The organism is Streptococcus sp. HMSC065H07, assembly GCF_001837325.1.
GTDB classification, from domain to species: domain Bacteria; phylum Bacillota; class Bacilli; order Lactobacillales; family Streptococcaceae; genus Streptococcus; species Streptococcus salivarius_H.
Genome location: NZ_KV832031.1, coordinates 6,193 through 63,863, shown reverse-complemented (window position 1 = coordinate 63,863; position 57,671 = coordinate 6,193). Strand labels below are relative to the sequence as shown.

The window sequence follows — 57,671 nt, the reverse complement described above, 5'->3', positions numbered from 1 at the left end:
ACAACATATGAAGGCATCTCCAACTTTTTCAGTGGTCCTATGGGGTTACTTCCATGTTATGCTGAAAGTCTTGGCTTGTCTCTAGTTGATATGCCACCCTATCCAAAACCTGGAACGATTGAAGGAGAACTTCCAAATCGTCTTATGTCGAATAAGGATAAGCATAAACAGTCAGTTGCTGGAGCCAAGAAACGGAAGGAGAAAACAGGTAGAGTGTATGAAGATGAAGAAGTAGGACAACCAAGTAAGTTGCCATTGATTTTGGCTATTGGCTCTTGTACCTTATCGGTATTCTTATTGTTGATGCTAATGGTCTATAATAGCAATTTCACGCGCGTGAAGAAAGAACTGGTAGCGACAACCGATAAGGTTGAACGTCTTACAATGATACAAGATCATGAACATGAGATTGATGTCATGGCTCGTTATTTCTTGTCATACTATTATTCAGGAGACAAGGATAAGCTTAAGGCTTACTTGGATAATAACGACGCTAAATTTACTAACCCAGAGGTAGCGACTGTTTCTAGCACAATGTTGGAGAAAGTTGAACTCGTTAAGAATGAGAAAGATACCTATGAGGTTACATACGTTGTTGGTACAACGGATGAGGCTCAAAAAACGACAGTTCGTCGTGTTACTTTCAATGTTAAGAAAAAACCATCAGCTACTCAAGGTTGGGTAGTGACATCTGAACCGACAACAACAGTATTTGCAACTCCAACATCCCCTTCTACTGAAACTTCAGCTGAAAACACTGAAAACAAGGAGGGATAACCTATGGGTGCAGAAGCAACAATTGAGATTGAACAAGGGAAGGTCTGGCCATCCCTATCAGATATGATCTCTCAATCGAAAGATTGGCCTAATGAAGTTGGTTCTAAAGGTTGGGGAGGTGACAAAGATAAAGAGCTATTATTGGCATCCTTTTATGCACAGTGGGACCAATACCTCCACCCAACAACTGGGGTATTTATAGCTTTTGGCTTTATTCCCGAGATGCTTTCAAAAGGTATCTATAGTTTTAGTTATGCGATTGAGAAAGCATACCTCAACATGTTTAAGTTGTTCGGGATGTTTGATTATATTAGTCAATCCGATAGCTTTGTTGGTCAAGTTTATAAGTGGCTTCAAATCGTTGGGATTTCATTGTTTGTTCTGGTAACTCTCATTCGTCTTATAATGGCTATGGCAGGAGCACCTTTCAGGTACCGAGAATTCTTCAATCACATTATTCTGGTGACTTTTTCTGTAACTGCACTTCCTGTGTTTGCTTCAAAATTTGGTAGTGCTATAGCAAAGGATACCGTAGGACTAGCCTATTATGACATAACGGGTAGCGGTCAGAGTGTTTCACTTTCTGTAACCCCATTTCGGGGAAATACGGTTGACCTTGAGATGCTATATGCATTGGATTTCAATACCGAACAATTGGGTTATAATAAAGATACTCACTTTATAGCGGGGGATAAAAACTGGAATACTATTTCAGATGGTAATATTTGGTTCACCAATTTTACTGAAACATATGGTCCAACCAATAAGGCAATGCTTCAGTACTATTCTGGACGTGAAGGACGAGTATCGTCAATAACCAAGTTCGTAGGAGTGCGAGAAGACGGTTCGGTTGACTGGGGACAACAAGTAAAAAATGGTATAGCCTTATCTAACCCAATAACTGCTCTTCTTCAAACTAGTAAACTGTTCTTTACTGGTTGGAAAGAGGAATCTGAGTGGAAAGATAATCAGGCAAAATCCCCTTACAATGGATTTTCTGATGTAATGAGATCTACGCTCAACACCATTCGTTATGCAGATGGCAAGATTGCTTATGCACGAGTCACTACGTCAAAATCAGGTTATTTCCTTGGTTTTGATAATACTGCTTTCTTACCAACTTATGCTCGCTATAAAGTTGACTGGATAGCACTGATAACTCAGCAAATCATTCTTTTACTCCTTCTCATCGGATTGCTAGTAACTACGGTACGAGTAATTTTCAAAACGCTTATAACAGTGATTATCTCACCCCTAGTTTCTTACGCAGCAGTCGGAAATAGTATGAGAATCTTGGAGGTTTGGCAGGAAGTTATGACAGGAATTGCTGCCATCTGGTTCCAACTACTATTCGTCAAAGTAGCTCAATGGTTCTTAATTACTTATAGTGAAGTGAAACTCAATCTAGGTTCAGGAGCGTCTGCTGCTGCTAAGAAAACTCTAGGTGGAAGTTTCTATGACGGCTTAGATCCATTCCAACATGCCATTGCGACAATTGCGGTTTACCTTGGTGTTTATCTTGCAGTTTCTCAAGGTTCAAAAGTTTTGGAACGCTGGATAGGTATTGATACTAACCTTTCAAGTGGAACTAAGGCTGGAGTTGCTACAATGGCTGTTGGTGCGATGGCTGCTAAAAAAATGGGTGGTGGTACTAGAAACTTCGCTGTAGGTAGATATAATCCAACTACTGGTAGACGAAATCAAAGTGGGTTTAACCGTCTCAGAAATAGTGTTAGTAGTGGAACCAGAGTTGGTGTAAAAGGGCTTAAGAGTGCCGGTAGCGTGGTAGGGTCGACCACAAATGGTATCAGACGAGGTGCTATGTCGGCTGCAGGTGCTACTGCAGGTGCTGTAGCTGGAACTTGGAATGCATTTTCTGATACGACAGATCAGGACCTTACTGCTTTTCAAGTAGCAAGAAGAGCGGTAGGGGTAACCGGAAGGAAACTATCAACTAGCACTAAAAATACGTTTAATAGTGCTATAAGTGGCACAAAAGAAGTAATGACTTCCGGTAAGGAGGTTGTTGGGACAGAATTCAGGAATGTAGGTCAAGCAATTAAGAAGGACTTCTCAAGTAGTTTCGGAGAACGTTATACTAGTACTAGAGATAATGTCAATGATAGTATCTTGAATTATAATAGAGCAGAGAATAATGGTGCCGGAAGGGTAACGCCTAAAGGGAGTACGTCAAGTATTATTTCCCCTACTCAGAGATTATCAAAGAAGAATAGCTTAGATAGTGACAGTCGATTCCAGAAGTTTGATGCTGGAGAAGATGGAGAATTGTGATAACTAGTTTACAAAGTTTCGCTACAGTCTTGTAAGTTAAGATTCTTAGTCTATGTTGAGTATTGTAATTGCTATCTTTGTTCGGAGTATCAGACGACTACACTGTAAAGAAATGATAGAACGCCTATTCAGAACAGCCAAAAAATAAAAAGACAAACATCAAAAGAATGCTTGTCTTTACTTTAATCCTGTATGAGAAAGGATGGCTTTGACTTATAAACACCAACAGGGACATATTACGTATGTTCGTATAGAATTAGTTTAAGAGGTAAGACAGTACTGAAAGGTAGTACAGTAACTCACAATTTAATCAGTATTCTGATAAATAATTCTTTTAACTTTCCTATTGATTCTTAGCCAATGTTTAATTCCTTTCGTTTGTTGGTGACATAAGTTTTTAAATCAATTACATCTTGAACAGTAGGCTCATAATTTTCAATCATTGAAGATCCGATAGCATACCAAACGGTATCAAAATCTGAATAATTATCAAAAGAAATTCCTAAAATTGTTAATTCTTCTTCATTTACATCAAAAGTCATGGCATACCTCCTTGTATATCAATATCATTGTACCATAAACCCTTTATATTTACATGAAAGATGGAGATAGTTATGATTGATTGAACTGTTGATAGGATATTTTCTTCATAAAAAACACCCTCAAAAATTAATTTTTTCTGTCTAACTTTTGGGGTACAGTTCAATCTGCTTGAGTTTTTACACATAATTATTGATAGCATCAAAACAAGGCTTGCATAACCTTGGGAATATTTGACAGCACCTTCATTAATTCCAGTCAGTAGTTATATTCTATAACATTTTACTTGTTTAATTGGAACTGAGAGAAATTTGGTATCGTAAAAACGCTCACTAATTAAATAGTAGAGTCCTCTTATATACAAGATATGTGCCTTCTTGGATAGTTATCTGAAAGTATGATGATAAAGTGGTTGGTCATAAATTATTGATGATTCATGTGACAATCAGAAAAAGCCATTAGATTCATGACATTATAACTTTACCAATATTATGATAGAAATTTGATAACTGTATTGAGAAATATTTAATTGAAAATTCTAAAAATAAGGTATTAAAAAAGTAATTATGGTACAATATAAAAGAAAATCGTTTTTATCTTTTATATCGAATTTTTGCTGTTACTCACTAATTTGTGTGTTACTTATAGTATTATAGGAGTAATGATGAATAAGATTTTAGCCATTGATGATGACGAAGAAATTCTAAAACTTATAAAGACAGCTTTAGAGATTGAGAATTATCAAGTCACAACTTTACAAGAAATACAAGTACCAATAGTTTTTGATAAATTTAAGGGGTATGATTTAATTCTATTAGATATTCTGATGCCTAATATAAATGGAATAGAATTTTGTTATAAAATTCGTGAAGAGGTATGCTCTCCAATTATTTTTGTTAGTGCCTTATCTCATGACGATGAAATTATCCAAGCTTTAACCGTAGGAGGAGATGATTTTATTGTTAAACCGTTTAGTTTGAAACAATTTATAGCTAAGGTTAATTCTCATTTGAAGAGAGAAGAAAGAGCAAGGTTAAAGATTGAAAGAGATAAAAGGAGCTTTCCTCCTCTAGAAATTTATCTAGAGGAACGTATGCTATACATCGATAAGATCCCTTTAACTTTAACTTCTAGGGAATATGATATTTTGGAATTATTATCTCGTTATCCCCATAAAGTATTTACAAAAGAAGAGATATATGAACAGGTCTATGACGAGGATGCGTCAGCATTATTTCACTCCATTTCAGAGTATATTTATCAAATTAGAATGAAATTTGCAAGCTTTGGAATTAATCCAATAAAAACAGTACGTGGGATTGGTTATAAGTGGGATGTCTAAAAAATATTCAATAAAAAAAAGAGTATGGTTAGTAGTTTTTGAAGTTTGTGCTGGTTTTTTTATTACAATTCTAATAATCTATATAATTTCATTTTCTTTCTTAAGGCTAAATATAGTGACGTCCCATAATATTGGAGAGGAATATCATTTTGAAGATAAAAAAACAATAAAACAACTGACAAACTATGCGGAATCTTTGGGACTAGATTATGTTATTTTAGATAATAAGGTAAATAAAATCATTAAGGGGAAATACATACCTAAAGAATTTTCTTTATTCAGAAAAGTTGTAGAAGAAAAAGATAACTTAATTTTGGACACAGTGCATTATGACTTCTATAACAATGTTGATTATAGTATTGTTATTAGATATAATGAGATGCCAGAATTTTCTAATCCTAAGTTTAGGGATGTTCCATATAATATGTTGACTTTTTATTTTCTAGGGTTAGGAATAATAACTAGTATTGTGGTTGCTTCAACAAGGTTTGTGAAAGAAATTTCTTCGAATTTTAAAGAAATAAAGAAAATAGCAAATAAAATGGGGATAGATAGATTATCTAAACAAGAAAACTTTTCTAAAATAACGGAATTTGATGATATCCTGGCAACCCTATATACAAAGGGAGATGGTTTGAAAAATTTGATTGATCGAGAAAAATTAGAGAAACAAGATTTATCATTTCAAATATCTGCTCTCTCTCATGATATAAAGACACCTTTAACTGTTTTAAAAGGGAACCTTGAGTTATTAGAATTAACGTCCTTAACAACTAGTCAACAAAGTTATGTTCTTTCAATGGATAATAGTATTTCTGTTTTTGAGAGCTATTTCGACTCATTGATTTCCTATACTCGGATGCTTTCAGAAGATAGAGGAGCAAAGTTGATAGTTGTTGAAGAACTGCTAAGTGAGTTACATTTTGAGGTTGATGATCTTTTGAATATAAACGATGTTGAATTTTCTATTGGGAATCACCTTGTAAGCAGTTCTTTTTATGGAGAAGAAGAAAATTTGATACGGGCAATATCTAATCTTCTAGTTAATGCAATTAGATTTACACCCTTTTCAAATAAGAAAATAGAGGTCATATTATCTGAATCGGAAACTCTCATTTATTTTGAAGTATGGAACAATGGTCCCCAGTTTAATGATAGTACTTTGAAAAATGGCACTAAATTGTTTTACACAGAAGATAATAGTAGAGGAAATAAGCATTACGGAATTGGATTAGCTTTTGTTAATGGTGTTGCTATTAAGCATGGAGGGCACCTTCAGTTGGTAAACCCAGCAAGAGGGGGAGCAAGTGCAATTTTATCCATTAAGAAGAAATAGATATAATTTAAAGCATTTGGACAGAAAATTGTAAGAAATTTTCTGTCCAAATGCTTTTTTTCTGAACAGATTCTGAACTTAAGATGAAATAATGACATCGTAAATATATCGGACATATAAATAAGAGAGGAAATATAAGATGAAAAATACAATCAAAGATTTCGACCTAGATTTAAAGACAACTAAAAATAACTCTGATGAACCACTTGTGGGTAGTCGCTATCTTTGCACACCGGGTTCTTGTTGGAAATTAGTTTGTTTTACAACAACTGTTAAATAATTTAATTAATATAATTACTGTAGTTTTAGATAATCCGATATGTTTATAAATTTAGAGGAGTAGACTGTTTTTAGTTTGCTCCTTTATTGGTAGATAAGGAAGTTATATATGATTAAAAATCAACTGAAGAACTTAATGAAAACAATCAATCTTGTAAAAGAGGCAGGATTTTCATTGTTGTTGCTCTCGATTGGTATTAGTATAATTCAAGGAATCTTACCAATTGTTAGTATGCTATTGGTGCAAAATATGTTAAATATTATTACTAGTAGTATTGAACGTTTTCAAACATTGATGATTACTTTTATACTTTTTGTTGCTTTAACATTATTGACTACCATAGTTGGAGAAGTTGATGGTTATATTGATACTAAATTACAGATACTTTTGCATTATAAGATGAATCACTTGGTCATGCAGAAAACTGTAAAGCTAACATTAGCTGAATTTGAAACTCCAGAAATATATGATGATATTACACGTATACAAAATCAAATATCCTATAAACCATTTCAAATATATAAATCTATTATTTCTGTACTTTCTTCATTAGTATCATTTATTTCTTCCTTTATCATTTTGTTGAATTGGAAAACATCAATTTTTCCACTATTGATTATTCTTCCGGTAATTTCAATTTATATATACTTAAAAATAGGTAAAAACGAATTTGAAATGTTATATAAGCGGAGTAGTGATGAAAGGGCAAATTGGTACATAAGCCATATTTTAACACATGATTTTGCTGTTAAGGAATTAAGGTTAGGCATATTAGAAAACTATTTTTTAAAAAAATTTGACAAAAATAATCAACTATTTATTACTCAGGAAAATAGCATAAATAAATCTAAAATGGGAAATGGTATTTTATTGGGAATATTGGAGATTATGATAGAGTCAATAATAATGTTTCTTGCAGTTAGAGAGGCGTTTTTAGGAATAATTTTAATTGGAAATGTAACAACCTTTATTAGATCTTTGTCAACAATGCAAACGAGTACCAAAAATATAGTGAACAATATTTATTCCTTCTATAATGGATCACTGTACATGGAGTTACTATATGATTTCACTCATAGTGAGACTGAATACAATAATCTAAAAGAAAAAGTAGTTAACGATATTAAGTCTATCGAGTTTGAAAATGTTTCTTTTTCATATGATGGTAAGGAAAATGTGATAAATAACATAAGTTTTTCAATTAAATCAGGAGAAAAAATAGCAATTGTTGGTGAAAATGGTTCAGGGAAGAGTACTATTTTTAAATTAGTCTGCGGACTTTATGATAATTATGAAGGAAACATTTATATAAACGGTAATAATATTCGTTCAATACAGAAAAAATCATATTATAAGAGGATATCAGCTTTATTCCAGGATTTCTTGAAATACGAGTTAACACTTCGAGAAAATATTGGTTTAGGTGATTTATCAAAACTGTATAATGATGAGGCTTTAATAAACACATTAAAGCGTACGGGAATTGATTCAATATTTTATGAGAAAGAAGGAAAAACTAATCAGTTAGACTTAGAACAGCAACTAGGAAATTGGTTCGAGGACGGGAGACAGTTATCTGGTGGGCAGTGGCAAAAAATTGCATTGTCAAGAGTTTATCTTAAAGAAGCTGATTGTTATTTTTTAGATGAGCCTAGTTCAGCTTTAGATCCAAAATCTGAAGCAAAAATTTTTAAAACTTTTTTTGAATTGTCACAAAATAAGATTGGCATTTTCATTACACATAAGCCAAGTATTACTCAATTTGTAGATAAAATTCTATACTTGGAGAATGGTAATATAGTCGAGACAGGAAGTTTCAATGATTTAAATTTTAAAGGTAAGAAATTCAAAAACTTGTTAGATAAGGAGATTGGAATTGTATATGACACCTCAAATTGAACAAATTTTAGATTATGTTGCTGATAGATTTACGAACTATGAGCAAATAGTAGCAGAAAGTACAAATGAGACGCTAATTAGCATAGAATCTAAATACAAAAATACTTTTTTTGAAAAATCTTTAAGTCACGGAATTCCATCATTAATTCTAATGTATAGCTCGCTATATAAAGTAACTAGACAAGATAAGTATATGGATCTGTCTAACAGCTATATCAGTAAATTAGTTGAAATAATCTCCAAAGACGGAATAGAATCTCCCTCTCTCTATGCGGGGACTGCTGGTATTTCATTGGCAATTAGGGAAGCTAGTATATCAGGGAAATATTATACCAAGCTATTGGACTCTTTACATCGCCTATTGAAAGAACAAATTCAAGAAAAGTTGATTATAAGTTTATCAAATATAGATAAAGGGATTATTGATCCATTTGACTATGATATGGTTAACGGTTTTAGTGGAATAGCTAATTATTTAATGCTTGAGAGAGAATATTTTTTTGAAGAGTTGAAACAAATAGGAATGTATCTTTTGAAGTATATTGAGACAATTTTTAGTAAAGTGAAAAATTGTTCTATAGATTCAAAAATTGAATTTGATTTAGGTATTGCTCATGGAATAGTTGGTCCAATGTTAATATTGGCGAAGTTAAGATCAGAAAGAATCTTAGAAGATAATGATGAGATATTGAACAAGGCTATCAAGCTAGTATTTTTATATAGAAGAGAAGATAAACTATGGCCTGGTAAAATATATTCTGATAATATTTTGAATCGTGATTTTAAAAATCTCCCTACTAGGATGGCCTGGTGCTACGGTACTCCTGGTACATCACTTGCCTTATTTAAAATATGTCAATTGATGGATTTAAACTATGCTGATAGTATTATCGAGAGTTTGATTGCTCAGATAACTAGTCCCGAAAAAAATATTTATTCACTGACAATGTGTCATGGACTATCAGGTGTTTCCTTTATATACGATTTGATTGGTAGAAGCAATTCAAATGTGAGATTAGTGAATTTTGCAGAGTGTTTACGCCAGGAAATAATAATACAATTCTCAGGTCAGAAAATATTTGGATATACTGATAGAGAAAAATTAGGAGAAGTAGAAATTGAATTTGAATCAGTTGGTATATTACAGGGGGTATCGGGAATTGTCTTATTTTTATTAAATCCTTATAGCGATGAGAAACTCTTGTGGGAAAGAATGTTTATTTAATTAAGAGAGGAGAACAAGATGTATAATGTATTTCCAAGAGGCATGATCCGTGTTCCTTTGCAAAAACAGGAATTTTATGAAAAAGGATATGATGAGCTGATAAAAGATAAAGTTTTTATGGAGCAACTTTTAGTTGCTAGTCCTAGTCTCTATCATAGTGTAAAAAATATTGATAAATGTAACGAAAAGAAAAAACAAAAAATAAAAATATCAATAAAAAGTTACGCAAAAAGGGCGGCATTACGTACTACTCCGTTTGGAATTTTTACCGCAATAAATGTAGTCGATCTGAAAAATGAAACAAACTCCAATGTAAAAAAAATTAGTTTTACTAAAAAAGCGACACCAGATTATCTTTGGATATATTCTTTGGTGAAATCTTATGAAATAAAGAATATAGAAGAACTTGCCTTCAAAATTAATACAGCAGCATTTATCCAAGGGGATAGATATGTATTACCATTTACAGTGAGTGAGTTTGAGGAAGATAGAAATATAAGTCTTTCAAAACCAGTTCAGATATTGATTGAAAAATGCCAGAAAAACTATGTGAACTATGAAGAATTGATAAAAATACTTAAAACCAGTTATCCGGAGATAGCTTTAGAAGTGCTAACATCATTTATTTACAATTTGGTTGAAAATGATTTTTTAATTTCAGATCTAAGACCACCTATTTGTAATATTAATCCACTAGATTATTTATTATCGAAATTGGAAAAGGGAAGACTAAAAAACGATTTACAACATTTAAAAAATATGATTGAGAATTATAATGATTTAAAAATAGGTGAGGGCTGTAATTTACTTCTTCAAATATTTGATGTCATGAAAAATATCCATAAATATGATATTGGTGGAAATTACCTAAAGGTAGATTCCATAGCAAATTTTAATGGTAGATTTGATGTCTTATCGGAAAAGTCTTTAGAGATTATAAAGCAGCTTGCAGAGATGTTTGTGAAGTTAAATAATAACGTTAAAAGAAGAGGTGGCAGGAAAAATTCACTTAAAGAATATCAGTTGAAATTTATTGGAAAATATGGGGAAAACTGTGCAATTCCTCTTGTAGAAGTAATAAATAAGGATGTTGGTATAGGTTTCCCTGATTATTACAAAGACGAATCAGGAGAAGCAATAGAGTTTAGTGATCCAATAATGCAAATGTTTGAAAAGAAATACGAGGAGGCTCTTTTAGATGGTAAAAGTATTGAATTTCGGTCAAAGGATTTACATGATTTTAAATTAAATCAAAATAATAGTTTAGAATCATTTGAATTAAATTTTAATATCAAAAAACTAAATGATGATATCAAGTTATATTTAGGTGCCAATATTGGTTCTGGTCAAGCTGGAAGAAGTTTCGGTAGATTCTATACATTAAGCGAACAATTGAAAACAACTATTCAAAAATTAGATCAGAAAAATTGTATGAATGTAGAGCTATCATTCGTTCCGAATCAGATAAGAATAGCGAATGTAATGCAAAATTATAGCACTGAAACCTTCAATACATCATTTTTTACAACATCATGGGATTCGACAAATGAAATTAGATTAGAAGACATCTATATAAGATATAGTGAAGGTAAGTTTCATTTTACAACAAGTGATGGGAAAAATGAATTGAAATTTACTATGAATAATATGTTGAATCCTGACAGCCAAAGTAAGGTACTGAGATTGTTGGTTGATATATCAGAGTTTGAGTATGGATTGTCACATTGGTCTTTATTTCCATGGGATATTTTAGCTCAGGAAAAAGTCTATATTCCTGAAATTTCGTTTGAAGGAATTACGATAGCTACCGCACAATGGAACTTATCAATGATAAGAGAACAGTTACTAACTAAAAATAAATTTATTGATAAAAAAGTTATTTTTGATAATTTTAGAAAAACATACAAGGTTCCAAATGACATCATTTTAAAATATGCAGATAATGAATTAAGGCTAGATTTATCTATGGATGATGACTTAGAGATTTTATTTAAAAATATCAAAAAATACGTATACGTTTCGCTAAGAGAAATTGAAAAAGGAGAATCAATTTTTAAAGAATATTTAGGTAACTATAACGCAGAAATAGTTGTTCCAATTATTAAAGAGATAGATAGAAATGCAAGCCATGAAACTAATTTAATCTTTAAAAATGAAATTAAAAGAACATATTTACCATTTTGTGACTGGCTATTTTTAAAGTTGTATGGTCCTAAAGAACGACAAAATGAACTATTAGGTTACTGGAGCAATTATTTTGCGAATATACTATCAAGAAATTATAATCAACCCAAAATGTTTTATATGAGATATTATGACACAAATGATCATATAAGAATGCGAGTAAATTCTCGTTCTTTTGAGAATAATTTTTCTTTATATTTGTCAGTAGTTCGTGACTTATTACCTATGTTGATAGAAAAAGGTATTGTCTCAGATATAGAGGTGAGTAGTTATAAGCCAGAGGTAAACAGATATGGGGGACCTAATTTAATACACTATGCTGAAGAAATTTTTTGCAAAGAATCTATTTTATTTATGAATCATATAATAAGTTTGTCAGAAAATGAAAGATTAGTTTGTGCTACATATTTAGTTTTATACTATCTAAATTATTTCTTCAAAGATGAAGTGACAAAGTGTTCTTTTCTCCTTGAGAATTATACTGGAAAATATAAGAAAGAATTTAAAAATTTACCAATTGATTTACCCATAGAGTATATGAAGAGTTTGAAGGGAGTAGCATCGGCGCTAGATAGATATGATTATTTCCAGGAAATGGATAAATATCTTACTTCTTATATGGAAGAATACAATCGATTCGATAGTACAAATGATCTATATAATACAAAATTTAATTTAGTAGGAAGTTTTTTACACTTATCAATGAACCGATTAAATGGGATTAATAGAGAATTTGAAGAGAAGGTATATTGTTTTGCTTATTACACACTAAATGCCCAACAGTATATAGAATAGGAGTAATCAATATGTTAAAAATACAAAACTTAAGAAAATCTTATGGTAAGAGAACGGTACTAGATAATGTCAATATGAATATTCCTAAGGGAAAAGTGTATGCTTTAATAGGTCCAAATGGTGCTGGAAAATCAACTATTATGAAAATTTTGACTGGTTTAATTAATAAAACCAGTGGTTCTATCACTTTTGAAGGTAGAGAATGGTCACGTCGAGATTTGCAGAAAATTGGAAGTATTATTGAAGAACCACCACTTTACAAGAATTTGAGCGCATACGATAATATGAAAGTAGTTACAACAATGCTTGGTATTTCAAATAGTACAATACTTCCGCTATTAAATAAAGTAGGTTTAGGAAACATTGATAGGAGACCAGTAAAGCAATTTTCTCTAGGGATGAAGCAAAGGTTAGGAATAGCTATCGCTTTAATAAATTCACCTAAATTACTTATATTGGACGAGCCTACCAACGGGTTGGATCCTATTGGAATTCAAGAATTAAGGGAAATTATAGAGTCATTTAAATCAGATGGGATGACAGTCATGATTTCAAGTCATATTCTTTCAGAGGTCGAACATCTAGCTGATTTTATTGGTTTTATTTATGAAGGAAAGATTGTACTGGAGAAGGAATATGATGGTTCTGAGAATCTTGAGGAGTTATTTAATAATCAAATTATATATGAAAAAGGGAGGAGATTATGAAACAAGTTTTTTTATCAAATTTAATTAAAATAAAGAATACGAGTATTTTTAGGTTAATTTTTATTTTCCCTTTCATTTGTGTCATTCTTTCTTTATTGTTTTCATCATTGGGTGGTAAGGAAGTATTAAGTCTAACTGCAGAAACCACCGTGAATCAGTGGGGGGTTATTTGGATTAATGTAATTATAGCTGTAAATTCCGCTTTGTTAAATAAGTTGGAATTAGATTCAAATAAGTATTCTGTTTATTTATCAAGGAATGTTAATTTAAAAAAGGTAGAATACGCAAGAATCATATTGGTAGCTTTTTTAAATTTAATAATTAGTATGATTTTAAGCCTAATACTTATCTTAATTGGTTTAATTTTACCCACACCAAGTCTTATTAGTATATGTAGGATGCTATTAACTATTTTATTGATTTGGTTGACAACATTATGGCAAATTCCATTTATTTTATGGCTATCAAGAAAAACTAATTTGTATTTTGCTATGATTATTAATACAATATCACCACTAATTATTGGTACAAGTTTTTCTCTCTTAGATACATGGTATTTGTTTCCTTATGATTGGTCATTGAAGCTACTTGAACCAATGACAAAAATGAGAATAAATGGTATACCTATTGGATCTGAATATATTCCTGATTATTCAATGATTTTCGTTTCATTTTTCTTAGGGATTACTTTTTTCATTTTATTGGTCGAACTATCTGCTATCTCTTTCAAAAGACAGGTTAAATAGTCATGAAATCATATATATACTCTAGTTTTTTAAAAATAAAAAACACTTCTTATTTGCTAGTACACATTTTAGCCGCATTATTATTTCCACTACTTTTGTTCCTATATTGGAATCAACGTGGAGGGTTACAAAGCAGGACGGTATTATTTTCTTACTTTCAAATAGTAGGAGTACTTCTTCCTTTTGCTTCTAGTATTGTGAATATTCAACTAAAAAATTTGGAGGAATCATCTGGGAAATTTAAATATTTGTTAGGGTATTCACAATCGAATTATAAGCCATTTTTTGCTGAATTGGTATTTTTGTGGTTATGTTATTGTATAGTTTTAATAGTTTCAATTACTATATTTATCTTTTTGTTGAAAACTATTGGTATAGTTGTATCTCTAAGATTACTTATTTTGATTAGTTTATTTTATATTATTTTGGGCTACATAGCATATATGCTTAATCAGATTATTAGTTATTTATTTAGCACAGGTGTGGCACTAGGTATTTCAATGATGGGAGTCATTATTGCTGCGTTTTGTGAAACGAGTCTCGGTGATAAGGTATGGTTTCTAATCCCATGGGCATGGTTTTTGAGAGTATCAGATACACTATTCAACCAACAAAAAATAGATAACACTCCACTTATGATTATATTTGTTATTTCTATCATAATAGTATTTTTTCATTTTTTACTATTTCAAAAGTGGAATCAAGACCGCTTGATAAGTGGTTAAATATGTTCAGTTTTCTATCTATAATTAATACAATCTAATTATGTTTGATTAGGAAATGGCTATAACATCTTATATCCTTGGATTTTATAGTATGATTTTAACATATATTTTCATAGATTTACTTTTAATGATGAAAATTTGAATCAATTTCAATAAACTTTTTAAAAAAAGTAATGACAGTTACGATTTAAAAAATATATGTGTTACATAGGACATTTAATATAAAGTTTTATTTGACTAGCTACTTTCTTCCTCGCCGTTTGGAGTCTGGCCAATATAAAAAAGAGAGGCAGCCTTGGACTACCTCTCTTAGATTATAGACAAACTACTTTTTCAAAGGTGGTTTGTTTTTTTATTTTCTTAACATAATAGCATCGGCTGAATAGGTTTCCTCTCATTATTTCTTTGCCATGAAGAATAAGAACAATGGATTGAAAAGACTGATGATGAATAGAATAATACCACCTACAATTAATAAGCCAAACAATGGATAAAAGAAACTAGAGATAGCTCCTAAAAAGAGGCCTATAGAACGAATGATGCCATGAAGTGTCATAAATAGACAAAATAAGGCAAATATAGCGGTTAAACTCATCGAGAATTTCAACCAAATCAGTTGTGCAGTTTTGCCTTTGAATTCGAACAAAAAAGTGGCAAGGCAACAGCCAATGGCAATAAGAACCGAAAGTAGTAGCCATTTAAACGAGGTCCAAGTGCTTATATAGAGTGAAAAGTAGAAATCTTGTAAAAAATCTAGCATCCTAAAACCCTCCTAAAAAAGATTATTGCGATTGTGTTTATTTGATTGTAACAGGATTTAAGTAGCTAGACAAGGACAGAGAGCCCTAAATAGAAGTAAATAGTCAAAATCATGGAGAAGTATGAGTAGCTAATAGGTGTCACTGGGTTACGAACACCACATAGTGTTTTGTAGAATAGGGAAGAATAATGTTTATGGAGGAAATGATATGCCAGGTTTAATTGAAGAACCAGTATTGACAAAAAAAGAGATCAGGAAACGAAAAAAAGAAGAAGCACGGAAAAGAAAACAAGCGAAGAAGAAGGAAAAGCAAACACAATTTGAAAGTATAGACCTTGGCGAACGTGCTGGAGAAGAGTTTGTGTATGTTCCACTCAATAAGAAGAAACGTAAAGATTTTTTAGACACGGTTGCGATAACTGATGTGAAGTCTATCCTATATGGCTATCCTAATCAACCGATACGATTAGCTAATGGCTATTCAGGATATGTGCAGATTTTTGAGGTGTTTGGACAAGATATTCAAGCGATGTCTAACGAAGAACAGGCAGCAATTAAAGTAGGATTTACTCTTTTTCTGTCTGGGACTGCCTTTGACATGATGATTCAGACAACAAAATTGCCAACAGATGTCTCAAGTCAATCTAACGAATTGCTACGTCTGCTAGATGAAGTCAAACAAGAACAGAACGCTCCAGAATTGATCATCAATGATGGTGATGACATTGATACCATTTCACGTAAAGAGAGACTTGTTTATCAACTTAGACAAAGAGAAGATATTTTGAAAACAAAATATCTCGTCCAACAAGTCATTGCGATCAATCAACAAAATATCGAGTTCTTTATTTGGGTGTTTGGAGATACTTTAGCTGAAATTGATTCCAATACACGTACCACACTAACGATTGCCTCTAACCACGGATTTAGCCCAAAAGTTGTATCTGTCGAAAAGAAGGAAGAGTTATTGACTCAATATTACAACTTTAATGATTCACTTAATGTTTCACTTAATCAGTACTAGAAGGAGTTTACATGGATTTAAATTCACGAAAAATCAAGAAATATATTCGAGAGGGTTATGACCTCAATCTTATTAGTAGGATTCAAAGTGATATTCCTGATTTCAAATATGATGACCGCTATTGGAGACAAGCTAACGGTTATTATAAGATTGCTCATGTTCCATATGACCGATACCCAGAGCACGGTTTACCTGACTTCTGGATGAGTGATTTAATGCTCGTTGATAATGTTATCAGTTTTATGTCCTTAGAACATGCTGCAAATAGTGAAATGTCCGAACTAGCTTCAAAAGCTATTTCGAATATGTTAGCCACTCAAAATACAAAGGCTGCACAAGATGCCGATGATAAGATGCGTATCAGTTCTTTGTTAGACTATCGCGAAAAACTAGGTAACAACGTTCCTTCTAAAAAAATTCACACGCGCTTTTTATTAGCTGCAAATACTTTGAATGAGTTGGTCGAACGAGAAGCTGACCTTAAACAACAGTTGAATCAGTATTCGATCTCTTCTTCAGATGGCATGCAAGACGTCGAATATCACACAGCCTTTATCCCAGCTTCTCGATTGGAAGATACTCCATTGCGACGAAAAGGACAAGCAGCATCCGTCTGGGATTTAGGTGCTGGCTATCCTTTTAATCATACGAACTTAATGGATACCTATGGTGTTTACTTGGGAGAAACACGTACCGGTGGTGTGGTTAACTTTGACCTTTTGCATGAAGATAGGGAACGTAAAATTCCATCAATGCTGATTGCCGGAGCAGGAAACGGGAAAATGAAACTGCTAGGTAATTTGATTGATACCTATTTTGCTAAAGGCCATACCATTTTTAACATTGACCTTACTGGTAACTTAAAAGAACTTACGGAACTTCAAGGTGGTCGATATGTTAAGATGTCTGGTACTAATAATCGAAATCATATTAACCTCATGCAAATTATTGCGACGGCTTCCTCTGCAGATGGAGAAACAACGGACCAGGTCCAATCTTTCTATGCCCACCGTAATAAACTACGTGCTTTGGCTCAAATTCTTGATCCAGGGTTAAAGAATTCTGACCTCAATAATTTGTCGTCTGCTTTAAACGACTTTTATGAAGACCGTAGTCTGTGGAACCGTAATGCAGAAGTCATGGACCAAGAAGACTTAACGATTACGAATGTTATTCCAGAAGATTATCCGACTCTATCTCATTGGGTAGAACGCTTAAACAAGCTTAAAGAGGACAAAATCGCAGAGGGGAATGAAATTGATGCTGCAAGTTATGACCGTCTCTATAATGCTTTCTCTGGTCTCTTGGGGGATTATCGCTTCTTAAATGCGACCTCACAGTTTGAGGATTTCTCAAATGAACAAGTTGTGACCTTTGACCTCTCTGGGGTTCAAGATACTGAACTTCTTAATATTCAGCTTTACCAAGTGTTATCTATCATTTCATCATACGCTGTAGCAAATGGAAGAAGGGTCTCTGAGTATTTCCGTAGAGGGATTATCGGGGGAGATAAGAGCCAACGACCTCATAGCATTATTACCATTAACGGAGCACATAAGCTCTTCAATTATCGTTACTCAGAGTCTCTTAACTTTTTAAAGGATTTGATTGAGAATGTAAGTAGTAACTATTCCGCATTTATTATGGAAATGAGTTCATTAGATAACATTCTCTTGAATGCAAACTCTACGGACGCAGTGGACTACGTTTTAGCGACACGCGCAATTTTCTCTATGATGACGTATCGTGTCTTTTCTCAATTAGGTGATTTGACTATCCCTCGTCTAGCAGATGCTTTACAAGGGGAAATGACCGAGAGTGAACTTTCGTCACTTAAATATTTAAGAGATGGTGATTTCTTCCTAAATATTGCTTCTGTCAAGAACTTAGTCTTCAACCATCAACTAGCGGATAATAGGTCTTATGGTAAGTATCCGTATGATGAACATGTTCGCTATGCATTCTTACCTTAGAAATGGTGAAAGGGGGAAATACAATGAACCTACAGCAACCATATTCTGATGAGGCATTCCAGCTACAAACTAAAATTCTGACAGAGGATAATCCGCATGATTTGGAAAGAATTGTAAATGATTACTTAGAGATCTTGGCTTACAAAAAGACCTGTCGTGTTGTTGATATTACTTATCAGATGCGAAAAACACATCTTTTAAGTAGTTTATGTGGCTTATTTGGAAGTCAGCAAGTGGATGAGTACTCAGCTATGATTATCTACCAAGAACCTGCTCGATTTGAGTCGAGAATATTTGAAACAGAAGAAGAACCAGAGGAGGAAAATTAAATAATGACCACACTAATGCAAATGTCACTATGGGTTAACAATATTGCTTATGACATTAAGACACTACGTTTTTTTATGATAGTCTCCTTTATTATTAGTTTAGTTCTTGGTTTGGTTGGTTTCTATAGCTATCTCATGCTCTATCAGACACTTTTATTCGCCTACGGTGTTCATTTTATGGCTATTGCCTATACACCATATGTGTTTTGTGCCTTGATTGTAGCCCTTTATCAGCTACTTACTGGTAAGAGACGTGAACGTATCAAGAAAGCAAAGCGTATCCTTATGTTTAGTCTTCTTCCTATTTGTTTGATGAACACCTGGGGCTTTATCACGCTAGTGACTTGGGGGCTTGCATGGGTTATGGCTAAACTAGAATATAACCATAGAAAACGAGCTGTTAAGATCGTATCATTCTTCTCAAAGGAATATTCACCTCTTTTTGAAAAGAGATTGGCCAATCGAAGTAACTATTATGCTTATCAATCTGCTTATCGTCTCCTAGACTTGATTCAGGTATCAGCTTATGAAGAACTCTTTAAGGAAGAAGTGACGGAAAAAGATTATAAAGCTGGTCTCGTTGTTAAGGAGTTACACCGTACTTTTAAAATTAAAGGTGTACCTTTTTCTAAGGTAACTGTAACAGATAAACTCTATATTGCTCCACAAAAAATGCCAATTATTGGCTTAAGGAGGTTTTAATATATGGTATCTTATCGTTTTAAACGAGATGGTCAGTATATTCAACGTGAACTAGAACTAGATCCTCTTGATGAGCATCAAGACCAAGTCTATCCGGAAAGCCTTGAAGAGCAAGTAGATTATTCAGCGTTTTACGATACCTACTATGACGGTTTTGATGAAGACAGTATCTCACGTGAACAAGAGAAAAAACAAGGTCTCATTGCGCGTGGGAGAGAAAGGTTATCCAGTGTCAAGGAGGATGTGACAGACTATTATAATTTGCAAGTGGAACGTCACAAAGACTATTACTCAGATGAAGATTCATTTTGGATGCGAAAGCAACAACAAAAACGAAATCGAAAATTCATTAAACAAAGTATCTTTCTTGCCCTAGGACTTTTACTTGTATTTGGTTGGTATTGGCTAACCGCACTACTTCATTAAGGGGGTGACTAAGATATTTGAAACGAATAGGTGATAAGGCTGCTCGTGTTCTTCTAACGATTTTTGGAGTGAAGACAACCATTATTATAGGAACTATTTTAACTTTTGCGGTTATCTTAATTGCAATTATCACTGGTTTAATGGGGACAATTAGTACTTCCGGTGGGAAAGGTAGCAAGACTAACGCCCAATGTGTAACCTACCAAAAAGATGGCGATGAAGAAGACGATGATGAAGAAGACGATGATGGCTCTAAGCCTCAATCGACTTCTACTAAAACTGACTCAGCATCTGCTGGCGACTCTGATCCCTTTACGAAGGGGACAAAAGCCTATGAAAATGCCCACAAAGTCTTTATGGCTTTTGTGAATGCTGGATTGTCTGGGGAATCTGCTGCAGGTGCTGTTGGTTGGGCAAACTCTGAAGGGAGCTATGACATCATTGGACGTGCCCAAGGGCATTATGGTGGTGGTATCAATGACTCCATTTCAAAGGGAGCTGTTCCAACGACAGGTGGGACATCTAACACACTTGGTGGTGGTGGAATCTTCCAGTTTGACCCCTACACGAAATATGCACCTCTTAATAGTCCAGATTGGGAAGATGCTGATAAGATGGTTGCCTTTGTTATCGATGCCATCTCAAAAGGTGACTGGAACCCAGCCTATGACGAATCTGGCCATAACTGGTCATTCCAGGAGTTTGCGAAACAAACCAATATCGATGAAACTGCTATGTCATGGAATGCCTACGAGCGAGGTAATATGGCTTATGTCAAACCAGATCAGAAGAAGGCGGATGCAAGGAAGTTTGCGGAAGTCTTCGAAGCAAGTAAATATAAGTACGATGATGCCAAGTTCCAAAAGGCGTTTGGTGGTGGCGGTGCTTCTTCCAATAACTCCTCGTCAAGTAGTCAAAGTTCAGATGATGATGACGGTGACGATGATGAAGAGGATAGCGACAACGAAGACGATGATAACGACAGCAGTTCAAGCAGTTCATCAAGTGACTCTAGCAACAAGGCTAGCAAAAAAGACAGCGATAAGGATAAAAAGACTATTGATACTGACAAAGCTATCAAGTGGTATAAGGATAAGCTAGGCAAGGTTAAGTATTCTCGTGATACTCGTACTGGACCAGATAGCTATGACCATTCATCTGCTCTCTATTATGCCCTTGTTGACGGCGGTGCTAAAGAATCTAGCTCTCCGGTAGATACCGATTCAGAACATGACTGGTTGAAAGACAATGGTTATGAGTTAGTGTATGAGGGAGCGTGGTCGTCCAAAGATGATGTTCAAAACCGTGAAAAAGGAGATGTCATTATCTGGGGTACGAAAGGTAGTAGCTCTGGCGAAAAAGGACAGACCATGCTAGTTGAGGATAAGGAGAATATTATCCAATGTTCTCCATCAACCGACGGGATTGCTGAGAATAATTATGGCCAATATCGAGACCGTATCACTATGGACTACGGAAAAGTCTATGTCTATCGTCCGAAAGACAAGAAGGATAAGGATGATGACAAGGAGGAAGTAGATGCAGATACGTGTGGCGACAGCGATAGTAGTAATCTCAGCACTGATACTGGTCAGCCACTCGATGTTCCTTATACCATTACCCAACTTTTCGGTGCAGCAGCTAATGCAGGTGGACCAAATGCGGGTTCAGGACACACAGGAATGGACCTTGCAGCACCAGAAGGCTCTCCAATTTACGCTGTTACAGACGGAGAAGTAGTAGAGGTCAATGAAGAAGCGATGAATATTGACGGTAACCACGTGATGCACACTCTTCCAGATGGCACTATTATCTATTATGGACATATGCGTGATGTTCCTCTTGTTAAGAAGGGGGATAAGGTCAAAAAAGGCCAACTTATCGGGTATGTTGGACAAACGGGTGCAGCTACTGGACCACATATTCACTTTGAACGTCGGAAAACAAAAGTCTTTCAGTATGGTGATTTCTTAAGTCCAGCATCAATTATTTTGGGGGATACCCAACCACAAGTTGGTATGGTGATTGATCCTAAGACTCAAAAAGGTGGAGCACCATCTAAAGAATAAATCAAAAAGGAGAAAAAGAGTATAAATGAGTAAACAATCAAAAATTAATCCGAAAAGCATGTCATTATTGGCTGTACAAGGCCTAGACTGGTGTTTGCGAAAAGCTTTCTTATGGTTCGCTATAATTATGGGAACGATTTTCCTTAATGTTTTTATTAACACAATGCCTATAAATCAAGTAAAGGTCTTCCTTTATATCTTTCAAGGAGTTTACCTCGGTCTCTTTACGTTAAGGGCTGTTTTTAAATATAAGAGTGGTAGTGACTGGTGGGTATTTACCTCACTTGTGAGTATAATGGAAATGTTTGGTTTATGTATTCTTTTGATGAAACCAATCCGGGTTACGGATGCAAGCATGACATTGATTTTTGAGCTATTGTTAGTTAGTCTTGCCCTTTATTATGTGGGAACGAAACTAAGTTCTAGCTTATTTAAACGTTATCTATTCAAGAATGTTATGGATGTGGATTATCTTGGTTTGAAGAAATCTACTGAAACTAGATTAGAACATGAACATTCACTTATTAATGATATTGAATTGACAGGCTATGACACTAATGCTCAAATGACAATAATCAATAAGAATGCTATTAAGCCGGAGTATAGGTCGATTGTTGAGGTTACTAATATGGAATGTGAGAAAGTAATTGCTCCTCGTTATTATAGAGAGGGAACTGCTCCAGGGAATATCAAACATACGTTTGAAACGAAAGATACGCTATACCATCTTCATTTCAACTTCCATCTATTTGGAATCAATGGTAGGTTTTCTCCAAGCTATCTACCACTAATTGACCTAACTGTTAGTGAAAATAAGGCAAAATAATACATAAACATAATTATGTATATACTAAAAAGGAGTCTGAATAGAGCTCCTTTTTATTTGATTTGATTAATTTTTTAAATTCTGGTTACGAGAAAAAAGTTTAACTAAAACTTGGTCTTTTTGTAATTTTCTATGAGAAAAGTTATAATAGAATTTGAAAAAACAAATATTTATTTTCAATAAGGAGGAACTTATACATGACAAATCATAGTTACGAAGATTTTTTATATACTGACGATCAACAGCTCCATAGTTTATATGAAGTTCAAAAAGAATATGAACAGAATAAAGGGGATATTTCAAAATACCGTGATAAAATGTTGTGTCCAGAATGTCAGATAGCAAATTTACGTTTTACACATAAAACATCAGAAAGAAGAGCATTTTTATCAACCCTTCCAACATCAAACCATGAAGAAGGTTGTTCATATAATTATGACCTAGCTTCAAATAGGGCAGTTAAGCAATTTGTAGCAACATTAACAGATGAACAAGTACGTGATAGACTTGAAGCAATGTTAAATACCTTGTTGCCTAGGGATAGAAGAGACGATGAAAATGCAGTAAATGCTGAACAACAGAATCCATTCGTAATAGATATAGGAGCAAGAAACCATCAGCCTAACCGCAGAGCAATACCAAGAAAGTCAATGAATCGTTGGTTTGATAAAGCGGATGAAAACAACATGTTTCTATTTTATGGTAAGGTAAGGTTAGCAGTTGAAAATTGTGAAACCAAAAATGGTGTACGATACAAATTAATTGTGAAGACCAAGAGGGGAGAGGAGTGGATCAAAAAGACCAGTATTTTTAGAGGTATTGAACAAGATGATATTGATGAGAATACAACCTATGACCTTGCTGTCCTTGGGCATCTTGAATTTTACAATAATTTCCCACAAATTGTCACAGAATCTTTTACTTCGATTTTGTATAGAAAGGCAAGAAGATAAGAAGGAACAAAAAGACCAACCTATTTTAGAAGGATGGTCTTTTTTACCTACGAGAGAGGGGATTATTCAAAATAAGTTCTTACTTATCTATGACTGAAAATACTATATATAGTGGTCTGAGATGAAAATATACCACAATATATTGATTTTTTTCTAAAAGGGTGTACAATATGTAATATAAAAGAAAAGAGAAATAAAAAAAGGATTGCTGCAACAATCCTTTGGATTTCGAATAATTGTCCCCAATAATTCAAAAATATCTCCTTATTATTTCAAATTATACACGTTCCTATCAATTAATGCAATAAATTAGGGAAAATTTTTTAAAATAGTATGATAATATGATGTAATTTTTATATATTTGGATTTTAATTGGGTGCGCGATTTCTTTTCTTTACGAAAGGAGGAGCCACATGGATTCTATTATCCTGGTGCTAGTCTTGGTATACCTAATCAAGACTAGTAAGCCGTAATTCAAAAAAAACAAAAAAGACTGCTTAGTCTTTTTTGTTTTATAACGAGATGTCTCTTACTTTATGATTTGCTGTTTGTCATCTGCTCATATAACTCAAATAGTCTTGCGACTGTCTCACTCTCGGTTAGCCAAGTTTTTTTGCCATCTACTATTTTGGTTAATCCATAGGCTTCCATAACTGCTTTATCGTTAGCTTGGTGGGCTCGACGAAGTTCTTTAGGCATGGTTAACTCATCATAGAGATCAGCAAAACTCGCATCAGGATAAAGATTTCTTGCTTCTAAAATCCCCTTAGCAGTATTTCTGATTTTTTCTTTTTGTTTATCTGTAAAATCAGGTATCGGAAAGTTATTATATACAACAGTATTCGAATAACTATAATCCGATTTCATTCGCCCAGCTACTGTTCTCATCCAGGCCATGTGAACATTAGATGTTAAAATACCAAAGTCATATAAACTAGCGTTAGGTACCATAAATAACTTGTCTCCTGGAATAACTTCTTTTGATAAGTAATCTATTGGTACGTATCTTCTGTTTTCTGATGATACTTTGGGAAACGCAAGGTAATCAGATGCACTTTCTCGTATTTCATCAAATTCAGTCGCACGTTCTGCCTTCTTATTGGTAATTTTACTTGGACTATTTAATCGAAATTCTTGAACTTTTTTGACTCTTTCCATGATTTCAGGAATTTTTCTAAATTCCGATGGATTAACTTTATGCAACCAGATACAGTATCTTGGCTTTCTTTTAATAAAATCAGCACCCATTAGAAATGGTCGTAAAAATTTTTCAATGTCTCTATTTTTTTCTACAAGTCTATCTTTCTCTTCAACTGTTAGTATTAGATTCCCTCCATCAGTTGGTTTTCCACCAGCATACATTGGGATTTTTGCAAATAATGCGTCTCTCCTACTCTCAACAAAAATATTATCTCCTTCAACTAAATATGGATTTATTCCTGAAACTATATTTACGAGTTCATTATCAAATAGAGCATATTCTTTAACATTTGCATTTGTAGAGAAACCAATAATCACACAGTGTACCTTGGCTTTTTCGCTTGCCTCATTGCTCCAAACAAATGACCTCCAAGCAAAGTCTATTTTTACTCCAAAACGCTCTATTAATGGCTTCCAAATTCCAGAAACTTGTTCACCTTGGGTTATTGAATTAGTAGACACAAAAGCTGTTCGTATATCTGTACCATGCATCAACTCAGAGGCCTTAAAGTACCAACCTGCAACATAATCAATTTTTCCAGATAATCTATAAGGTTTCCTATTTTCATCAACAAATATAGCTTTAATTTCTGACTTTTGCGAACTACTTTGCAAAGAATGACCGACAAATGGTGGATTTCCAATGATATAGTTTAGCTTATCTTTGGGAACCACACTTTCCCAATCTATCTCCAACGCATTACCTTCAACGATGTTGGTATATGACTTAAGTGGAAGAAAGTCAATATTTGCAAACACGATATCTTTAGTCTCTTCAAGCATTTGACTTTCTGCAATCCAGAGAGCTGTTTTAGCTACAGAAACCGCAAAGTCATTAATCTCAATACCATAGAATTGCTTCAGCTTAACTTTGACTAAATCTTGACCGAGATCCAAAGCAACAGTATCTCCCATATATAGCTTAATAGCCTCATTTTCTAAGCGTCGAAGAGAGATATATGTCTCAGTTAAGAAATTCCCAGAACCACAAGCGGGGTCGAAGAAAAGAAGATTCGCTAGTTTTGATTGGAACTGTTTTGCTTTTTGTTCAACTGTTCTAGGCTGCTTAAATTGTCGTATTTCGTTCAACTCTTCTTTTAGCTCATCCAAGAATAAAGGATCAATAACTTTATGGATATTTTCAATCGAAGTATAGTGCATTCCACCGCTTCGACGTGTTTCTGGGTTAAGAGTTGACTCAAATACCGCACCAAAGATTGTCGGACTAATTTCTGACCAGTCGAAACTAGAAGAAGCGTGTTCAAGAATAAGTTCTCGGAGTTCATCGGTGAAATTAGGGATTTCTAGATTATTCTCAGCAAACATTCCACCGTTTACATAAGGGAAGGCGTTTAGTTCACTATCAAGATAGGGATCGCGCGTGTCGATTGGCGTGTCAAGGACAGAGAAAAGGTCCATTAACCCACGTCGAAAGTCACGATTTCCAAAACGAGCTAGGTAGTCATGGAACATCATTTTATGTCCAAAGATACCAGCATCCTCTGCATACAAACAAAATACAAGGCGTACGACAAGTTGGTTAATCGCATGTAGACTATCTGGATTGTCTGGATTGACATATTGTTTTAGCAATCCATCATAGATTTCACCTACGATTTCCCCAGCCTCCATTGAGACTTTCATTTCACGTTCTAGGTGCTCGTTGGTCTTATCTACAAGAAATTCTAGTCGATAGGCTTCTTTATCAAGGTCTGCTAATTGAACAACTTTAGGTTCGCCATTAGGCTGTTCCATGTCATAGATATAGAACTCTTTGAAATTACAAGTAATAATCCATCTAGGACGTCTAGAGTAGGGGGTGTTTGCTGAATAACGTTTTGCTTGTTGGAAAGGCGTTAGATAAGTACCATCAGACTGTCTAATAGCTTTATTGAGGTCTTTGTTTGCCCCTTTTTGTTCAATCAAAACCTTTGTTTTATCGATAAAACCGTCAATAAAACTGGTGTGATCCAACATCACTTTATCTTCAAACGTAATATATTCTGTTGGGTTTTCTATCCCATAAACAGATTGCAGTAGGTCTAGCCAAAAAGACTGGCTATCTTGTCTTTCACTACCACGGTTTTCCCAACGCTTAATAAAAGCCTTGGCTTGCTTTTTCTGTTCTCTAGTGTTCATTACTACTAATTCTTTCTAAATAGACTCGGTGTCATTATACCATATATTCCTACTGTATTTTAGTGGGTATTAACTCTATTAACCAACTGTCAAGTGACTAGATATAACTTGGGGGATGTGACACCCCCTAAGTCTCTTTTTTAATACATGGAAAGGTGCTATACTAAACCCATGAAAAAAGATTATAAATACATTATTATTTTGGTGGTCATTTTCCTCGTACTAGGAGTCATGTTTTTGGTCTCTGCGTTAATGAAGAAGAATGAACCGAAGAAAAAAGCAACACCCCCTAGCACCGAACAGGTGATTGAAGATTCCTCCTCGGAAGATATTCCAAAGGAAGATAAGTATGAGCGATGGCGTAAAGAGGCACTTGCGACCTTAGAAACACAAACACCTGCAGATGATGCTGATACGCAAACTGTAAAGAATGCACTGAAAGAAATGTGTTCTTATGTTGAGACTGTTCAGAACGTAACCGATGTTAAGCCAGATTATCAAAATCACTTAACGATTACTGGAACCAAGATGCAGTATGAGCTTGTAGCGAAATTTATGCTAGGTTATAAGTACTCTGATGCTAAAACGCAAGTGTTTAAAGCCAAAGCAGACAATGTTCGTCAGTTTGTCCTTGAGGTTGCTAACCCAGACGGAGCAAAACTTTATTTCTGTGGGAATTACGTTATGGGAACAACTCAAATAGAAGTAACATCAGTTCATGGAGTAGCTGAAGCTGATCATGCTGAGCATGGACATGACTAGAAGTAGTCAATACGTCTTACATATCTTGTTTAGCTTCATCATGAGATGGAGCTTTTCATTATATATTTAACTCTAGTAGGAATTTTTGTCCTTGAGTAAGTGCATATCTGATTAATACTTGATATAATAGTGCCATAGCACAAGGATTAAAGAATTAGTGATAGTAAGAGAATTTGATTAAAGAATGATTGGAGATGAGGATATATGGAAAGAGAAACAATGCGTCTTTTAAGAAAATTGGTTAGATTATTTGACGGTCAGACTAAAGAACATCTTTTAAAATATACTGATGAGGTTTCTGGACTAAATATTGAAGAACAAAATAAACTAGCTCAAGAGTTGCCGGCTAGACACTTAAGTGCTGAAATTTTAAGTGATATTCAACGAATTCAAAACGGTGAAGAACCACGTTTCTTTTCTAAGGATGGACAATATAAGGGACTATGTGTTGAAGAATACAACCAGCGTGACTTTATGACTCGTCAGCAACGATACGTTCTAAGTTGGGCGTTCGGAATGTTACTCTTTTTAGCAGTCTTTACAATTGTATCCTGGAACTTTGTTCCCAACGTTATCCAAAAAATGGAAACTAGTACACCACTATTGAACTATATTGAGAACTATGGCACTCGTCCTGAGCAGATCTTTGCAATGGTTGTAAGTGGAGCCTATTTGATTCTACTTTCAGTAGTTGTTTCACTATTCTGTTTGAAGAGATATCGTAAAGATACTGAAGAACCTATCAGTGTCGTATTAACAGATGATTTGAGACTATAAAAGCTGAAGCTTAAGCTTTGGCTTTTTTTGGTGTCTTTTCACTAAATTACCCCATGTCACTGGGTTATAAATGGGAATTTCTTTATGTTAGAATTCGCTTATGATTACATATTTAGCAGAAAAAAGAGACCAAGGAATAGCCTACTATATGGCCCTTGCTGCAGATAATACACTTTCTGCAACTCAACTAGATGAAAAATATAAAAAACAAGGTTATATTCAATTTAAAAATGCTGCTTACCACAATGGAGAATTGATCACGATTATCTGGGCTCAAGGACATATGCTAGAGTTGAAAGAACCAGAAGACTATAAAGCTGATTGGAAAGAGTGGCGTTTGGACACCTTACCTATTATTCCTGAAAAATTTGAATATAAGGTTATGACACAGAAGGAATGGCAGTTCAAGAAGGTTAAGGATTTCTTTGAGAAATCTAGGATGATTGTTTGGGCCACTGATATAGACCGTGAAGGTAGTCATATTGCCTATAGTATTAGCCTTATGACTGGTATTTTAGACCAGGAAGGTCCAAAGAAAATGATTAAGTCTCTTTGGGTTGATGAATTAACACCAACAAAGATTCAAGAGGGAGTGAAAAAACTACGTGAGATAGACTATCGGGTCTTGCAAGCTATTGAAGCCCAAACGCGAGCTATTGCTGACTGGCTTCTTGGTATGAACGCCTCCCGTGCATTAAGTCTCCTATTAGAAGAGAAGATAGGATTAAAATTGGATAGGTCTGGTAAGGACGGTAAGATTGCAGTTGGAAGAATCAAAACCGTAGCTCTATTCTTGATCTATTTAAGAGAATTAGCCATCCGAGATTTTGTTCCAACAACTTATTGGGAATTAGAAGCCACCTTTGAACATCCTAATGGCATCTACAAGGGTAATTATGTTCCTCTTGATATTCCGTACTCTAAAGGTGACAAGAAGGGTGAACCTTGGGAAGGCGACTGTCCTACTAGAGAAGATTGGGAAAAGCTTATTCAGAATCCTAAAATTGTTGGAGATAGTAACAAAGGTGTTATCGTTGAACATGAAGTTGAACTAAAAGAAAAACGACCACCAAGGCTTTATTGCCTTGACTCGATACAAGAAGAATTAGGGAAACTCTTAGGATTGACAGCAAAAGAAGTTCTAGAAGGCCCTTGCCAAGAATTATATGAGGTGAGAAAACTAATCACGTACCCAAGATCTTTGTCTTTTTATATTTCTAGGGAACGTTATGAGACTTTAAAGCAACAAGCACCAGCATTAGCTCGATTAGTTGGTTTCAGTGAAGAGGATTTGGTATTCCCAGAGCGTCCAGATGGCTTTTTTGTAAATGACAAGAAAGCTGCAAACCACTCAGCAGTAGTTCCAACTACCTTAATACCCACTGAAGAAGAAGTAGAAGCCCTTCCTGATGCACTGAAGATTGTCTACAAAGCAGTTATCAGAAGAACACTAACTATGTTTTTCCCGAAATACCAGTATGAACAGACGACAATCATTACTCAGGTAGGCGCTGGAAGGTTTAGAACGGCAGGACAAGTCCCTAAAAACCCTGGTTGGCAAGTTTTATTCCAAGATAGTGCGAGCGTGCTTGATGGAGTTATAGAAGAAAGTGAGGCGAGGGAGCTTATTAAAGTCCAAACCAACGATACTGTCACTTCGCACCTAGTGCCAGTGGAAAGACATGTTAAAAAACCGCCTCGCCACACGAATAGTACCTGGCTTCGAGCAATGAGAACTGCTGGCCGGGACCTAGATGATGAAGAGCTTATCGCTATCATGAAACAAATCAAAGGGTTAGGGACTGCAGCAACTAGGGGAGCAATTCTGGATGAAATCGTCGTTAATAAATGGGTGATAGTCAAGCAAGGGAAAATCTATTTATCTGAACTTGGGTGGTTGATTTGTGAGACGCTTAAAGATGAACGTGTCTTATCTCAACCAGAAACAACTGCAATATGGGAGCAATCGCTCAGTAAAATTGCTGAAGGGACCAATACACAAGAGAAATTCCTGAGAAATATCTATAGGTATCTAGGTATTGAGAATCCTCACAACAACCTCATTGAAAATCTGATTAATGCTGTCGATAGAACTGATTACACTCCTTTCCAAGACTTTATCGAGCAAGCAGTAGCAAAAGCTGATGGTAAGCTTGGTAACTGTCCTTTATGTGGAAAGGCCGTCAAAGTACTAGGAAAATCAAAAGTGGCTCAGTGTGAGGATAATATCTTAGCAAAAGAAGAAAGAGAAGCAGGTGCAACACCTGTTTGTAGCTTTAACTTCTGGATTACTGTAGGTTTTATTAAAGACAAGAAAAAAACACTCACCAAGAAACAAATCAGTGACCTTTTATCTGATAAAGGACGAACAAACCTTATCAAGAACATCGAAGGTAAATATGGCCCATTCGATGCTTACGCTTATCTTTCCTTCAATGAAGAAAAAGGAATTTATCAAGTAAACCTTGAAGTTGATAAAGCAACGTCTAAAAAATAGTTCATTTTAAATGACTTTTAAAAATTTAGGGCTCTCTGCGCTTGCTCTTGTAATTTCCTCTGTGCTACACTAATTTTAGTTTAAGAAAAGACGAGTCAAATATCTATGAAAGGAGAAAAATATGAATACACCTCGTATTAACCGATTTTTAGGTGAGTGGCTGGACAGACAGACGAGTCCTAACTTTTTTCAAGAAGGCTTGATTCTTCTGAATGCGTGTGACTTTATTGATAGTAACTCGGATGCCATCCCTGGTCTCATCGCTCATAAAAAAAGCCCTCTACGTCAGCAATTAGATGAAGCTCTCGCTAGTCGTGGGTACTGTTATCTTAAGCCTATTGAAGTCAATGCTCAAGACTCCATTGAAGTAGAGAAGTACTATCGATTTGAAGCTACACCTAAAGGTTCAAATGAAGCTATTACTTATTATGGTCTAGGTGCGTACTTTATTTGCCGTGCTATATTTAACAATGAATTCGACATTGATTTTGGCTTTCAATATGATGACGAAGAACTCTTTTATGAGGACATTGGATTTGATGCTCTATTCCATAATAAGTCCGTTTTCCTATTAGGAGACACACCCTCTGATGATATGGAGGTATCTTGGCAAGAAATTGGGATCTCAATGCGTAGACGAGCTTTTAATTAATAGGCTTTTCAAGAACTTCCTTATGATATATAGATTGGAGAATATAACATGAGAACTTCTAGTAGATATATAGTTTTCTTTCTTTACTTTGCTTGGTTTACCTTTGCTCAGTTACTTATCTTATCTTTGTTATTTTTAAATTATTCATCATTTAACCTATCCTTTGATTTTATGTTTTCAGGAGTTTTCTACATTATCACAAAGGTTCCTCCACTTTTAGTTCTGTGTATTTTGGGAGGGCTTGGATTGACATTTACGGTCATGAAGGATGCGGTGTAATGAAAGGTTATTTGAAATACATTGACCATTATTTTAGCCATGATGAAATGGCTGAAAAGATAGGGCTTTGTATCATATAGATAGGAGGACAGAATATGAAAACTTTCAGTAAGTTTATAGCAATTATTTTTTGCTTTGTTTCATTTACCTTCATGCAGACACTTATTTTATCTTGGTTATTTTTTGATCTTTCCTCACTTAACTTATTCAACTTATCCATTGAACATTTTATTTCAAATTATTGCTTAATGATAACGAAGGCCCCTCTAATATTAGTAATTCCTAGTATAGGTGGTCTTGGCTTTACAATTTTGGCAATGCAAAACGTGTTATAATGGGAGAAGGAGAGTAAGCGAATATGAAAAATATTAATAATAAAGCTAGCATAAAGAGATATAATAGCAAATTGTTAGTCGAACCCTCAGAAACGTTGTTAGATATTTTCCAGATAATGTCTAAACGAAATAGGATAACTAATATTTTTGGAAAGGTTGGTTCTGGAAAAACCTACCTCGCAAGTTATTATATCGAATATTTAAGTGAAAACACCAATAATCTTATCGTCTATTTTAATGGCAATAATAAAAAAGAAGTGAATTGTGACCTATCGTTTAGCGACTTTGATAGCTTCATAGATTTTTTGTTAAACGTAGAAGTCAAAGATACATCTATATATTTGGTTATTGATGAGGCATCCTCTTTAACTGACGAACAACTGCTACATTTAAATGCGACTCTCAATAAGTTACTCGCTAATGATTTGGAGGTTGTCGTATCTATCCTGTCCTATACTGTATTACTAGATAAGTTTGAAGGGGAGCTTGAACGTTTCGTACTAGAAACAAAAAGGTCTTAAATATTTAGACAACAATAAATTTCATGAATAGATTACAAAAGAGCAGTATGCTCTTTTTTTGTGTATTCAAAGGGTGTCACTGGGTTTGAGTCAGGGATGACTTTTGCTATCATCTAATTGTAATTTTTTAAGAAAGGAAATTGCTTATTCATGGATAAAAACAAACGTTCAATGATCCTAAAATGTGGAGCTTTTTTAACAGCTCTTTTAGCAGCAGGTTTGGTTAATAATGGAGTATCAGCAGACCAAACTGATGCGCCAACTGGACCAACAGATAATGCTACTGTTGCGACTGGACACTCCGATACACTTCTTTCATCAACACCAGCGACACCTGGTACCAATACCACAGATGTCCCAACTGATAAAGCTGAAGTACCTAAAGTTGACAGTCCAAAAAATGAAGGGGTAGCAATTGAAACTCCTAATGTATCTGATGGTACCACTGGCACTGGTGTAGCTACACCTACAACACCAAGCGTTACTACGCCAAATCATGACGAAGGGAAGACTTCAGAAAATTCTGAGGCTACACCTACGACTTCTGAAAATGCAAGTACAACTGCTGAAACGTCTACAGCTACCTCTGAAGGAAGTGAAGGAAACTCTACTTCTGATACAACTTCAACTGCATCAGAAACTCCTACCCCTTCAGAGCACACAGTAACTGAAACTCCTACTAAGCCTAACGCTACGGATACTGCTAATGCTAACCACAATAGTGAAAATAACACTAGCAGTAGCAGTGAAAGTTCAACAAATACTGTTAATGATAAAGGGTCAACGGTTGCCACACCAACTCCAGCACCAACTGAAGGGAATAACGCTTCAAGTTCTGAAGCACCTAGTGGCTCATCAACTTCAGCTGAATCTTCTTCAACAAGTTCAGAAACACCAAAAGTGTCTGATGGAACTTCTGGAACAGGTGTAAGTTTGCCAAGTAGCGAAGGAACAACATCTTCTGAGAAATCATCAACTTCTCCAGAACTGTCTGAAACTGCTACAAACACTCCTCATATTCTTGACGGAACCAATGGAACTGGTGTCTCTACGCCATCTGAACATAAATCAGACAGTCGTACGGAAATCACTTCAACTTCAGCAACTACTTCAAACAAAGTGGTTGAGTCACCTAAAACTGAAGAAGCTCCTAAAGTTAGCGACACGAATGTTCAAGAAACACCTAAACCAGGGGACGTTTCTCCTTCAACAAAACAAGTTGTACTTAATGTGACTCCTAGTCAACCAGTCGTTACAAATACTGGTTATAAAGTTGTCTCAACAAACAATAGTGATCTTGTCGTACAAAACTTCGATGGTTCTGTAGCCTCAGTTCCAGCTTCACAGGCAGGAGGAGCAGTGAATGAGGATGGAACTGTCTCTGTTAAGACCGAGGCAGGAGAAATGGTAACACTTCCTGAAACAGGGGAAACTGGAACAAAACTCGTTACCTTTGGATTCTTGATTTTGGCAGCACTTGGTCTTCAACGTACAGCTGTAAAACAAGATAAATGGTACTCAAACTAAGAAAGGTGATTATTTAAAATGTTTAAAGACTCAAATAATACGAAAGGACATGGCTCTATTCGTAAAAACAATGTCTTTGGAGCAGTAGGTGTACTTGCACTCGGTGCTGCAGCAATCGTTGGGGGAGCTTCTCAAGCATCCGCAGATGAAGTAACTGAAGCACCTGTAAATTCAGAGCCAGTTGCTACCTCTCAAGCAAACGCAGACAGTCTGATGTCACAAGCTACAGCTGTTGAAACATCAGATGTCTCTACTTCGACAACCACAGCGACTACAACAAACACTTCTGATTCACAACCTACTGAAACAGTAGCAGAAGTAGCTACTACACAACCAGTAAGCACTAATGATAATAATGCTTACGCAGAAAAAGCTAATACATCAACGGAAGCTGAAAAAGTTGCTATCGACAACACAGCTGTCACAGATGCAGTTGCTACTGCCAAAGACAGTGGTGTTAAAGTAACACAAGATGCTACTCAAGATAAAGGGACACCAACTACAAGTGAAGAACTCGCATCAAAGCAAGCTGAAATCAAGGCTGACCAAAATGAACAAGTAGCCTCAATCAAACAAGCTACCCAGGACGCATCTGGTCGCCAATCAGCTTATGATGCAGCTGACAAAGCTCACGACACACTTGAAACTCAAGTGGATAAAGCAGTTAAAGATAGTAATGGCCTTATTAAAGCTGAGACTACTGAAATCTCAAGTGGGGATGGTAAAAATGTAGGTGATTACAACACCTATACTGATCAGGTTAATAAGCAGATTGCTTCGAACAAAGAAACCATCGACAAATTTAACAAAGATTATGCTGCTATGAAGGATAATGCTAACGTTAATGTTGACGGACGAGTAACAACACAAAATGTTGACCAGTTGACTTATGGTAACTCGGTTCAAAATGGTAGCGTTAATCCGGATGGGACCTTCTCATTCACGCACGATATGAATGACTCAGCTAATGATAGTTTGGGTGTTTTGGGTACAGGTACTCTTAACGGGAAGGTCAATTTCACGTCTGCTGCAAACGGAGATGGTTCTACCACTGTAACACTTAATAGTCTCGATTTGTGGAACTATGCCTACACAAGTAACCGTCCCAACACTGGTGTTAACCAAAATCTTAACTACCACGTTTATACTGATGGTGAAGAAATTTACTCAGTAAACCACGATGGTAACTCAAGCTTTGCGGAAGATATCAATCGTAGTATTGCACTTAACAAGTCCTATGTCTTGAAACCAGGCGAAACTACTGGTATTATCCCAATTCTTAACATCGATGATAATTGGATTATCAATACTCATGGTCAGTTAAGTCTCGATTTCACTAATCCAAACACTGTACCATCAGCTACAGTTAAAAAGGTTAATGAACCTGTTAAACCAGAAATTCCATCAGCAAGTTATCATGACTACAGTATGAATTATCAACCAACTGTAACTAAGACTGTCCTCAACAGCGACGGTGAAAATGTTAATGGTAAGATGATTCCTAAAAATGATGAACATACCTATGTTTTGAATAACGGAAACATCTTTGCCAATGCAAAGGTTGGCGATACTGTGACAACTCGTGATCCACTTGAATTCGGTGAAGTTCCAAATATCGAAGCCAACAAGATTGAAAATGAGGCTAAAGGTTGGAACGTTGATTATGATGAGGCTTCTAAGACCTACACATTTACTGCCAAATACGATGGTAAAGCTCTCGAAGCACCTACAATCAAGTTCGTAGCAACTGACGATAACGGTTCCTACGATAATACTTATAAAGCTGGTCGTAACGGTTACGAAACCTTCTCTGATACTGTCACTAACAAGACGCCAACAGCTCCTAAGCCACATAAGTCTGTTACAGACTCAAAAGGAAATGACATCGATGGCCAAACGACATCTGATGATAAAGTCAACTTCCATTTGACAACTGACTATAGTCCATATAAAGACATGGCCGCTTCTAAGAAAGCTCTCGAATTTGCACTTCTCGATGACGTGCAAGATGGTGCTTTTACAGTAGATGAAGACGCTATTACTATTCGCGATAGCAATAACAAAGATGTCAAAGACCTTTTTGATATGTATCACGTACTTTCAGATGAAGGACGTACTGATGCCATCAACAAGATCCTAGAAAAATCTGGTCTTAACCCAACTGGTGAATTCTATCTTTGGGTAGCCAAAAATCCAGTTGATTATTACCAAGACTACATTCTTAAGAATAATAATGTAACAGTTAATCTCCCTGCTACATTGAAAGTCCCTGCAGGTACTACTGTAGAAAATGATTTCTATCAGATTGATTTTGGTAATGCCTATAAATCAAATCTTGTTTCATTTGATACACCACCAGCAGCACCAGTAGGAGAGTCTGGCGGACCTACTTCTACCCCAGTAACTCCAGTAGAAGAAGTGCCTGTCCAACAACAAGCTATTAAGGTTCTTCCTAATACTGGTGAAAAATCAACTTCAGCTATTGCTGCAGTAGGTACAGTTGTTCTAACTACTGCACTAGGTATGCTTGGTTTCTCAAAACGTAGTAAAGAATGCTAAGATACCACCCACTTCTTAAAAAATCCTTTTCCCTATTCTAAATTCATAATTCCCTAAAAGCACAGCTCACAAGAGTTGTGCTTTTTTATGAGGTGTCACTGGGTTACAAATAGATATTTGTTTTCCTATAATAAAGAGGTACTTTAAAACAAACTAGGAAGGAAGTTGTTGCTTATATGAGAACTGATAATTTAAATAATTATGGACTTATGAAATCAAGACCATATAAGTAGAAAGAAGGTATCTATTTGAAAAATAATAAATTAATGTTCATGTTACTGATGAAATGGTTTGCTGAAAGTATTTATTTTCTTGAAATCATATTTATAACAGCCACTTCAGTTCTGTTATTAGCAAACAATATTCTCAATGTTTCAACAAAGACGATTCATATTATAGCCCTGGTATTACTGGTAGTTTATGTATGTATTGGTTTGTTATTAGCTAATCGAAAAAATAAATTTACGATGTCAGTTAATTACTTTAAATTGATAGGAGCATTGGCATATATCGTACTTATCACCACTCTAAAAGGTATTGTGTTTGATATTCTAACACACCCTCTAGTTACACTGGGGATTGCACTTCCTTATGTTGTAGCTATTGCCTTAAGAAACTTCAGCAAAGGTCAAATCAATAAAATCATTTTTGACGATAGACACAATGCAAATATCAGAGGACGATTTGACACCGTAGACAATATCAAAGAGTCGATGCGTTCATCTATTGCTAGTAGTATTTCTCATGAATTTAAAGGTCTTACGGAAATCAGAGATGAAAAGTTTAGACAAGATACAGAAGGAAATGTAGCTGGTATGTTCAAAGTGTTACTGAAATCTGGCTTTTGGGGGCTTAAACACATCCCATTGACTAAAGTAACACTGACATTTAACTTAGAATAAGAGGTAATCACGATGAAGAAAAATATTTTAACAACGGAACAAGCAAGTTTTTTGAAGCAGTACAATTTCTCTCTATACCAGGAACGTTTTGAGGTACTATGTAAAGCTCAAAAAGCTGAAAAGGACGGGCATCTAAATTTTGCCTCGGACGATGAATATAAAACATTTATTGATGCTGTAATGACTGGAGAATGGTCTGAAGAACTCTTTATGATCAACCTATCAAATCCTATTGGATGTGAACATTTCCTTGCGGCACGAGAAGATGGCGATGGCGGACTAATTTGGGATGTCGTTGATTATAGTGAGGGAGACCGCTTCACGAAAGAACAAATCCAGACGATTGTCCCAGAGGCATATCGATATAGTGCCTTTATGGTCTCTGAGATTGTTGCAGAAAAAGACTGGGGACCAGAAGCTCAACACCAACGGCTGGAACAAGCAAAACAAGCTAAAGAACATAAAAAGTCTAACGAGAACTTTCCAAAACCTCGTGTAATCACAGATGAAGAAAGACATGACGACTACACACAAAGTTCTATCAGAACAGTAGCAGCAACCTTGAGAACTGTACAATAATCATAGGACTAGCTTAGGATAGCATATAGTGATGCTATCCTTTTTGTATTGAATCATATACCACGCGCAACACTTCACAACTCTAGTAATTTTCTTGAATAATAATTAAAAGACTACTTTAAAGGGTGAGAACATTTAAGTATAATAGAAACAGAATACTTAATAGGAAGTCCCCGTTAGAAATAGTGGGAAAATGTGAAAAAAAGCCCTTTAAAATGAGGATTTTGAGGTATATTTCCTTAGTACAGCACTTTTAGTAGTTGCGGGAGTAAGTGCGGGTGTGCTTGGAGGAAAATTTGACTTTAAATTGCCTAAAAGATTTAATGGAGAATAATAAATATGAATTCTAAAAATTATCTATTTGATTTAAACCCTCATCTTCTCAAAGATTTTTCATTAGAAAATATAAAGGATCCTGATAAATGTAGTAAGGCGTTGTACGATGATTTATGTGAGATGTTTTTTGATGATGATTCAAAAGAAAAACTTAAAATAAGAACTGTATGTAATAAATGCCAAAACTTTGGAAATGAAGATTTTTATACTTTATTTATTGATAAGGATAAGTATTTATTATCAAGTGATTATATAGGAGCTTCTATTTATTGGGCACAAAAGGCAGGATTAAACGACCAAAAAATTATTGAAGAACATTTGGAATTTTCAGGAAGAATAGGTGGATACATTCTTTTCCCTAGAGGTGGAAATTTAGTAACCGTTAATCAGGCTAGAGGTGGATATAAAGGATATTATGACCGTTTTGATTTAACACTATATGCTATAAAAGAATGGTTTGTGGGAAATAATAATTCAAAAATAGATTATGCTATAGAGAATTACCATGAATGGTTTGAACTATTTTTTGATGATGATAATTGTAAAAATGGATTTGAGAACTTTGTCGAGTTTTTCAAGTTAGAAGGATTTATATATGAGCAAAATAAAATTATAGATTTAATTAAATCAGATTTAGAGAACAATCAGGTTGTTTTTTTAGATAAAGAAGATATTTTGATTGCTAGCACAGAAGACGAATATATAAGATATATGAAAAATCTTAATATCATTATTCTAGAAAGAACTAAAAAAATATTATTATAAAGATTTCAGCACCAGTTAAATAAAATATGCGTTTTCTTTAAAAATAAAAATAATAAAAGAGGTTACCAAAAGGGATAAATTTTCACTATTATAGTGTAGGGGGAATTTATCCTTTTGCTTTTGAGTAGAAGAGAAATCTATTCCGTTATTAAGTAAAGAATCCTACATAGCAGAAAGCTAACCATCATCATCTAGTTCAAGCTCTACGAAAGCAACTGTTAAATCTATTGGTAATATCGTATCACTTGAAAACCTCATCAAAATAGTCTATACTTTTTGTTAGCTTATAAACTAACAAAAGAGGTAGCACATGGGATATTTTGATTATTCAAGAGAGCCAAGAAGCGATATCGCTTTTATCGATATGAAGTCTTTTTATGCTAGCGTCGAATGTGTTGAGAGAGGACTACATCCTTTAAAGACTTCTTTATGTGTTATGAGTAGAGCTGATAACTCTGCAGGTCTTATCCTAGCTTCTTCACCGATATTTAAGAAAGTGTTTGGGAAATCAAACGTAGGAAGAGCATACGACCTCCCTTTTGATGTTCAAACAAGAAAGTTCTCGTACTACAATGCCAAGAGACAAGGACTGAGAACAGATCCAGAATACGTGCGATTCATTGAAGATTGGGCAAAAGTAACTTTCATCGTTCCTCCCAGAATGGATGAGTATATCGCAGTTAATATGGAAATCCAAGGCATTTTTCAAAACTACGGTAGCCCTAACGATATTTATCCTTATTCTATAGACGAGGGTTTTATCGACCTGTCTAGTTCTCTTAATTACTTCATTCCAGATAAGCAGTTGTCACGAAAGCAAAAACTTGACCTTATTTCTGCAAGTATCCAAAGGGACATCTGGAGACAAACTGGCATCTATTCAACCGTTGGTATGTCCAATGCTAACCCATTACTTGCTAAACTAGCCCTTGATAATGAAGCAAAGAAAACTCCAACCATGAGAGCTAACTGGTCCTATGAGGATGTGGAGAATAAGGTATGGTCTATTCCTAAGATGACAGATTTCTGGGGTATCGGTAAAAGAATGGAGAAACGCTTCAACACGTTAGGTATCCATTCAATCAAAGACTTGGCAAATGCAAACCCGGATATCTTGAAGAAAGAACTAGGAGTAGCTGGCCTTCGTTTATGGTTTCATGCTAATGGTATTGATGAAAGTAACGTTCATCAGCCCTACAAACCCAAATCAAAAGGTCTAGGCAACTCCCAGGTTCTCCCTAGAGACTATTTTAGACAACGTGATATTGAGATTGTCCTTAGAGAGATGGCCGAGCAAGTTGCTATCCGACTGAGAAAGATAGGAAAAAAAGCGACTGTTGTTTCTATACACCTTGGCTACTCTAAGCATGAAAACAAGCGTTCTATCAATACTCAAATGAAAATAGAACCAACGAATAACACTGACCTGCTGACAAACTATGTGTTGAAATTATTCCATAATAAATACACTTCAGGAGCAATCCGAAGTGTAGCGGTTAATTATTCTGGATTTGTAGATAAATCTTTTGGATTAATCTCACTATTCGATGATGTCGAACAAATTGAAAAAGAAGAAAGGCTCCAGACAGCAATAGATTCTATCAGAGACCAATTTGGATTTACCTCTCTACTAAAAGCTAATGCACTTGATGGTGCATCGAGAAGTATTGCCAGAAGTAGACTCATCGGAGGACATTCTGCTGGAGGATTGGATGGTTTAAAATGATTGATCGTTCCTATCTACCATTTCAAGCAGCAAGAGAATACCAAGATCCTGGGATGCAAAAGTGGATGGGATTCTTTCTGTCCGAGCATACCTCATCATTACATGCTGCTAAAAGTCGTGTTGACTTCTCAACAGACTTAAGTAAGCCTCAGAAACTCTTATTACTTTCTCAACTCTATACCAACCAACTTAAAGGTCAGTTCACCATCAAACATCGTGATAGAAAAATTACTTTATTCGGCGAAGTGAGAGAACTGTCTCGTAAAGAAATATCAATAAAGACTAGTGAAGGATATAGATTAGTTCAACTCGACAATATCCTTCAAATTCAGCTTTTGGAAAATCATATACACTAAAAAAAGCAACAGCCTATATCATGTGGTTGTTGCTTTTTAACTAGATTAACTAAAATCAACTGTAATGATTGAACCATCTTCATCAATGATAGCAGTGACAATTTCATCATCTTTATCTGCTTCATTCAATAGATTTTCAGCATAATCCTTTGCACTTGTTTCCTTAATAGTTTCTATTTTGGTTTTTTCTTCTGCCTTTAGTTCCTTATGTGTTTTATATTTATTCCAACCCCACTTACCTAAACCTACAATCACACCTCCAATAGCTGCACCAGCACTAAGCATTGCTACTTTATTTAACATATCATCTTGTTGGACATTATTGGTATCATCAACTTGGCTACTATTCTCAATTTGGGATAAAACAGCTAGAGCACCATCCTCATAACCTACTTCGTATCCCTCTTTATAACCCTCTTCATTACCTTGAATACAGCCAGCATTAAAACCATCTTCAAAGCCATCCGAATGAATATCTTCAATAAGTTGCTCTGGCCCACCATGCTCAAAAGCAAGTTCAGTTAATTTTGCGTATTCCCATTTTTGATCAGTATTATCGAGCTCGTTAAAAATTGCGGTCATTGTTATTTTCTCCTTCATCTTTATTAATTATAGTATAAAGGAAATTATTTATATTGTCGTTCACAGTTTGTGAACTTTTTTCATAATTGCAATAAATTTATTGGCGTACTTGTTGTTTATTTCAGCTAAATCATTAATTAAGGTCATCCCAATCAGTCTATTCGTAGCTCGATTTTCACTGTTATTTGGAATATTACATACATACCTTAATGCAAAATAATAATAAGCAACATCACTATACTGAGTCTTTTTTAGTTTTTCAATAATAAATAGCAAGTCTTCATCAAACTCTTTTAGAGATTCTGAATCTACATTTTCATTACCAAACTCATTACTCTCTAAGTAAAATAAATTTGATAATACTTTCTTTACATCCTTTTTGTTTCTTTTCTTTGTTCTTAAATATGATTTAAGTTGTTCTAAATCCAGTGTATCATCACTTATATTTAAAAAACATAGGCCAATAAGAAAATAAAAGCTCAAAAAATTTAACAAAAAAATTGGCTTATCGTAATTTCCAATCGATTCTTCATAGACATCTATTATAAATCCTATATCAACCGTTTCTTTCTCTTCTATTGAACCATACAGTAATTTTAAATGTTCTTCAAATGCTTTTTTATATTCTTTACTGGTCAAACTGTCTTTAAGTTTAAAAGGAATAAATATTCTATTTAACAGATGACAGCTATCTTCATCTAGACCTTTTATATAATCAAACAAAGATGGAGTAACAGTTAAATCTTCATTCAATAGTTGACTTAATGTTACTTGATAGTGTTTTGATATTTTGTTCAAAACATCTTCATCAGGAAATCGTAACCCGTTTTCATAATTAGAGATAGCACTCTTACTCGTAAAAAGAAAGTCTGCTAAATCTTCCTGAGTCTCTCCAAAAATCTTTCTTAAATGCTTTAAATTACTTGCAAAATAATCCATAACCTAAATCTCCACTAATTAATAACCTTAATACGATACACAGATATATATTGTACTATGTATCGTGTATAGCAAAATTGAAGTGCCAATCAATTATAAATCACTTAGTGCTTCCTTAGTCGTCTCTGCAGCTACGTGAGCATAAACTTCTACCATTGCAGTTCCCTTGTGTCCTAATTGTTGGGAGACTAGGAGACTATCTTTTGTTTGCTCATAAAGACGTGTCGCAAGTGTGTGTCGCAGTTTGTGAGGAGTAGTGGGTTTTCCATAGGCGGTAGATAACTTCTTCACCAAAAGCTCGACAGAACGTGTTCCAAGCCTTGCAGGCACCTTATTTTGAGTCGTTAAGAAGAATGCTTTATCAGAATCACTTGCTGCATAGCGTTCCTTCCTAATTTCTAAATATCGCTCGATATAAGGTACACCAAATGGAGCTATATTTACAACGTCCTTTTTCCCACCTTTTCGAATAACTGTAATCGTCCTTGTGGCTAGATTGACATCTTGCATATCCAGGTTCACTAGTTCAGATAAACGGACTCCAGTTGAGAGTAGAAGTGCTATAACAGCAAGATCACGCTCTTTATTTTTGACAAAGGATACCTGGGCACGTTTTGAGATTTTCTTTTCATGCTCATTATCGATATAGTCCAAGAAAGACTGTGTATCATTTAAAAAGAGTTTTTCTTTCATGTTATCAGCACGACTTGCCAAGGTATCTTTAGGTTTCTTGATTTTGACCTTAACCATGACATTTCGGTAAAAATAAGGCTCACCCTCGTCATCCTCAGTCTCTTGAGTAAGATACTTAAACAAACTTGAGAGAGCATCCTTAGTCCGAACAATGCTGACTTCAGAGATTGAACGACGCTCAGTATTTTCACGAAGATAGACAAAATAGGCTTCGATAACAGACTTTGGTAAATGGGCCAGCTCATCAATATGAACATCGGCAATCGTATCATAATCTGCATATCGTACAGTTTCACCCAATTTCTCATGATCACTAATCAACCATTCAAAAAATCGTCTATATTCCTTTAAGTACTCATACAGTGTCTTATAGCTATATGGAATAACGAGCTTTGCTTGATAATATTCCTTAACATACCAAGGCATAATCTCAAGCAACTCGTTTATATTTTTCATTAGTGTTTCTTGTTTCATATTAACCTCAAATCTAACAATTTTCTTGTTAGTAGTAGTTTATCATAACTAATATGTGTATTCAACAAATACTTGTTTTCCGAACAAATGCACCAATGTTAAATGACAGCTATCTAAATATAGACTTTATTTACATATATTCTATTTAGTAAAGATTCTTTAATTATTTTTTGAATAACCAAGAAACTTCAATTTGTTCTACCAAACTAATATGATAAAAGAAAAAAGACTATCCGATAGGTAGTCTTTTTTCAATTACTAATCAATTGTAATATTATTATCTTTCAAATAGCTTTCACAATTTTTAAATTGCGTAATATAGTAACTGTTATTATCATCTTCATATGTCAGGCAATCTACCCTATCTAGAACCTCCAATTGAGGACTTCTGGACAAATCTTTATAAATAACCATAATCATCTTATAACTTCCATCTACTCCTTGGAGTAAATAAAAAATGAAAGCCGAATCTCCATTAGGTCCGTTTGCTCTAATTTGACTAGGAACCAAGTATACTTCATTTTGAAGATTTGATGGTAATAAACCATTTGTCTCATTTTTTAAACTAATATGAGTAGCTTCAAATGTTTTAAAGTAGGGATATTGTGGATGAACTTTATCATTCTCATCATATACATAAGGTGTAAGTATATAAGTGCGCTGAATAGTACCTGATGTAACATATACTCTCAATTTCGGAATATCTATCTTTTTAACTCCACCATTCAATTCTACCGTTGCAGATTGTACTCCTTCTTGTTTCCAATTCAAGGACATGTGTGCTCTATGATCACCTTTTTTTACTATCGAAAACTGTAACAAACCAGTTGTCAAACTTAACAATAACGCTAGAAGCGGGATAATCTGTGTAAATTTTTTCTTTGAAGTTTCAAGAACGATTAGGGGTTCTCTTTTATGACCATTTAACCTTCTATAATTTGAATTAAGTAATACAATATGTTGGTTCCTTAAATGACTATTAGACCGTCTCATACTCTCTCTTTCCCATTATTCTTGTTTATCATCTAAAAACAAATATATCAAAATAGTGTGTCCAAATCAAGATGGATTAAACCATTGAAGTCCACTTATAATTTTAAACATCCCTCCTCATATACTTTAGATGGTCAATTAATATCATCTCATTTTTCATACTAGACAATATCCACTAAAAAAGTCAAACAACTATTCTTCCTAGTTAGACTCTATAATTCATTAAATTCATATTTTTTCGGGATTAATTGGGATCTGTTTACTATCCAGAATTACTGAATATTTGCCGTAAAAATTTCTTAGTTTGATTGGGAGTTTATATCTATAACGATTAAGGTATACATCTGTAAATTCTACCAATAAGTAGTCTCCATTGTCATAATCTCTAGAACCATTAGACTTGTTTGAATAGTTTCTTTTATAATCAAAATACCAAAAAGCAATTTTTAAACTGGTATCTGTTTCTTTTGGAACAGCAAACATTCCTAGTTTAGTTGACTCATCTTTATTCATTAAATCTTCAGGTTTCTCTGTAGTGTCTTTGTCATATTCATACACTACTTGTACTCTCGAACTTATACCATTCTTTGAGTGCAGACTCATAGAGGATAATATTGCAGTTTGTAAACCTATATTCTCTATCTTTAAATGAAAAGAAAATGTCTTAAAAAGAATCTCTGATAGCTTACTTGAAATTTTATTTTGCTTCTTTAAAATTTCTTCAATTTTATTTTCTACCTTTTCAAGATTCTTACTTAAGCAAGCGTCTTTATAACTCTTACTTATGCTTTCTAACTTATTGTTTTTATTTTTTGCAACAAGAATTTCGCTCCTTTGATTAGATAATCCAGTAAAACTAATAGATAAAAATTCTTCTTCTTTTTTTAAATCATCATATTCTAAATTAAGTTCTAAACCTCTATATGTATGAAGATCATATGGTTCTGTGTTATCAGATTCCTCTTCATCAGTAAGCATACTAAGAGAAAACTTTAAGAGAGGTAAACTAGTCTCTTTTCTTTCTTCTGCTGAAATCAATCTTTCATAGTTAAATGTCCAGTAGATACCTAAAACAGTAACTCCACCTCCAATAAGTGCTCCATAGTATCCTAAAATATCTGAATTTTCCAATGCTCTTTTCTCTTTAAAAAGTCCAAAGAAATACAAAATTAATGGAGTAATTAATGCGAATAAGAAAATTACTACTAACACATGAACTAAGTATTTCTTCAATATCGACTGAATCTCAAGTTTCTTAGAAAAACAATATTCATATAATATCGCAAATAAAAATAATACTAATAATACTAAAAACAAAACACCAAAAACTATCCAAATCATTTAAAAAACCTATATCTTTTCTTCTACTCAAAAAAGCTGATTTCTCAGCTTTTTAATCAATCATGGAGCTTAGTTACTTTTGAATTGCATCGCTTCACCGCTCTGCACAAATGCCCGTTGAGCATCTGTTAATTCCTCAAGTTCATCACAACCAATAAGTCCAAAGACTTCCATACCATCTGTAGTACTTACGATGTATGCTTCAAGTTCCCTAGCTTTGTCAACGTCTGACACTAAGTAAATGTTTTTTTTAGTCATTACTTCATCAGTCATTTTTCTCTCCTTCAACCCTTTATTAGTGTTTAATCTTCCCCCAATTTATCATGTTGGGCCCTGAAGGCGTATAATGGATCAAAATCTGAATCAAGTTTATTGTTGTCGTCAGCTTGTTCAGCCATCTTAGCATTTAAACTATTTTCCATCCTCCCAATACAATCCATTACCTTCCTTATCATTGTAAGGGTTTCAGAAGTAATTTTCAAGACCTCGCTTGAATTTTCATTGTCTTTAATTGTATCTGAGCTTTTCATTTTCTGCTTTAAACGTTCTTCAATTTCGTCTAAACGTAGCTCTTTCATGCTTTGTTGAGGTTCTGCAGTGGCTGATACTGGCTCTAAAGGTTTTATGCTTTCAACCGTCAAATCTTCAATTTTTGTGACGTTCATAATGACCTTAGCGCGTGCTTCTTCTTTTCCATTATGACCTGATATATAGATATAGTTGTTGCTACCAAAAAATGATTGTTGGGTAATATCATTCTTAGCTAAACTTTCAAATAGTGAATCATGACCTTCTACTAAACTGTTAGCAAAATAAATATTTCTCGTGTCTCGAAAAAGTTGGGTATTGAAAATAAATGGTCTGTTCTTAGGGAAATTATTGACGTGAGCAGAATGGAAAAAATGCTCGGTTGATAGGTAATGTACGTAAGGGACTTTGCTGAGTAGCTGAGACAAAGTGTTCGTATCCATTTGAGCCTGCTCATCAAAGAGGAAGATATCTGTAATATGGCTTGTTGGAGACGTTACTAACTCAATATCCTTTTTTAAATAGCCAGCTAGTAGAACTGCTTGTTTTTTCTCATCCTCCAGGTCTGCATGTTTGTGGGTAATCGTAATCTTAGCTTTATCTTCTAAATACGATAGAGCATTCCAAGAAATATGTGACTTAAATCCCATAATAGCTACTCTATGGTCTTTAGATTTTGCAAAGTTAGTCAGCTTATGAAAAAAGGGAGAAGCTTCAAAAGGAGATAGGACGTAGGGATCAATATAGATATTAAGCATCAGTATCACCTTCTTCTTGTTCTAGCTCTTCTAGTTCGGCGTCTTTGATTAGTGGACGCTCGTTAAACGCTTCATTCATTCTAAAAGGCATGTATTTGGCCACACGACCACCATCAGTTGCATTTTGACTTCTGATAACAACAAGAGACTTATCAATCCCTTCTTCTGCAGCAAGCTCTAGATTGAGGAAAATAATGTTATTGAGGTTCTTATAGCCACCATTTTCGATAAGCATATACTTATCTTCAATTTCTTGAATGTCGTCAAAATTATCAACGATAATCAGTAGATAACGTTTGTTGCCTTCTTCATCTAAACCATCCTCGAAACGTCCAAAGTGTTTAAAGACATTAAGCAATTTATCAAGATCGCTGGTATCACCAACGTTAGTGATATAAGGATACACATCAAAAAGATTCTTTGTACCGTCATCTTCCTTTTTATTGAGAGCTAACTGACCGATAAAGAGATATCTAGGAACATGGACTGTATACGTACGCTCTTTCTTCTTCGCCTTTTTGGCTTGCAATTCTGATTTTCGTTTCTCCATACCAGAAAGAGGACTTGCACTCTCACTCTTTTCTTGTGTCTTTGTCACTGTATACGTGAATTTCTCCAGTTTTGACGTAGGAACAAAATAGGCATAGTTTTGATTAAATTTGAAGTTCTGATAGGCATCTACGACCTTCCAGTATCGAATAGGAGAGTAGTTATCTTCTTCCCGAAGGATATCTTTCCATTTATAAGTGAAGTTTCTGCTGATCTTATTTCCTAGTAAGAGCAACATTGTTCCATGACTGTAAATAGAATAACTTGTCGCAAGAGCCCCTGGAGTATCTTCACGTTCGAACTCCCACTCTTGAACCAAGTAAAACTCTCTGAGTCGTTTTAGATGTGGTTTGATTTTAGGAATCGGTAAACCAAACTCCCTTGAAATTTGAAGGAGTTGAACATTTCGGAAAGTAGCTATAAATAGTAGGATATCCATATCTAACTGGTTTAATTGCTTACTAATTAACTCATAGTCCGTTTCTTGACTATAGTTGATTTGGATGATGTAATCTTCTTGAAGTTGCAAATGGAAAGGAAAGTCATTGTTTGGGTAAAATTGTTTCAGTAATGGTGTCGAGGCATACTTCTTATAATAGTCGTCCGAAAATCGAGAGACAGTATTCAATGTTGCTTTTCCATCGATTGTTCTTACCCCAAAACGGCGTAGTCTTTCATTGAATTTCTTAACAAAGTCTTGATAGGCTTCCAGTGCTTCTGCAGAAGGCTTTTCTCCTGTTTCAGATAATCGGACCGTTCCATCAGGCATGAGAGTGACTTCTTCCCCATTAAATTTTTTCTTTGGATAAAGTGGGAAATTGATTTTCTTAGCAATATTTTGTAACCATTTTTTATTACCTGGTGTTCTTGTCATTTGTCTAGTCCTTCTCTTCAATTTTTTGGAACCATTATACTAAACCTCATATACCTTTTTTAACCCAGTGACACCCACACACAAATTAGAACTCAAAACCAAGAGCCATATTGATATACTTCTCTAATAATGTATACTTGATAAATTGCAAGAATAAGTGCAATTTATCTTTGTCAAAAGTTTATTTGCTTCTTCTCGTATTTGGTTCTCGGTTTGTTTTGAAATAGATTGTGAACCAATCTTATAGCCAATCATAACAATAAAACTTATTACGATTAAACCTCTACTCCAACCAGAAATCGAACCTTCACTTTGTTAAACATTACTTACTTCTTTATTAGTGAAAGCCACATCATATCAAGATTAGTTTGGAGATTTTATCACTGGAAAAATATGATTAACTACAAATTATGGTATACTAATGATAATAAATTGTTATCGGTAGGAGAATACTATGGAAAAGACACCAATAATTACGTTAAATAGTGAAGAAAAAGATTTTTTGTTCACTATTGATTCTAGGATTAAATCAATACTGCTTGAACTACCAGTACAATATCATGAGATACTTCAAGTGGTGAATGGGAGTCGTTTCAGACCGTTGTTAACATATTATGGTTATAAGTTGTTTTCTGAGAATCTAAATGAAAAAGTTTACAAATCTGCAATAGCTATTGAGTTAATTCATAAATCCTCTATTATTATTGATGATATTATAGATCAAGACGATAAAAGACATAGCATATACACAGTACATAAGCAATATTCTATTGATGAAGCCTTAGTAATCACAGTTTTTTTATTAGGAAAGTGTATTGAATTATTATCTGAAATTGATGATTCTACGATTAGGATATTTAGCCAAATAATTATTAGAATGTGTCAGGGAACAATACAAGAATTAAATATTGATATTAATGTAAGTATTGATAAAATAAAAGAAATTTTAGATAACCAAACTTCACAAGTTATTCAAAATTGTTTAGTGATTGGCATGAAATCATATGATCCTGAATTAGACAATCAACATTTAGCAATTATTGGTTATAAATTAGGCTACTTATTTCAATTACTAAATGATTGCGAAGCATACTTTAATCCTGAGTTCACTGTAAAATACAAAGGGAATCATAATTTTGATATTAATAAAAGTAGGAAAAATTTATGTTACGTTTACCTTGAACAGTTTCTCTCTAATAAAGAAAAATTGAGACTTCAGAATAAAGATAAGGTGACTAATATAGAAATTTTATTGAATAAATATAGTGTGTTAAAACATATAAAAAATGAAGTTTCGTTAATTGAGTTTGATATTAAAAAACAATGTGAAGTTTTAGAAAAAAATCACTCTATGGAAAGGTTAAATTATTTTATTGATTATTCAATTAAATTAGCGAAGGTGAGAGCGGGGATTTATTAAAATAAAAGAGCAGAGATTGGAATTCTCTGCTCTTTTAACAACACTAATTTTGTGATAAAAATGGTTGAAGTAACCTATATAGATTTATCAAAATGGGGACGTAACCTATCGGATTGAGTGTTTTTCCATTGAATAACTGTGGAAAGTTTGGGGAATCTTTATAGAGTTTAAATAGTTCAATATAATCTTTATTAAGTTGTTTATTACTGTAATCAGTAATATCATATTCCTTTAGTTGCATTCTTTTTATTTTTTTTATTATCTCTTTAATATATTTCTTCCAAATATAGTCAAAAATTAAATAACCAAAGCCAATCAGTATAAAAATTATTCCCCAAGTAATTATAAATACTAGGTTATTAGGTGTATCTATTATTAATGTATTTCCGGTAAATTTAATAGCAGATAGTGGAGTGGTTAAATAGAATAGAGCAGTATAAGCAATACCTAAAATTCCAAAATAATTACTAAATGAACTCATACTATCGGTAAATTTAACTATCCAATCACATTCAGATGGATTATGCAGGGAAATTGGTACTAATGAAATAAACTCTAATTTTGAAATTTTCCTTAATGTGAGAATATAAAGTATATACTTTAAATACAGTTGTATTGCAATAAATACAGTTAGAATTAAAGTAATTGCACCATAGATTGTAATTAGCTCCTGCAAGATAAGAACCTTTAATAATACTAGAGAAATGAAATAAATTAAACCAATTACAAAACAAATAGATATATTATACCATTTGTTTAGATAACTATTATTTTTACTGAATATTGGAAATAGTGGAAGATTATTGACTTTAGTACCTGAAATAGATGTTTTAAGGATTATTTCTTTTTTCATTAAATTTTGATATGTGATAATCTGGGCTAACAATAGAGAATTTACCCCAAAAACATATATATAATTGTATTTTAATGATGAATCAAAAATTGATACTATAATTCCAATAAAAACCCACCAAGTAAAAATAATTGTCCAAAAACATTTTTGAGATAAAATTTTATCAATTATTTTTATTTCCATAGTATTCTCCTACCGATAACAATTTATTATCACTATACGAAACACTCAAATAGGTTTATAATAGCATGATTATTGATAAAGGAGATTTTTATGGATTATAAACTTATTTCTACTTACTTAGATTATTGCAAAACTCATAAGCGTTTGAGTTCACACACGATTCGCGCTTATAAGAATGATCTTATGCAATTTTATAACTCAGACTATGATAATGTCGAATCCTATATAGAACAGTTGACACGATCTAACATAAAAACGAATACATTAAGAAGAAAAATTGCTTGTATGAAGGTGTTTTATAACTATCTAAAATACCAGAACATAATTGAAGAGAATCCCTTCAATCAATTGCGCTTTCAATTTAGAACTGAAAAAGTATTGCCTAAAACGATTCCGTATGACATTCTGAAAAACATTTTTATATATTTAGAACGGAAAGTAATTGTATCTAAAACTGACTATCAAAAACAACACGCTGAAAGAAATCTACTAATTATTTCACTTTTACTTTCAACAGGCATCAGAATTTCTGAACTTTGCCACATTCATCTCAAAGACATTAATCTGTCCAATAAGACACTCCATATTATAGGAAAGGGTAAGAAAGAACGTATCCTATTTTTAGGAGATCAAAAAACATTCAATTTATTAGAAACATATATAAATAAAACAAGAAATGAATCCAATGATTTCTTGTTCCCAGGGAAACATTCACTTAAACCATTGTCAGAGCAAAGTGTACGTTTAGTAATAAAGAGAATCGTTGAACGAAATAACTTTTCTAGAACTATTACACCGCATATGTTTAGACATAGCTTTGCGACAATGCTTCTAGATAGTGATGTAGATATTCGATATATTCAACAAATTCTTGGACATAGTTCTATATCAATCACACAAATCTATACTCACGTATCTCATTCAAAACAAAAAGAAATACTTAGTTCTTTTAATCCCGTATCAGTAATTCATTCTGAAATCGAGTAAGAGACATTTCCAAAGTCTACTGTTCACTTCATCTTAAATTAATTTTTGTAGTTCGACTTTAGTTAATAGATTTTATACTCAACAAAAGCAAAAAACATATAAAACTTCACTTTGAATCAGCATTTATACTATATTCCGTATTAAGGACTCCATAATTGTTTTTCTAAAATACATCTTTCAAATATCCTTAAATATAATAAAAAAAGATGGGCAAAATCTCAATTCCTGAAGAAAATGGAGTAAATCTTCCCACAAGAAAACGCATAATTTCAAGTTTTTCAACACCTGATACTATGCGTTTTTTGGTTCTAAAAAATTTTCGCCCACTTTAAACAACTAACAAAAGTTATAAGTAGACTATATTTTAAAATTTTTGTTCTAACAACCATTTCAATTAGTTAAATCTTTAAATCTTTCTTCTCCAGATTTAAGCATATCCTTTTCTACCTGACTCCACTCTCCAAACAATAATTCATGAAGAACAGCTGCTGCTGACATTTCATCATCTCTCGAATCGTAAACACAGGTCCTATCTCGTTGATAGATTTGGATTTGTTCAAAGATACCTAATTGCTCCAGCTGGTGGGTATTCTCAACTAGATTGTTCACTATCAGATCATGATGTTCTTTTGGAGTTGCGCGTGCTTGATTTGGATTGATAGCGTACAGTTCTTCGTATCGGATAAGGGTGCTCAGATAGGACAGCTTAGGCTTTGTCGCAATCAAGGCTAATTGTACTTCATATCCCTTACTTTTCAAGAGTTGTGCTGTTTCCTTTGGAACGTCAATCGTTCGTAAAGTTCCCTCTATCAAAAGATTGTATCCCAAATGACTCAATTCTGTTACTAAAGACTCTACCATTTTGCCTGCAAAATCTTTGGTGTATTCAACACTGTCTTTGCCATATTCTTGCTGCAGTTCTAAATAGTGTGGATGCTGAGAACGAAAACTATCGCCATCTATGATAACAATATTTCCTTGAAATTCTTTCTGTTTAATACGATGAATTGTAGTCTTACCGGCACCACTTTGCCCTCCAAGCAAAATCGCTATAGGTTGCTTACTGGACTTTTTTCCTCTTGTCAGAGAACGAAGATTCCTTGCTAAAGCATGTTTGAATTCGCTACCAGTATAATCTTGGATTTCCATTAGGCTACCATCCGTTTTTCAGATATCTCTAACATACGTTCAATTCCATCCAAATAGCCGCTATATCTCTCTATTTCATCAAAAGTTTCTACTAAATAGATATTCGTATGAATCAAGTCAGATAGATCATTACTCATTAAAATCCAAGGATTAGATTCATCATCAATGCTAATTCCCTGACTATCTTGATAACGATAGAGTCGAGATAGTAGATTAGCACCTCTTTCTTTCACAATTTCAATTTTTAAAGTCAATTCATAATCTTCAACAGGATTGAGCATTTTATCTTCTCCTACAATATCGACATAAGATACATTAAACTTCTGACAAATGATGTCTATTAGTTCTGTAGATACTGAACTAGTTCCATTTTCATAACGGCTCAAGCTATTTCGAGAAATTCCTATAATTCGGGCAAATTCGGGTTGTGTTAAGCCATATGTTTTACGTAAGGATTTTATGTTTTTTCCAATCATAGCAAACTCCTTTTATTTGATACCACCATTATAACATTTAGAAAAAGCAAATGCACCATTTTTGGTGCGTTATTGACTATTTTTCCTAAATCTCTCTAAATTCTTCTCTAATTGTTCCTTATGAAGTTGATTCTTAGCTTCCTTTAATGTGTCGTCCAAAGTTTCTTCTCTATAAGTTGATTCTCTTTTAAGTTGTTCGGTTTCTTGATTTGGAGTGAAAATGATATCTATCAGTAGGTCTATTTTTTCAAGATCTGGGACGGACATATCAGATAGTCGATGAATTAGCTTCTTAAATATGTCACCATTGTCTTGGTTTTTCTAAAAAAATGTTGTAAACATCTATAATCTCTCAAAAAAGCAGCCTATCAGGACTGCTTAGTATAATTCGGAAATCGCATCATAAATGGACTGCAATTTCTTAGATTCTCTTTTGCGGCCTTGACTTCTTTATCAATCATTAGGTCATTTGAGCCGGCCACTTGTTGGATAGTGTCTAAAGCTTGTTTGAGTTCTTCTTCATCCTGACCAAAGACACCAATCAAGAAGACTGTTTGAAACAGTTTATCTCCTGTCTCTGTCATGGTTTTTAATAGCTCCTCAGCTTCATCGATATTGCTTTCTAATACATGACCTACTTTTTCCAAATAGATACCTGTACGAGCTAGTTTTTGTTGTTCCCCAATCTTTTGGGATTCCATCAAGGTCTTCTTTGTTCGTAGTTTCTTCATGGCATCTGCTTTGGTCGAACTTTGTGCATGGAGACTCATAATCTTTTGATACAAATGATTCAATTCACTTGGATAGTGAAACTCTCCCGCAAACATTTTTCTGGTTAACTCAATCCAGCTGATATTTCTTTCAGTCAAAATAATGGACAAGTTCTCCCAAAATTGTTCAGCCATATTGCTTCTCCTTTAGCTAGATAAATAATGTGTTTGTGCCATGTAAATCAATTGTTTCGTATCTCTTGGCAATAGAGCTCTAGCCTCTTCCAAATTCAGATTTGGATAAACTCGCTTATTTGAAACCGCAAGAGGAAGTCTGATGGTTAGTTCAGGATTTTTTAAAATCATCTCAACGAAATCCGTTAATCTTAGATTGTCACGGTTCTTAAATCGTAATAAATTGGGAGATAAATACTCAAAACAATCTGAAGAATAGCTCATCATTTCAATTAATTTGTCCTTTGTCATTTCAGAAATAGAATGAGGAGTGACCTCTATGCCATACTTTTGAAAGAAATCCAAAAGAAGTTGATTTCTTTGGCTATTTTTACTTAGATAGAGATCAATCATGAGAGACCTCCAAAAGATTCGGTTCCCTTTGATATTCTGAGACGATTAAGGAAACTAATAAATTTGGAAGTTAATCGGTTTATTGTCTTCATCATAAGCTTTTACAGTTACTTGGGTTGTAAGTATTCCCTCTTTTCCCTCGGCTCGATAGCCTTGTCCATATAAAACAAAAACAAGATTTTGATGATCATCTACAAAGGCATCAGCTCCGTTCTTTATATCCTGACTTTCAAGGAATTCCATAATGTTTTGAAGATAAGATTCATAAAATAGTGGGTAGTTGTATTTTTTATGGTAATCATCTAAAAATGTCACTTCAAACTCACATGGATAATTGGGCATCAAAAATAATTGTTCATCCAGCTGTTATTTTATTATTTATCTTACCTATTATATAGAAGAAAAATAGTTTTATTTGTAGCTCACAAAATCAAGAAAAATTCCTTCTATTTTCTATTATGCTTTTTTTATTTTATTCTAGACTACTTTTTCTGACCAACTTAAAAAGTTAACGCGTCACTCTCATTCTCGCTTTAAACTTTTCAAAATTGAAAGAAATATGTGTAAAAAACAACATAATATCATAAACGAAAGGAAAATATTCTTTTATGATAAAAAAACATAGCGAAAAAGATCTCATTAATAATGAGCAACATATCTATGATTGTTTTTCCAAAACGACCGCTTTCTTAGGATTAGATAGAGTTGAAGTTAGCATAAAAGGAAAAATAAAGTTCGACGGAACCAAGTTACAAATTTTCTCAAATAATGATAAAAAACTCACTGTTATAAAATATATTGATTCACGATATGAATATATGTGATAATTACAGCACATATTGAAAATGAACAAAATAGTTTTGGAGGTATTGATCAATTTATCATAATTGATTCAATTTCTGAATCGCAAAGTGAACTATCTGAGCACTTTTTTGATAATCAAAAGAAATTAGGATTCTCACATCCCAAATCATATGCAAAATGTTATGTATACGGAAAAGTCATTCATATATTCGAAAAAATAATTCTAATTGGATTGAACTTATTGTTAAGGACAATTTTGACTTCACAGTCAAACTCCAATATAGTAAAAAAATGCGAGTATCAGATATAAATTATGATGTAGGTGACAATCTATTCATATATGCTTTAATTATTTCAAGCGAAAAAACAATAAATCAAAAAAAAACGTTCATATTTCAATCTCATAGTAGATGACATGATAAACAAAACCAGTCTAAAATAGAAAAACCAAAAAAACTGCCAAATTTATTTTTGGCAGTTTTTTTGGTAGGGAACCTATTAATTCAAACAGTTTCTCATAATCGCTTATCGCAATAAAAAACCGATATAGTAGGATTCCGCAATTAAATAGCTATATGACTATTATTTAAGACTAATTATATCTCCCGCATTTACTAATAACAGTAAAGTGCTTCTTCAGAAAAACTTATATTAAATTCGTATTAAGCATATAGTAAACATACTAAGATTAGTAGTGAAGAAATCTCCGACAAGAGAGAGTACTCACTACTTTTTCTTTGTATTGAAGTAGTGGTGTCTTGTTAAGTCGTGACTTCTTTTGGCGCTAGACGTTGCTTGATAAACTGGCAAGACACCTTGTTTTAGGTGGAGTTTGATCAAAGTATGTGGGACGCTAAACGTCGCGTATTGAGAATAAAATCACTAAAACATGGAATTATTCAAGACAAAAGAGATAATGTCATGCGTGCAGTATTTGGAATTGATGTA

General features: G+C 34.0%; 49 protein-coding genes and 4 pseudogenes (1 of these 53 running past the window's edge). 33 read left to right on the top strand and 20 right to left on the bottom strand.

The window, feature by feature from the left end:
• Nucleotides 1-777 carry the 3' portion of a hypothetical protein gene (locus HMPREF2637_RS05010; RefSeq protein ID WP_070839382.1) on the top strand. The gene continues 438 nt to the left of window position 1, outside the view, so 777 of the gene's 1,215 nt are visible here — the last part of the coding sequence; its start codon lies beyond the left edge, outside the window; it ends in the stop codon at nt 775-777.
• A 3-nt stretch (nt 778-780) separates the two neighbouring features.
• The gene (locus tag HMPREF2637_RS05005; RefSeq protein WP_070839379.1) at nt 781-3,069 is read left to right on the top strand and encodes a DUF8208 domain-containing protein; all 2,289 of its coding nucleotides are present in this window, start codon (nt 781-783) and stop codon (nt 3,067-3,069) included.
• A gap of 353 nt (nt 3,070-3,422) precedes the next feature.
• Here the strand turns inward: HMPREF2637_RS05005 and HMPREF2637_RS05000 are convergent, their stop codons facing one another.
• On the bottom strand, nt 3,423-3,611 hold the full coding sequence (locus tag HMPREF2637_RS05000; protein WP_070578186.1) for a hypothetical protein: 189 nt from the start codon (nt 3,609-3,611) through the stop codon (nt 3,423-3,425).
• A 662-nt stretch (nt 3,612-4,273) separates the two neighbouring features.
• Here HMPREF2637_RS05000 and HMPREF2637_RS04995 point away from each other — a divergent pair.
• From HMPREF2637_RS04995 to HMPREF2637_RS04960, 9 genes are all read left to right on the top strand, one after another.
• A complete protein-coding gene (locus HMPREF2637_RS04995) occupies nt 4,274-4,951 on the top strand; it encodes a response regulator transcription factor (protein ID WP_070578183.1) in 678 nt (225 codons plus the stop codon).
• Entirely contained in the window at nt 4,944-6,287 is a 1,344-nt protein-coding gene (locus HMPREF2637_RS04990; RefSeq protein ID WP_070578178.1) for a sensor histidine kinase, read from the top strand. The genes HMPREF2637_RS04995 and HMPREF2637_RS04990 overlap by 8 nt, the downstream gene beginning before the upstream one ends.
• Before the next feature lie 139 nt (nt 6,288-6,426).
• The gene (locus HMPREF2637_RS10850; protein WP_037601592.1) at nt 6,427-6,567 is read left to right on the top strand and encodes a lantibiotic streptin; all 141 of its coding nucleotides are present in this window, start codon (nt 6,427-6,429) and stop codon (nt 6,565-6,567) included.
• A gap of 108 nt (nt 6,568-6,675) precedes the next feature.
• Complete coding sequence (locus HMPREF2637_RS04985) at nt 6,676-8,466, top strand: ABC transporter ATP-binding protein (protein WP_037601595.1); 1,791 nt, start codon at nt 6,676-6,678, stop codon at nt 8,464-8,466.
• Nucleotides 8,450-9,691 (top strand): lanthionine synthetase C family protein, encoded by a 1,242-nt coding sequence (locus HMPREF2637_RS04980; protein WP_070839377.1) that lies wholly within the window; start codon nt 8,450-8,452, stop codon nt 9,689-9,691. The genes HMPREF2637_RS04985 and HMPREF2637_RS04980 overlap by 17 nt, the downstream gene beginning before the upstream one ends.
• Before the next feature lie 18 nt (nt 9,692-9,709).
• Complete coding sequence (locus tag HMPREF2637_RS04975; RefSeq protein WP_070839375.1) at nt 9,710-12,670, top strand: lantibiotic dehydratase; 2,961 nt, start codon at nt 9,710-9,712, stop codon at nt 12,668-12,670.
• Between the two features lie 11 nt (nt 12,671-12,681).
• Nucleotides 12,682-13,377, top strand: a complete 696-nt coding sequence (locus HMPREF2637_RS04970) for a lantibiotic protection ABC transporter ATP-binding protein (protein WP_070578169.1) — start codon at nt 12,682-12,684, stop codon at nt 13,375-13,377.
• Nucleotides 13,374-14,123: a lantibiotic immunity ABC transporter MutE/EpiE family permease subunit gene (locus HMPREF2637_RS04965; RefSeq protein ID WP_070839373.1), complete on the top strand. Its 750-nt coding sequence runs from the start codon at nt 13,374-13,376 to the stop codon at nt 14,121-14,123. Before HMPREF2637_RS04970 ends, HMPREF2637_RS04965 begins: the two co-directional genes overlap by 4 nt.
• 2 nt (nt 14,124-14,125) lie before the next feature.
• Nucleotides 14,126-14,848: a lantibiotic immunity ABC transporter MutG family permease subunit gene (locus HMPREF2637_RS04960; protein WP_070578162.1), complete on the top strand. Its 723-nt coding sequence runs from the start codon at nt 14,126-14,128 to the stop codon at nt 14,846-14,848.
• Between the two features lie 397 nt (nt 14,849-15,245).
• On the opposite strand, the gene HMPREF2637_RS04955 is transcribed toward HMPREF2637_RS04960, so the two are convergent.
• Nucleotides 15,246-15,608 carry a hypothetical protein gene (locus tag HMPREF2637_RS04955; RefSeq protein ID WP_070839371.1) on the bottom strand — a complete coding sequence of 121 codons (363 nt, stop codon included), beginning with the start codon at nt 15,606-15,608 and terminating at the stop codon, nt 15,246-15,248.
• 136 nt (nt 15,609-15,744) lie between these two features.
• Here HMPREF2637_RS04955 and HMPREF2637_RS04950 point away from each other — a divergent pair, with 136 nt between their 5' ends.
• From HMPREF2637_RS04950 to HMPREF2637_RS04915, 8 genes are all read left to right on the top strand, one after another.
• Nucleotides 15,745-16,632, top strand: coding sequence for a hypothetical protein (locus tag HMPREF2637_RS04950; RefSeq protein WP_083320399.1), 888 nt, complete (start codon nt 15,745-15,747; stop codon nt 16,630-16,632).
• Nucleotides 16,633-16,643: 11 nt separating this feature from the next.
• The gene (locus tag HMPREF2637_RS04945) at nt 16,644-18,605 is read left to right on the top strand and encodes a TraG/VirB4 family ATPase (RefSeq protein WP_070839367.1); all 1,962 of its coding nucleotides are present in this window, start codon (nt 16,644-16,646) and stop codon (nt 18,603-18,605) included.
• A 23-nt stretch (nt 18,606-18,628) separates the two neighbouring features.
• Nucleotides 18,629-18,934, top strand: coding sequence for a hypothetical protein (locus tag HMPREF2637_RS04940; protein WP_037601622.1), 306 nt, complete (start codon nt 18,629-18,631; stop codon nt 18,932-18,934).
• 3 nt (nt 18,935-18,937) lie between these two features.
• Complete coding sequence (locus tag HMPREF2637_RS04935) at nt 18,938-19,636, top strand: hypothetical protein (protein ID WP_070839360.1); 699 nt, start codon at nt 18,938-18,940, stop codon at nt 19,634-19,636.
• 3 nt (nt 19,637-19,639) lie between these two features.
• A complete protein-coding gene (locus tag HMPREF2637_RS04930) occupies nt 19,640-20,062 on the top strand; it encodes a hypothetical protein (protein WP_070839357.1) in 423 nt (140 codons plus the stop codon).
• A 17-nt stretch (nt 20,063-20,079) separates the two neighbouring features.
• Entirely contained in the window at nt 20,080-22,131 is a 2,052-nt protein-coding gene (locus HMPREF2637_RS04925; RefSeq protein ID WP_070839354.1) for a phage tail tip lysozyme, read from the top strand.
• A 25-nt stretch (nt 22,132-22,156) separates the two neighbouring features.
• Entirely contained in the window at nt 22,157-22,957 is an 801-nt protein-coding gene (locus HMPREF2637_RS04920) for a hypothetical protein (RefSeq protein WP_070839351.1), read from the top strand.
• A gap of 197 nt (nt 22,958-23,154) precedes the next feature.
• Nucleotides 23,155-23,910, top strand: a complete 756-nt coding sequence (locus HMPREF2637_RS04915; protein ID WP_070839344.1) for a hypothetical protein — start codon at nt 23,155-23,157, stop codon at nt 23,908-23,910.
• 534 nt (nt 23,911-24,444) lie between these two features.
• Here HMPREF2637_RS04915 and HMPREF2637_RS04910 read toward each other — a convergent pair.
• Entirely contained in the window at nt 24,445-27,249 is a 2,805-nt protein-coding gene (locus HMPREF2637_RS04910) for a DNA methyltransferase (RefSeq protein ID WP_070839341.1), read from the bottom strand.
• A gap of 231 nt (nt 27,250-27,480) precedes the next feature.
• Here HMPREF2637_RS04910 and HMPREF2637_RS04905 point away from each other — a divergent pair, with 231 nt between their 5' ends.
• The 12 genes from HMPREF2637_RS04905 (at nt 27,481) to HMPREF2637_RS04845 (ending at nt 41,822) form a co-directional block, all read left to right on the top strand.
• Nucleotides 27,481-28,011 carry a hypothetical protein gene (locus HMPREF2637_RS04905; RefSeq protein ID WP_256315922.1) on the top strand — a complete coding sequence of 177 codons (531 nt, stop codon included), beginning with the start codon at nt 27,481-27,483 and terminating at the stop codon, nt 28,009-28,011.
• Between the two features lie 204 nt (nt 28,012-28,215).
• Nucleotides 28,216-28,788 (top strand): hypothetical protein, encoded by a 573-nt coding sequence (locus tag HMPREF2637_RS04900; protein ID WP_070839335.1) that lies wholly within the window; start codon nt 28,216-28,218, stop codon nt 28,786-28,788.
• A gap of 100 nt (nt 28,789-28,888) precedes the next feature.
• Nucleotides 28,889-31,285 carry a DNA topoisomerase gene (locus tag HMPREF2637_RS04895; RefSeq protein WP_256315874.1) on the top strand — a complete coding sequence of 799 codons (2,397 nt, stop codon included), beginning with the start codon at nt 28,889-28,891 and terminating at the stop codon, nt 31,283-31,285.
• Nucleotides 31,286-31,406: 121 nt separating this feature from the next.
• Nucleotides 31,407-31,937: a hypothetical protein gene (locus tag HMPREF2637_RS04890; RefSeq protein ID WP_070839329.1), complete on the top strand. Its 531-nt coding sequence runs from the start codon at nt 31,407-31,409 to the stop codon at nt 31,935-31,937.
• A 637-nt stretch (nt 31,938-32,574) separates the two neighbouring features.
• Nucleotides 32,575-33,072 (top strand): P-loop domain-containing protein, encoded by a 498-nt coding sequence (locus tag HMPREF2637_RS04880; RefSeq protein WP_070839324.1) that lies wholly within the window; start codon nt 32,575-32,577, stop codon nt 33,070-33,072.
• 150 nt (nt 33,073-33,222) lie between these two features.
• Entirely contained in the window at nt 33,223-34,599 is a 1,377-nt protein-coding gene (locus tag HMPREF2637_RS04875; RefSeq protein ID WP_070839321.1) for a hypothetical protein, read from the top strand.
• A gap of 18 nt (nt 34,600-34,617) precedes the next feature.
• Nucleotides 34,618-37,158: an SspB-related isopeptide-forming adhesin gene (locus HMPREF2637_RS04870; RefSeq protein WP_070839318.1), complete on the top strand. Its 2,541-nt coding sequence runs from the start codon at nt 34,618-34,620 to the stop codon at nt 37,156-37,158.
• A gap of 248 nt (nt 37,159-37,406) precedes the next feature.
• Complete coding sequence (locus HMPREF2637_RS04865; RefSeq protein ID WP_070839315.1) at nt 37,407-38,060, top strand: hypothetical protein; 654 nt, start codon at nt 37,407-37,409, stop codon at nt 38,058-38,060.
• Between the two features lie 12 nt (nt 38,061-38,072).
• Nucleotides 38,073-38,639 (top strand): hypothetical protein, encoded by a 567-nt coding sequence (locus HMPREF2637_RS04860; RefSeq protein WP_070839312.1) that lies wholly within the window; start codon nt 38,073-38,075, stop codon nt 38,637-38,639.
• 339 nt (nt 38,640-38,978) lie between these two features.
• The gene (locus HMPREF2637_RS04855) at nt 38,979-39,740 is read left to right on the top strand and encodes a DUF6994 family protein (protein ID WP_070839309.1); all 762 of its coding nucleotides are present in this window, start codon (nt 38,979-38,981) and stop codon (nt 39,738-39,740) included.
• 310 nt (nt 39,741-40,050) lie between these two features.
• On the top strand, nt 40,051-41,466 hold the full coding sequence (locus HMPREF2637_RS04850; protein WP_070839306.1) for a Y-family DNA polymerase: 1,416 nt from the start codon (nt 40,051-40,053) through the stop codon (nt 41,464-41,466).
• Complete coding sequence (locus HMPREF2637_RS04845; RefSeq protein WP_070839304.1) at nt 41,463-41,822, top strand: hypothetical protein; 360 nt, start codon at nt 41,463-41,465, stop codon at nt 41,820-41,822. Before HMPREF2637_RS04850 ends, HMPREF2637_RS04845 begins: the two co-directional genes overlap by 4 nt.
• Nucleotides 41,823-41,867: 45 nt before the next feature.
• Here the strand turns inward: HMPREF2637_RS04845 and HMPREF2637_RS11530 are convergent, their stop codons facing one another.
• The 9 genes and pseudogenes from HMPREF2637_RS11530 to HMPREF2637_RS10845 form a co-directional block, all read right to left on the bottom strand.
• Nucleotides 41,868-42,404: a DUF2570 family protein gene (locus HMPREF2637_RS11530; RefSeq protein WP_256315872.1), complete on the bottom strand. Its 537-nt coding sequence runs from the start codon at nt 42,402-42,404 to the stop codon at nt 41,868-41,870.
• A 60-nt stretch (nt 42,405-42,464) separates the two neighbouring features.
• Entirely contained in the window at nt 42,465-43,343 is an 879-nt protein-coding gene (locus HMPREF2637_RS04835) for a helix-turn-helix domain-containing protein (RefSeq protein WP_070839301.1), read from the bottom strand.
• A 93-nt stretch (nt 43,344-43,436) separates the two neighbouring features.
• Nucleotides 43,437-44,510 carry a tyrosine recombinase XerS gene (xerS, locus tag HMPREF2637_RS04830; RefSeq protein WP_070839297.1) on the bottom strand — a complete coding sequence of 358 codons (1,074 nt, stop codon included), beginning with the start codon at nt 44,508-44,510 and terminating at the stop codon, nt 43,437-43,439.
• A 258-nt stretch (nt 44,511-44,768) separates the two neighbouring features.
• Complete coding sequence (locus HMPREF2637_RS04825; RefSeq protein WP_070839294.1) at nt 44,769-45,503, bottom strand: hypothetical protein; 735 nt, start codon at nt 45,501-45,503, stop codon at nt 44,769-44,771.
• Between the two features lie 228 nt (nt 45,504-45,731).
• Nucleotides 45,732-46,844 (bottom strand): hypothetical protein, encoded by a 1,113-nt coding sequence (locus HMPREF2637_RS04820; RefSeq protein WP_070839292.1) that lies wholly within the window; start codon nt 46,842-46,844, stop codon nt 45,732-45,734.
• Nucleotides 46,845-46,913: 69 nt separating this feature from the next.
• Nucleotides 46,914-47,117 carry a hypothetical protein gene (locus tag HMPREF2637_RS04815; RefSeq protein ID WP_070839290.1) on the bottom strand — a complete coding sequence of 68 codons (204 nt, stop codon included), beginning with the start codon at nt 47,115-47,117 and terminating at the stop codon, nt 46,914-46,916.
• A gap of 29 nt (nt 47,118-47,146) precedes the next feature.
• Entirely contained in the window at nt 47,147-48,022 is an 876-nt protein-coding gene (locus tag HMPREF2637_RS04810) for a hypothetical protein (RefSeq protein WP_256315868.1), read from the bottom strand.
• A 100-nt stretch (nt 48,023-48,122) separates the two neighbouring features.
• On the bottom strand, nt 48,123-49,553 hold the full coding sequence (locus tag HMPREF2637_RS04805) for a hypothetical protein (protein WP_070839284.1): 1,431 nt from the start codon (nt 49,551-49,553) through the stop codon (nt 48,123-48,125).
• 168 nt (nt 49,554-49,721) lie between these two features.
• A pseudogene (locus HMPREF2637_RS10845) lies at nt 49,722-49,876 on the bottom strand (peptidylprolyl isomerase); the annotation flags it as partial.
• A gap of 131 nt (nt 49,877-50,007) precedes the next feature.
• Here HMPREF2637_RS10845 and HMPREF2637_RS04800 point away from each other — a divergent pair.
• A complete protein-coding gene (locus tag HMPREF2637_RS04800; protein WP_070839281.1) occupies nt 50,008-50,973 on the top strand; it encodes a polyprenyl synthetase family protein in 966 nt (321 codons plus the stop codon).
• A gap of 43 nt (nt 50,974-51,016) precedes the next feature.
• Here HMPREF2637_RS04800 and HMPREF2637_RS04795 read toward each other — a convergent pair whose 3' ends face one another.
• Entirely contained in the window at nt 51,017-52,009 is a 993-nt protein-coding gene (locus HMPREF2637_RS04795) for a hypothetical protein (RefSeq protein WP_070839278.1), read from the bottom strand.
• Between the two features lie 90 nt (nt 52,010-52,099).
• Between HMPREF2637_RS04795 and HMPREF2637_RS04790 the strand changes: the two genes are divergently transcribed.
• A complete protein-coding gene (locus HMPREF2637_RS04790; protein ID WP_070839271.1) occupies nt 52,100-52,996 on the top strand; it encodes a tyrosine-type recombinase/integrase in 897 nt (298 codons plus the stop codon).
• A gap of 390 nt (nt 52,997-53,386) precedes the next feature.
• On the opposite strand, the gene pezT is transcribed toward HMPREF2637_RS04790, so the two are convergent.
• The 7 genes and pseudogenes from pezT to HMPREF2637_RS11280 all read right to left on the bottom strand — a co-directional run.
• Nucleotides 53,387-54,145 carry a type II toxin-antitoxin system toxin PezT gene (pezT, locus tag HMPREF2637_RS04785; RefSeq protein ID WP_070839269.1) on the bottom strand — a complete coding sequence of 253 codons (759 nt, stop codon included), beginning with the start codon at nt 54,143-54,145 and terminating at the stop codon, nt 53,387-53,389.
• The gene (gene pezA, locus HMPREF2637_RS04780) at nt 54,145-54,621 is read right to left on the bottom strand and encodes a type II toxin-antitoxin system antitoxin PezA (RefSeq protein ID WP_070839266.1); all 477 of its coding nucleotides are present in this window, start codon (nt 54,619-54,621) and stop codon (nt 54,145-54,147) included. Before pezA ends, pezT begins: the two co-directional genes overlap by 1 nt.
• A 69-nt stretch (nt 54,622-54,690) precedes the next feature.
• Entirely contained in the window at nt 54,691-54,921 is a 231-nt protein-coding gene (locus tag HMPREF2637_RS04775; RefSeq protein ID WP_256315921.1) for a hypothetical protein, read from the bottom strand.
• A 104-nt stretch (nt 54,922-55,025) separates the two neighbouring features.
• Nucleotides 55,026-55,394: pseudogene (locus HMPREF2637_RS11525) on the bottom strand (hypothetical protein); the annotation flags it as partial.
• Nucleotides 55,392-55,526 (bottom strand): annotated as a pseudogene (locus HMPREF2637_RS11520) (transcriptional regulator); the annotation flags it as partial. The pseudogenes HMPREF2637_RS11520 and HMPREF2637_RS11525, both read right to left, overlap by 3 nt.
• Before the next feature lie 12 nt (nt 55,527-55,538).
• Nucleotides 55,539-55,919, bottom strand: a complete 381-nt coding sequence (locus HMPREF2637_RS04765) for a thioredoxin domain-containing protein (RefSeq protein ID WP_070839262.1) — start codon at nt 55,917-55,919, stop codon at nt 55,539-55,541.
• Nucleotides 55,912-56,285, bottom strand: a pseudogene (locus HMPREF2637_RS11280) (hypothetical protein); the annotation flags it as partial. The gene HMPREF2637_RS04765 and the pseudogene HMPREF2637_RS11280, both read right to left, overlap by 8 nt.
• Nucleotides 56,286-57,671 lie beyond the last annotated feature (1,386 nt).

Coding starts and splice junctions, on each gene's coding strand:
- HMPREF2637_RS04850 (WP_070839306.1), top strand. CDS start 40,051: ATGGGATATTTTGATTATTCAAGAGAGCCAAGAAGCGATATCGCTTTT.
- HMPREF2637_RS04915 (WP_070839344.1), top strand. CDS start 23,155: ATGACAAATCATAGTTACGAAGATTTTTTATATACTGACGATCAACAG.
- HMPREF2637_RS04870 (WP_070839318.1), top strand. CDS start 34,618: ATGTTTAAAGACTCAAATAATACGAAAGGACATGGCTCTATTCGTAAA.
- HMPREF2637_RS04805 (WP_070839284.1), bottom strand. CDS start 49,553: ATGACAAGAACACCAGGTAATAAAAAATGGTTACAAAATATTGCTAAG.
- HMPREF2637_RS04930 (WP_070839357.1), top strand. CDS start 19,640: ATGGTATCTTATCGTTTTAAACGAGATGGTCAGTATATTCAACGTGAA.
- HMPREF2637_RS04940 (WP_037601622.1), top strand. CDS start 18,629: ATGAACCTACAGCAACCATATTCTGATGAGGCATTCCAGCTACAAACT.
- HMPREF2637_RS04820 (WP_070839292.1), bottom strand. CDS start 46,844: ATGATTTGGATAGTTTTTGGTGTTTTGTTTTTAGTATTATTAGTATTA.
- HMPREF2637_RS04825 (WP_070839294.1), bottom strand. CDS start 45,503: ATGAGACGGTCTAATAGTCATTTAAGGAACCAACATATTGTATTACTT.
- pezT (WP_070839269.1), bottom strand. CDS start 54,145: ATGGAAATCCAAGATTATACTGGTAGCGAATTCAAACATGCTTTAGCA.
- HMPREF2637_RS11530 (WP_256315872.1), bottom strand. CDS start 42,404: ATGACCGCAATTTTTAACGAGCTCGATAATACTGATCAAAAATGGGAA.
- HMPREF2637_RS04810 (WP_256315868.1), bottom strand. CDS start 48,022: ATGGGATTTAAGTCACATATTTCTTGGAATGCTCTATCGTATTTAGAA.
- HMPREF2637_RS04920 (WP_070839351.1), top strand. CDS start 22,157: ATGAGTAAACAATCAAAAATTAATCCGAAAAGCATGTCATTATTGGCT.
- HMPREF2637_RS04975 (WP_070839375.1), top strand. CDS start 9,710: ATGTATAATGTATTTCCAAGAGGCATGATCCGTGTTCCTTTGCAAAAA.
- HMPREF2637_RS04990 (WP_070578178.1), top strand. CDS start 4,944: ATGTCTAAAAAATATTCAATAAAAAAAAGAGTATGGTTAGTAGTTTTT.
- HMPREF2637_RS04910 (WP_070839341.1), bottom strand. CDS start 27,249: ATGAACACTAGAGAACAGAAAAAGCAAGCCAAGGCTTTTATTAAGCGT.
- HMPREF2637_RS04845 (WP_070839304.1), top strand. CDS start 41,463: ATGATTGATCGTTCCTATCTACCATTTCAAGCAGCAAGAGAATACCAA.
- HMPREF2637_RS04945 (WP_070839367.1), top strand. CDS start 16,644: ATGGATTTAAATTCACGAAAAATCAAGAAATATATTCGAGAGGGTTAT.
- HMPREF2637_RS04890 (WP_070839329.1), top strand. CDS start 31,407: ATGAATACACCTCGTATTAACCGATTTTTAGGTGAGTGGCTGGACAGA.
- HMPREF2637_RS04835 (WP_070839301.1), bottom strand. CDS start 43,343: ATGGATTATTTTGCAAGTAATTTAAAGCATTTAAGAAAGATTTTTGGA.
- HMPREF2637_RS05000 (WP_070578186.1), bottom strand. CDS start 3,611: ATGACTTTTGATGTAAATGAAGAAGAATTAACAATTTTAGGAATTTCT.
- HMPREF2637_RS04895 (WP_256315874.1), top strand. CDS start 28,889: ATGATTACATATTTAGCAGAAAAAAGAGACCAAGGAATAGCCTACTAT.
- HMPREF2637_RS04795 (WP_070839278.1), bottom strand. CDS start 52,009: ATGGAAATAAAAATAATTGATAAAATTTTATCTCAAAAATGTTTTTGG.
- HMPREF2637_RS04765 (WP_070839262.1), bottom strand. CDS start 55,919: ATGATTGATCTCTATCTAAGTAAAAATAGCCAAAGAAATCAACTTCTT.
- HMPREF2637_RS05005 (WP_070839379.1), top strand. CDS start 781: ATGGGTGCAGAAGCAACAATTGAGATTGAACAAGGGAAGGTCTGGCCA.
- HMPREF2637_RS04980 (WP_070839377.1), top strand. CDS start 8,450: ATGACACCTCAAATTGAACAAATTTTAGATTATGTTGCTGATAGATTT.
- HMPREF2637_RS04970 (WP_070578169.1), top strand. CDS start 12,682: ATGTTAAAAATACAAAACTTAAGAAAATCTTATGGTAAGAGAACGGTA.
- HMPREF2637_RS04875 (WP_070839321.1), top strand. CDS start 33,223: ATGGATAAAAACAAACGTTCAATGATCCTAAAATGTGGAGCTTTTTTA.
- HMPREF2637_RS04880 (WP_070839324.1), top strand. CDS start 32,575: ATGAAAAATATTAATAATAAAGCTAGCATAAAGAGATATAATAGCAAA.
- HMPREF2637_RS04860 (WP_070839312.1), top strand. CDS start 38,073: ATGAAGAAAAATATTTTAACAACGGAACAAGCAAGTTTTTTGAAGCAG.
- HMPREF2637_RS04800 (WP_070839281.1), top strand. CDS start 50,008: ATGGAAAAGACACCAATAATTACGTTAAATAGTGAAGAAAAAGATTTT.
- pezA (WP_070839266.1), bottom strand. CDS start 54,621: ATGATTGGAAAAAACATAAAATCCTTACGTAAAACATATGGCTTAACA.
- HMPREF2637_RS04900 (WP_070839335.1), top strand. CDS start 28,216: ATGGAAAGAGAAACAATGCGTCTTTTAAGAAAATTGGTTAGATTATTT.
- HMPREF2637_RS04790 (WP_070839271.1), top strand. CDS start 52,100: ATGGATTATAAACTTATTTCTACTTACTTAGATTATTGCAAAACTCAT.
- HMPREF2637_RS04965 (WP_070839373.1), top strand. CDS start 13,374: ATGAAACAAGTTTTTTTATCAAATTTAATTAAAATAAAGAATACGAGT.
- HMPREF2637_RS04855 (WP_070839309.1), top strand. CDS start 38,979: ATGAATTCTAAAAATTATCTATTTGATTTAAACCCTCATCTTCTCAAA.
- HMPREF2637_RS10850 (WP_037601592.1), top strand. CDS start 6,427: ATGAAAAATACAATCAAAGATTTCGACCTAGATTTAAAGACAACTAAA.
- HMPREF2637_RS04995 (WP_070578183.1), top strand. CDS start 4,274: ATGAATAAGATTTTAGCCATTGATGATGACGAAGAAATTCTAAAACTT.
- xerS (WP_070839297.1), bottom strand. CDS start 44,510: ATGAAACAAGAAACACTAATGAAAAATATAAACGAGTTGCTTGAGATT.
- HMPREF2637_RS04960 (WP_070578162.1), top strand. CDS start 14,126: ATGAAATCATATATATACTCTAGTTTTTTAAAAATAAAAAACACTTCT.
- HMPREF2637_RS04935 (WP_070839360.1), top strand. CDS start 18,938: ATGACCACACTAATGCAAATGTCACTATGGGTTAACAATATTGCTTAT.
- HMPREF2637_RS04905 (WP_256315922.1), top strand. CDS start 27,481: ATGTTTTTGGTCTCTGCGTTAATGAAGAAGAATGAACCGAAGAAAAAA.
- HMPREF2637_RS04955 (WP_070839371.1), bottom strand. CDS start 15,608: ATGCTAGATTTTTTACAAGATTTCTACTTTTCACTCTATATAAGCACT.
- HMPREF2637_RS04815 (WP_070839290.1), bottom strand. CDS start 47,117: ATGACTGATGAAGTAATGACTAAAAAAAACATTTACTTAGTGTCAGAC.
- HMPREF2637_RS04985 (WP_037601595.1), top strand. CDS start 6,676: ATGATTAAAAATCAACTGAAGAACTTAATGAAAACAATCAATCTTGTA.